The sequence below is a fragment of the Rhodococcus sp. 4CII genome (assembly GCF_014256275.1).
Lineage (GTDB): Bacteria > Actinomycetota > Actinomycetes > Mycobacteriales > Mycobacteriaceae > Rhodococcus_F > Rhodococcus_F wratislaviensis_A.
The window spans coordinates 6,928,186-6,985,856 of record NZ_JACCFE010000002.1 but is presented as its reverse complement, the minus strand read 5'-3'; the positions used below and the strand labels follow the sequence as shown (position 1 = coordinate 6,985,856).

At 65.5% G+C, this 57,671-nt stretch carries 35 protein-coding genes and 6 pseudogenes (2 of these 41 only partly in view); 27 read left to right on the top strand and 14 right to left on the bottom strand.

What is annotated here, in order from left to right; all coding sequences use genetic code 11:
- From H0B43_RS33005 to H0B43_RS32990, 4 genes are all read left to right on the top strand, one after another.
- Positions 1-731 carry the final stretch of an APC family permease gene (locus H0B43_RS33005; protein WP_185724111.1) on the top strand. It extends 736 nt beyond the left edge of the window, so only the last 731 of its 1,467 coding nucleotides appear in the window; the start codon falls outside the window, past its left edge; its stop codon occupies positions 729-731.
- Between the two features lie 135 nt (positions 732-866).
- Entirely contained in the window at positions 867-1,682 is an 816-nt protein-coding gene (locus H0B43_RS33000; RefSeq protein WP_185724112.1) for an alpha/beta fold hydrolase, read from the top strand.
- Between the two features lie 27 nt (positions 1,683-1,709).
- Complete coding sequence (locus H0B43_RS32995; RefSeq protein ID WP_185724113.1) at positions 1,710-2,111, top strand: MmcQ/YjbR family DNA-binding protein; 402 nt, start codon at positions 1,710-1,712, stop codon at positions 2,109-2,111.
- A gap of 374 nt (positions 2,112-2,485) precedes the next feature.
- Entirely contained in the window at positions 2,486-2,869 is a 384-nt protein-coding gene (locus H0B43_RS32990) for an SMR family transporter (RefSeq protein ID WP_312033631.1), read from the top strand.
- A 688-nt stretch (positions 2,870-3,557) separates the two neighbouring features.
- Here the strand turns inward: H0B43_RS32990 and H0B43_RS32985 are convergent.
- Positions 3,558-3,950, bottom strand: a complete 393-nt coding sequence (locus H0B43_RS32985) for a hypothetical protein (protein ID WP_185724114.1) — start codon at positions 3,948-3,950, stop codon at positions 3,558-3,560.
- A 282-nt stretch (positions 3,951-4,232) separates the two neighbouring features.
- Positions 4,233-5,459, bottom strand: a complete 1,227-nt coding sequence (locus tag H0B43_RS32980; protein ID WP_185724115.1) for a CdaR family transcriptional regulator — start codon at positions 5,457-5,459, stop codon at positions 4,233-4,235.
- Positions 5,460-5,829: 370 nt separating this feature from the next.
- Here H0B43_RS32980 and H0B43_RS32975 point away from each other — a divergent pair, with 370 nt between their 5' ends.
- Together H0B43_RS32975 and H0B43_RS41920 are read left to right on the top strand one after the other, a co-directional pair.
- Positions 5,830-6,585, top strand: coding sequence for an SDR family NAD(P)-dependent oxidoreductase (locus H0B43_RS32975; RefSeq protein WP_185724116.1), 756 nt, complete (start codon positions 5,830-5,832; stop codon positions 6,583-6,585).
- A gap of 13 nt (positions 6,586-6,598) precedes the next feature.
- A pseudogene (locus tag H0B43_RS41920) lies at positions 6,599-6,793 on the top strand (hypothetical protein); the annotation flags it as partial.
- A gap of 255 nt (positions 6,794-7,048) precedes the next feature.
- On the opposite strand, the pseudogene H0B43_RS32970 reads toward H0B43_RS41920, so the two are convergent.
- From H0B43_RS32970 to H0B43_RS43290, 3 genes and pseudogenes are all read right to left on the bottom strand, one after another.
- Positions 7,049-7,580, bottom strand: a pseudogene (locus tag H0B43_RS32970) (IS110 family transposase); the annotation flags it as partial.
- 49 nt (positions 7,581-7,629) lie between these two features.
- Positions 7,630-8,157, bottom strand: coding sequence for an IclR family transcriptional regulator (locus tag H0B43_RS41915; RefSeq protein ID WP_252189667.1), 528 nt, complete (start codon positions 8,155-8,157; stop codon positions 7,630-7,632).
- 87 nt (positions 8,158-8,244) lie between these two features.
- Positions 8,245-8,418, bottom strand: a pseudogene (locus H0B43_RS43290) (helix-turn-helix domain-containing protein); the annotation flags it as partial.
- 185 nt (positions 8,419-8,603) lie between these two features.
- On the opposite strand from H0B43_RS43290, the gene H0B43_RS32960 reads away from it, so the two are divergent.
- The 12 genes and pseudogenes from H0B43_RS32960 to H0B43_RS32905 form a co-directional block, all read left to right on the top strand.
- Positions 8,604-9,815 (top strand): FAD-dependent monooxygenase, encoded by a 1,212-nt coding sequence (locus H0B43_RS32960; RefSeq protein WP_185724117.1) that lies wholly within the window; start codon positions 8,604-8,606, stop codon positions 9,813-9,815.
- Complete coding sequence (locus H0B43_RS32955; protein ID WP_185724118.1) at positions 9,812-10,864, top strand: maleylacetate reductase; 1,053 nt, start codon at positions 9,812-9,814, stop codon at positions 10,862-10,864. Before H0B43_RS32960 ends, H0B43_RS32955 begins: the two co-directional genes overlap by 4 nt.
- Before the next feature lie 134 nt (positions 10,865-10,998).
- The gene (locus tag H0B43_RS32950; RefSeq protein WP_252189942.1) at positions 10,999-11,823 is read left to right on the top strand and encodes a dioxygenase; all 825 of its coding nucleotides are present in this window, start codon (positions 10,999-11,001) and stop codon (positions 11,821-11,823) included.
- A gap of 582 nt (positions 11,824-12,405) precedes the next feature.
- Positions 12,406-14,019: an FAD-binding oxidoreductase gene (locus tag H0B43_RS32945; RefSeq protein WP_185724120.1), complete on the top strand. Its 1,614-nt coding sequence runs from the start codon at positions 12,406-12,408 to the stop codon at positions 14,017-14,019.
- A 249-nt stretch (positions 14,020-14,268) separates the two neighbouring features.
- Positions 14,269-16,068: an aldehyde dehydrogenase gene (locus H0B43_RS32940; protein ID WP_252189668.1), complete on the top strand. Its 1,800-nt coding sequence runs from the start codon at positions 14,269-14,271 to the stop codon at positions 16,066-16,068.
- Positions 16,069-16,145: 77 nt separating this feature from the next.
- Entirely contained in the window at positions 16,146-17,195 is a 1,050-nt protein-coding gene (locus tag H0B43_RS32935; RefSeq protein ID WP_185724121.1) for a hypothetical protein, read from the top strand.
- A complete protein-coding gene (locus tag H0B43_RS32930; RefSeq protein ID WP_185724122.1) occupies positions 17,195-18,199 on the top strand; it encodes an alpha/beta fold hydrolase in 1,005 nt (334 codons plus the stop codon). Before H0B43_RS32935 ends, H0B43_RS32930 begins: the two co-directional genes overlap by 1 nt.
- Positions 18,200-18,301: 102 nt before the next feature.
- A complete protein-coding gene (locus tag H0B43_RS32925) occupies positions 18,302-20,056 on the top strand; it encodes a CocE/NonD family hydrolase (RefSeq protein ID WP_185724123.1) in 1,755 nt (584 codons plus the stop codon).
- 869 nt (positions 20,057-20,925) lie between these two features.
- The gene (locus H0B43_RS32920) at positions 20,926-21,336 is read left to right on the top strand and encodes a nuclear transport factor 2 family protein (protein ID WP_185724124.1); all 411 of its coding nucleotides are present in this window, start codon (positions 20,926-20,928) and stop codon (positions 21,334-21,336) included.
- A 262-nt stretch (positions 21,337-21,598) separates the two neighbouring features.
- Positions 21,599-23,227, top strand: a complete 1,629-nt coding sequence (locus tag H0B43_RS32915; RefSeq protein ID WP_185724125.1) for an AMP-binding protein — start codon at positions 21,599-21,601, stop codon at positions 23,225-23,227.
- A 704-nt stretch (positions 23,228-23,931) separates the two neighbouring features.
- A complete protein-coding gene (locus H0B43_RS32910) occupies positions 23,932-25,617 on the top strand; it encodes a zinc ribbon domain-containing protein (protein ID WP_252189669.1) in 1,686 nt (561 codons plus the stop codon).
- Positions 25,602-26,107, top strand: a pseudogene (locus H0B43_RS32905) (hypothetical protein); the annotation flags it as partial. The gene H0B43_RS32910 and the pseudogene H0B43_RS32905, both read left to right, overlap by 16 nt.
- Before the next feature lie 76 nt (positions 26,108-26,183).
- On the opposite strand, the gene H0B43_RS32900 reads toward H0B43_RS32905, so the two are convergent.
- On the bottom strand, positions 26,184-26,822 hold the full coding sequence (locus H0B43_RS32900; RefSeq protein WP_185724126.1) for a TetR/AcrR family transcriptional regulator: 639 nt from the start codon (positions 26,820-26,822) through the stop codon (positions 26,184-26,186).
- Between the two features lie 117 nt (positions 26,823-26,939).
- Here H0B43_RS32900 and H0B43_RS32895 point away from each other — a divergent pair, with 117 nt between their 5' ends.
- The 4 genes from H0B43_RS32895 to H0B43_RS32880 all read left to right on the top strand — a co-directional run bounded on the left by H0B43_RS32895 (position 26,940) and on the right by H0B43_RS32880 (position 31,957).
- Entirely contained in the window at positions 26,940-28,568 is a 1,629-nt protein-coding gene (locus H0B43_RS32895; protein WP_312033632.1) for an AMP-binding protein, read from the top strand.
- On the top strand, positions 28,565-29,377 hold the full coding sequence (locus tag H0B43_RS32890; RefSeq protein ID WP_185724127.1) for an enoyl-CoA hydratase/isomerase family protein: 813 nt from the start codon (positions 28,565-28,567) through the stop codon (positions 29,375-29,377). Before H0B43_RS32895 ends, H0B43_RS32890 begins: the two co-directional genes overlap by 4 nt.
- Positions 29,374-30,132 carry an SDR family NAD(P)-dependent oxidoreductase gene (locus H0B43_RS32885; protein ID WP_185724128.1) on the top strand — a complete coding sequence of 253 codons (759 nt, stop codon included), beginning with the start codon at positions 29,374-29,376 and terminating at the stop codon, positions 30,130-30,132. Before H0B43_RS32890 ends, H0B43_RS32885 begins: the two co-directional genes overlap by 4 nt.
- Positions 30,133-30,295: 163 nt before the next feature.
- Positions 30,296-31,957: a CocE/NonD family hydrolase gene (locus H0B43_RS32880; RefSeq protein WP_185724129.1), complete on the top strand. Its 1,662-nt coding sequence runs from the start codon at positions 30,296-30,298 to the stop codon at positions 31,955-31,957.
- Positions 31,958-32,239: 282 nt separating this feature from the next.
- On the opposite strand, the pseudogene H0B43_RS32875 reads toward H0B43_RS32880, so the two are convergent.
- Positions 32,240-32,470: pseudogene (locus H0B43_RS32875) on the bottom strand (hypothetical protein); the annotation flags it as partial.
- Between the two features lie 890 nt (positions 32,471-33,360).
- Between H0B43_RS32875 and pabB the strand changes: the two are divergent.
- Both pabB and H0B43_RS32865 read left to right on the top strand, forming a co-directional pair.
- Positions 33,361-36,243, top strand: a complete 2,883-nt coding sequence (gene pabB, locus H0B43_RS32870; protein WP_185724130.1) for an aminodeoxychorismate synthase component I — start codon at positions 33,361-33,363, stop codon at positions 36,241-36,243.
- 1 nt (position 36,244) lies between these two features.
- Positions 36,245-51,244: a non-ribosomal peptide synthetase gene (locus H0B43_RS32865; protein WP_185724131.1), complete on the top strand. Its 15,000-nt coding sequence runs from the start codon at positions 36,245-36,247 to the stop codon at positions 51,242-51,244.
- 286 nt (positions 51,245-51,530) lie between these two features.
- Here H0B43_RS32865 and H0B43_RS32860 read toward each other — a convergent pair whose 3' ends face one another.
- Positions 51,531-51,707: a hypothetical protein gene (locus tag H0B43_RS32860; protein ID WP_185724132.1), complete on the bottom strand. Its 177-nt coding sequence runs from the start codon at positions 51,705-51,707 to the stop codon at positions 51,531-51,533.
- 1,146 nt (positions 51,708-52,853) lie between these two features.
- Here H0B43_RS32860 and H0B43_RS32855 point away from each other — a divergent pair.
- Positions 52,854-53,570 carry an SDR family NAD(P)-dependent oxidoreductase gene (locus tag H0B43_RS32855; protein ID WP_312033633.1) on the top strand — a complete coding sequence of 239 codons (717 nt, stop codon included), beginning with the start codon at positions 52,854-52,856 and terminating at the stop codon, positions 53,568-53,570.
- On the opposite strand, the gene H0B43_RS32850 is transcribed toward H0B43_RS32855, so the two are convergent.
- The 4 genes from H0B43_RS32850 to phoU all read right to left on the bottom strand — a co-directional run bounded on the left by H0B43_RS32850 (position 53,509) and on the right by phoU (position 55,886).
- Positions 53,509-54,036, bottom strand: coding sequence for a hypothetical protein (locus tag H0B43_RS32850; protein ID WP_185724134.1), 528 nt, complete (start codon positions 54,034-54,036; stop codon positions 53,509-53,511). The genes H0B43_RS32855 and H0B43_RS32850 overlap by 62 nt on opposite strands.
- Before the next feature lie 56 nt (positions 54,037-54,092).
- The gene (locus H0B43_RS32845) at positions 54,093-54,263 is read right to left on the bottom strand and encodes a hypothetical protein (protein ID WP_185724135.1); all 171 of its coding nucleotides are present in this window, start codon (positions 54,261-54,263) and stop codon (positions 54,093-54,095) included.
- 414 nt (positions 54,264-54,677) lie between these two features.
- Positions 54,678-54,968 carry a muconolactone Delta-isomerase family protein gene (locus H0B43_RS32840; RefSeq protein ID WP_185724136.1) on the bottom strand — a complete coding sequence of 97 codons (291 nt, stop codon included), beginning with the start codon at positions 54,966-54,968 and terminating at the stop codon, positions 54,678-54,680.
- A gap of 270 nt (positions 54,969-55,238) precedes the next feature.
- The gene (gene phoU / locus H0B43_RS32835) at positions 55,239-55,886 is read right to left on the bottom strand and encodes a phosphate signaling complex protein PhoU (RefSeq protein ID WP_185724137.1); all 648 of its coding nucleotides are present in this window, start codon (positions 55,884-55,886) and stop codon (positions 55,239-55,241) included.
- Positions 55,887-56,074: 188 nt separating this feature from the next.
- Between phoU and H0B43_RS43285 the strand changes: the two genes are divergently transcribed.
- Positions 56,075-56,239 (top strand): hypothetical protein, encoded by a 165-nt coding sequence (locus tag H0B43_RS43285; RefSeq protein ID WP_397517431.1) that lies wholly within the window; start codon positions 56,075-56,077, stop codon positions 56,237-56,239.
- Between the two features lie 95 nt (positions 56,240-56,334).
- Here H0B43_RS43285 and H0B43_RS32825 read toward each other — a convergent pair whose 3' ends face one another.
- A complete protein-coding gene (locus H0B43_RS32825) occupies positions 56,335-56,724 on the bottom strand; it encodes a three-helix bundle dimerization domain-containing protein (RefSeq protein ID WP_185724138.1) in 390 nt (129 codons plus the stop codon).
- Positions 56,725-56,874: 150 nt separating this feature from the next.
- On the opposite strand from H0B43_RS32825, the pseudogene H0B43_RS41900 reads away from it, so the two are divergent.
- Positions 56,875-57,197, top strand: a pseudogene (locus H0B43_RS41900) (hypothetical protein); the annotation flags it as partial.
- 43 nt (positions 57,198-57,240) lie between these two features.
- Here H0B43_RS41900 and H0B43_RS32815 read toward each other — a convergent pair.
- On the bottom strand, positions 57,241-57,671 hold the 3' portion of the coding sequence (locus H0B43_RS32815) for an SDR family oxidoreductase (RefSeq protein ID WP_185724140.1). 325 nt of this gene lie beyond the right edge of the window; only the last 431 of its 756 coding nucleotides appear in the window; its start codon lies beyond the right edge, outside the window; its stop codon occupies positions 57,241-57,243.

Sequence of the window (57,671 nt, the reverse complement as noted above, 5' to 3'; positions counted from 1 at the left end):
CGATTCCTCGCGCGGCGTTCGGCCTCATCGCATTCGCCGTGGTCCTGTACGCAGGCACGACGTGGCTCTTTGTCAACGCACTCGGTGTCGACGACGCCGTCGCGATATCGACCGCGGAGGGTACCGCCGCGTTCGATGCGACGATTCTCGAGTTCGGGGGACGGCTTCTCCTCGACGTCGCCACTGTGCTGCTCGTGACGAGTTCGTTGGCCGTCATCATCTGCTCGCACAACGTGGCGGCGCGGTATCTGTTCAATCTGGGCGCGGACGGGGTTGTGTCCCGCTCTATCGCCGCGGTGCACCCTCGATTCGGTTCGCCCTATCGCGCATCCATCGTGGTGAGCGCCGCGGTGTTGATCGCCAATCTGGTCGTCGTCATCGCTGGGGTCGACGCGATGGTGTTCTACGGCGCGCTGCTGGGGATCGCGGCATTGACAGGTATCTCCGTGCAGTTCCTCACCTCGATCGCGATACCGGTGTACCTGACCCGACACGACAAGTGGAGAGGCCACATCTTCGCCTCTTTCGTGGCGCCGTTCGTGGCGCTGATCGGATTCGGGTGGTCCGTGGTGATGTCGATCAACGACTTCTCCTCGCATACCGGCGGCGTGACGTGGTTGTCCAGCTTGCTGATCGCGATCGTGTACGGAACCTTCATCAGCGGATTCCTCGTCGCGAGGCGGCTAGAGCGCACCAAGCCGGATATCTATCAGCGGATCGGCCGCCAATGAGCACAGACCGTATCTACTGAGCCCAGTCAGAGGCGGGAGCCGGCGATCACAGCGCGTGCCTCAACGCCGGCTTCCCACTTTTGGTCCCGCACGGCTCGAGAACGCGCTGTGAGCCGGAACAGAAAGGAGAGATCGATGAGCGGCGCGAACCTGCCTCTGAAGACCTCCGATGGCGTGATCATCCGGTACGACGACGAGGGTGAAGGTCGTCCCGTCGTGTTTGCGTCCGGCTTCGCAGATCAGGGCTCGAGCTGGGTTTTCCAGCGCGACGCCTTGGTGGAGGCCGGCTACCGCGTCATCCGATTCGACCACCGTATGCACGGCCGGTCCGATTCGCCCAGTCACGGGCAGAGAATGAGCCGTCTCGGCCTCGACCTCGGCGAACTGATCACCACCCTTAATGTCGAAGACGTGGTCCTTGTCGGTCACTCGATGGGCGTATCGGTCAGCCTGGCATACTTCTCGACCGCCGCCGACGCATGGGACCGGGTCACCGCCTTCGTAGCGATCGATCAGTCCCCGAAGATCGTCAACGAAGGGGACTGGCAGTGGGGCGTTCGCGGCATCACGGGCGAAAACCTGTACGACGCCGCGGACTTCCGCTTCGACTGGTCGAATGCGGACCGTGAACCCGCCGTCCCGGATCATGTGAAACCCCTCCGGCCGGCGGGTGACGAGTGGTGGGAGCAGTTCCCGGTGGCAAGGGCCCGTCCTCTGCTGATCGACCACTTCGTCGCCGACTGGCGCGACGTCCTGCCCCGCATCCCCGTCCCCACCTGGATCGTCACCGGCCGACACTCGCCCTACTACGAACTCGAAGGCATGCGCTGGTTCGCCGACACCGTTCCACACGGCAGCCTCGCGGTCTTCGAGCACAGTGGACACGAACCCCATCTGAACGAGTACCAGGCATTCAACGCCCAGCTGCTCGACTTCATCGGCCAGCACTGACAAGGTCCACCGACCGACGGGAACAGCATGAAGGGCACCACGCTCCAGGAACACGCAAGGTCGCGGGCCGACGAGCTTCCCGGCGCGAATCTCGAGCACCCGTTCGGCCCGGAATGGGAGGTATACAAGGTCGGGGGCAGGGTCTTCATGCTGCTGACCGCGGTCACCGGTGAGCCGATCGTGATCCTCAAGGCCACCCCGGCCGACGGCGAGGCGTTGCGCAGCACGCACGAGGACATTACGCCCGGCTACCACATGAACAAGCGGCACTGGATCACGTTGTCACCGGGTGGGTCGATCGCCAAGGGCCTGGTAGACGAACTGGTGACCGAGTCGTATCTGCTTGTGGTGGAGAATCTTCCCCGCACCGAGCGGCCGGTCGACCCGGAGACCTTTGGTCAAGGTCGGTCAAATGAGATCGGCTGGTGACCGGATGCAACCGGGGCCGTCTTCTGCTGCCGACGGCTCCCTCAGGGTTCGTTCTGTGCGAGCAACATTTGTTGGGCCGCCGTCCATGGCGCCCGCGTCCGAGACAAGGAAACCATGTCTGAGAACACAACTACCGACCGCGGCGTCTCGGCGTTGCACGAGACTGTGCGGTTGTTCGACGGCTTCGCCATGTCGTCGACCAGGATTCCCTCCACAGTCGTAGTACCTACTGTTGGTGTTACCGGGTCCGAGACCGGAAACGGCGAAGGAGAAGAACTATCGATGACGTCCGATGTACTCGCTCTGAGGGGCGGGTGGTGGATCGGCCGGCGGACCATGCTGGGCAGTAGTCATGACCACGTGGGGGTTGGCGCGTGATCGCCTATGTTCTGCTCGTTGGAGCCATCGTTTGCGAGATCGTCGCGACGATGGCGCTGAAGGTGTCCGATGGCTTCAGCAAGCTGCCGCCCTCGATCCTCGTGGTAATCGGGTACGTGTGCAGCTTCACTTTGCTCGGTTTGGCACTTAACCGCGGTTTGCCGATCAGCGTCGGCTACGCCATTTGGGCTGCCGCAGGCACAACGGTCGTCGCGATCCTGGGCGTCGTTTTCTTCCGAGAAACATTGTCCGGTATGGCGATAGCTGGCATCGCGCTCATCATCGTCGGGGTCGGCCTATTGAATCTCGGTAACAACCACGGCGGTTCGTCTGATCCCGCCCTGGATGATCACAGCGCGCACGACGTCGTGGAGAGCTGAGGTCGACGTGTAGTACGAAGGCCGGCTTTCACTGGCCGAAGTAGTCTTCGTCGTCTGGCACCACTAAACCGGTGCGGTCGTGTTCGGCCACGCTCTCGAACTGTCGGATCCGCGGTTGCGACCAGGCCGGCCAACCACCTCGAGGCCACCGGCGACCGCTCCGGTCTGCTGTCGGCGTGCGAGTGCAACGCCCCGGCCAACCTCACACTCATCGAACGCCGCCTGGGGCCTGCCCCGGGAAGACCGATCCGCTTCCCGTCCCGAGCACGAAGGCCCCGCACCAGATGCTCGGTGCGGGGCCTTCGTGTCGGTGGAAACTACCTGGTGAACCCGGAGACCGCGCCTTCACACTCGCGGTCGCCCTTTCCTCGATGGCGAGGTGGAACACCCACCGTTCGACGGCGGAACCCCTTGCGGGGTGGATGGTGTCAGAAGGAACGGTTGGCCGGTGCCTTCGCCCTCACCGCCAGGCAGCGGTGTTCCAGCTCGAACAAGTCTGCAGCGGGGATGACGCGAGACGAGTCCGTGCCCGCTCTGTGTTCTCGGTGTCCCTGTTCCGGCCGATCGTACATAGTTGCATCCCTCCTCGGGCTGCGAGCTGGCGTGTCGGGCTGTCGTGCGCGCGGCGCTACAGCATTCTGCTCCCAGTGTGCAGCCGAGATCTGAACTGCACCGGGTCGGTCTTACGTCATCGTGTGGCGTCTACGAGTGCGATGTAGTCGGCCACTGTCATTCCCGGCTCTGCGCCCAGGTCCGTAGCCAACTCGTTCGCAGTGGAGATGATCCCGTTCGCGTAGACATCCTGGGCGTCACCAATTCTGGCTGTGTTGTGGGAGACTGCCACAGCAGGGACCCCACCGTTACTCAAGATGCCGAATGACGCCACTCCAGCCTGGTCTTTACCGACCCCCGCGTCGTTGAAGACTGCACCACGCAAGGGAACACTGAGTGCGTACCGGGGAACGTTCTGTGAGCAGTGTGATCCAGCGACCACGATTTTGTTCGTATCCTCGGGAAGGATTTCACTGATGGAATCAAGCAGAAGTACGGGAACTCCCGAACTGTTGACCTCGTAGCGCATTTCGAATCCTCTTCCTTGTCAGATCGATGTTCGGGACTGGTTGCCGGTGGAACGCGCGGAAGTGCCCGTTTGGGCAGGAGTGCAGCGGAAATCCGCTCGGCCCTGGTGCCGCGTTTGCTTATGCAGTGAAGCCGCAGCGGAGCGAGGCTGGCCTAGCTGTGTGTCCAGGCCTGGGGACTGCACGCGATGTCACGTACCAAGCTTGCTGCCACCTATGGGAGGCGAACCACCACGAACCGGAGGAACCTGTCCTCAGAGTTTCCGACATTTTGTCGGAAGGCTTTAGTGATCCGGCCGGCCAAGCATGTCGAGTAGGTGGAGACCTACATGCAGCAGCAACCTGTCACCACCGTCCTCGAGGTCGAGTTCGGTGAGGCTTCGAATTTGGTCGAGGCGGTAGTACAGCGATGTTCGATGCAAGTGAAGAGCCGTAGCGGTGCGTGAGACGGAGCCTCCGTGATTGAGGTATGCCCTCAGTGTTTCGATCAATTTTCCACTGGTGTCATGGTCAACGAGCGCGCGAACTGGCGTGGGAAGTACCGACCATGTCAGCGCATCGTCGGGTAGTTCGAGCAGCACCGCGTCGACCCCAAGCTCGTTCCAGAATGCGATCCCGTCGTGAAACCTGCTCAACCGCGTAGCCGCCCGAAGAGCGATCGTCGCCCGATGTCGCGTGTGCCAGGCATTGCTTCTGCCGCCGGCGCCGGAGCCGATTCCGATCGTCACAGTGGCGCCGGCACCCAGCAGCCGTTGAAGGTCCGCTTTGACTCGCTCGACCCGTTCGCGAAGCTCCGCCGTCCGCAACGGTTGGTCCGTCAGATGCAAGAGGGTGGCATGGTTGCTGTCGAGGTAGTACGCGCAGGGTTGCGATCCCCGGCACACGGTCTCGACCGCAATTTGAAGGGCAACCTCGATCGGCATGATTGTCTGCGCGGATGCGCTGACCTGCATGACCACCACTGTGGAATGCTCCGCGTCGTGCCACTCACGGTGCTCGCCGAAGTGCTGAAGAGCCGATTGACGATCTGTCACCTCAGAGCCGAGCAAGTTGCGAAGGGCCCTCCGCCGCTCGAACTGTTGTGGATCCGCTGCGAGGGAATCCGAGTAGATCTGCGCCGCCACATCTCGGCTCACCCTGGCCATGTGGTCGATCTCGGAGGGGGTCAACGACTGGTCAGCATCGATCACCATCATCAGGCCCAACAGCCACCCCGGTCCGTGCAGGGGCACACACAGTCGTGACTTCAGTCCGAGCGCGTCGTCGCCTTCGATCGTCCTCGGTTCGTGCCACCTTGCCACTCCCTGCGCGAGGATGTGATCGCGAACTTCAGTGCTGGGACCACGCTGGAGCATGGAGCGGACTCGAGCCGGATCCTCGTCACCGAAGTGCCGACTGATGTAGAGGGGCCGGATCGAAGGGTCGACGATCACGACCGACCTCCCCAGCTGGTCCGCAAGAGACTCGACCATCGCCTGTACTTCCTTGCCGACAGACATCGCGGTGCTCATCGATGGGGTTCTCCTGCTCTTTTCTACATAACGTGGAATCGCCCGCTCAACCTTGCGACGGTACGCGGGTGTCGTGCAACTTTCGCGGATCGATACTCGAAGTCGTCCTCACCGACAGGCTCGAACTCAGGGAAACGATCATCGGCGAACACTGCGTCGGACGGGCGAAAGCAGGGCCTCCAGCGCCGCACAGCCACGGGTCGATCTCTGTGCTCAGAACGGTCGAGCGTGCATATCGATCCGAAGGTGGTGCCGCCCTGGGGGACCTCCACCCGACTGTTCTACAGCCCATGAAAAGACCAAAGACACCATATGGAATCGGACCGCAATGGCTTGAATCCGCGGAGTCACAACCAGATAGGACTCATCAATGGAACAGCGACTCGCAGTTGTCACCGGCGCCGGCGCCGGGATCGGCTCCGCTATTGCCGAACGGCTCAGCCAAGACGGTCACCATGTGGTCCTGACGGATCGCGATATGCGTGCGGCAGAGGAAGCTACCGCCAAGATCCAGGCGCTGGGATTCAGCGCCCAGGCCCTGCAAATGGACGTCGGTCAGCTGGCCTCGATCGACGAAACGTTTGGTGCTGTGGCGCGAGATCACGGGCGTTGTGACATCCTCGTCAACAACGCAGGAATTGCGAAGACTCACAGCTTTCTGGACTTTCCCGATGATGAGTGGCAGACAACCCTCAACATCAATCTCACCGGGGCGTTCCGCTGCAGCCAGCGCGCGGCGCAACTGATGATGCTGCACCGCTGGGGTCGGGTCGTGAATATCAGCTCGATCAGCGGGATGCGGGCGGGAGTCGGCCGGACTGCCTACGGAACGTCCAAGGCGGGCATCGATGGGCTCACGCGACAGATAGCGATCGAACTCGCGTCCTACGGTATTACGGCCAATTCCGTTGCGCCCGGTCCCATCGAAACAGCGTTGGCGCAGAAGCTCCATACGGAAGCCACACGGCGAGAGTTGTGCCGACTCGTCCCCGCCGCCCACTACGGCAGGCCGGAATCGATCGCCGACACCGTCGCCTTCCTTGCCTCAGACGACGCCGGGTTTATCAACGGCCACACACTCCCAGTGGATGGCGGACTGATGGCGGCAGGTGTGCTCAACATCTGAGATTGCTCCCGTCTTCGACGCGAAACGCTACCCGAGGGATGAAACCCGTTGCGCACCTTGGCTCGACGGCGTTTCATCCACCGGACACGGCTTATTCCGGGCCGCGAGCCTGCCCGGACCGTCCCGGCGCGGCACGGTGCCCGCGCACCTGTTCGCCTACCAACTCGAATACGGGATCATTCCGCGGCTGGGGTGGTCCGGTGCCGACCTGGCACCGCACGCCCCGCAAGAGTGCGAAATCTCATTCGATGAGATCATGATAGTGGTTGCACCACAACCTTTTACGATGCCTAGTGACATAGTAACTGTTGTCGGCGAATAACTGGGACGAGCGTAAACAGGTGCAAGAAATCCGTCTCTCCGTCCGACCACGGCTCGTCTCACCAGAATCTGTCGACCCCTCGGGCGCCGATGGTGGTGGGTACACCGCGAACGACATCAACAACTGGGCGAATCCGATCCCGGCGGCGGTCGGGAACCGGCTGGCCCGCCCCGTTCGGCCGATCAGGCGAGCGACGGTCATCGGACCGATCCCGTCGACCTCCCGCAGTCGGGTGCCGTGCTCGTCGAGAGTTCGGGTCATCTGCTTCTCGTTCTCGGCGAGCCGATCATCGAGGCGCCGAATGTCGGCGATCAGAGCCTGGCACAGGCCGATGCGGATTCGGTCCACCTCGCTGCCGGAACAGGGCGTGAACTGATTGACGATGCGAGTTCGACTGTTGCGATTTGTTCGATGCTCATCGCGCAACGCCAGCACATCAGTTGGGCCCTCGGGGTCCACCGGGCGGGCGTCCCCCGGCAGGGCGACGACACACACGGCGGCGGCCGCGGCGATGCGGTCGTTCTTGCGCCGGCGTGCGGGAGAGTTGCCGGACCCGGCCGGTGGAGGTGGCCGGAACGTCGACAACGACCTCCCCGCGAACCAGCTGACACTGCGCCAGGTGATGGCCGAGTCCCTGGGCGTTCTCGACCGTCCACTGGCGCCTGGGCCATGCAACCAGTGCCGTGTAGTCCCGCCGGAGCGGTGTCACCAACGTCATGTCCTCATACAACCAGGCCCTCCCGGATACGTACTCCCGGCTGCCATCCGAGTCTTCGTGACAAACCGAGCCCACTGGTGATGACTGAGGGCAGCACAGCTTGCGGTTGTATGGAGCCAGACCGTACGACCACGGAAAGCGCGGCCACAACGCGGCCCTCCCTGTTGAGGACGCGGGTCGCGATCGAGTCGGCGCCATCGGTGAGTTCACCACGGACGAGCGCATAGCCGGTGCGGCGACATTCCGCCAACTCGCGGCGCAGGACTTGCGGGTCGGTCACCGTTTTGGCTGTATGTCGTTCCAGCTCGCCACTGATTACATCCTCGACCAACTGGCTGCCCGCGTGGCTCAGAAGGACCTTGCCGACCGCGGAGCAGTGCAACGGTAGCCGTCCACCCACCTGGGACACCAGCTCGACGGCGTGAACCGCGGAGAGGCGCTCGAGGACTACCGCTTCCTGGCCCTCGACGACAGCAAGCTGCACGTGTTGGTTGAGCGCTGTGAAGAGATCTTCCATGAACGGCTGCGCCATGGTGCGAAGCGATTCCGTCAGGGGTGAGAGTGTTCCGAGTTGCCACAGCCGCAGCCCTACGACATACCGACCGTCTGGGCGCTGGTCGAGGGCACCGGCCTTCACTAGTTCCAATACCAACCGGCGCGCCGTCGGGTGCGGTAGACCCGTCCTACGCGCCAGGTCCGCAAGGCTTAGATCCGGGGAGTCAGGCGTGAACGAGAACAGCAACTCCAACAGCCGCGAGCTGACGGTACGGCCCGGTTCGCTAGTTCTCGGCATGTCCTGCGCGCCCTGAGCCCATAGTGCCGATTTGGCGTCCACTTATGTTCGTTGAATGACACATGATGCCCATAAAGGTACGTCACCGGGGCAGTATGCGGATGTCGAAGGCCGCTCGCGCCGACTCTGTCCAGTTGACGGCGCGATGGGCGGCGCACTGTTCCAGGCATACAAGGAGCTTCGCAATGACAACACGCACCGGCAACACGCCGAGGATTGCCATCTTGGGTGGCGGGATCGGCGGCCTGGCAACCGCAGCGTTCCTGCGGCGAGAGGGGTTCGACGCCACGGTCTTTGAGCAGGCTCCCCGCATCGCCGAGGTCGGTGCGGGCTTGGTGGTCGCCCCCAACGCGGCACGCCAGCTGCGCTGCCTCGGCGTGCTCGAGGAGCTGGCCAAGAGTGTCGTCCGACTCGAGACCGGCTGGGAGTTCCGGCGCTGGCAGGACGGCACTGTCCTGTCTGTCGAGGACCTGGCATCGTCCTGCGAGCGGCTGTACGGCGAACACACCTACACGGCGCATCGGGCAGACCTGTTGGCCGCTATCCAGTCGCGGGTTTCTGCCGAGGCTGTGGTCCTCGGCCGCAAGTGTGTGCGCCTCGGAACAGGTGGCGGGAGCCTCCGTCTCGATTTCGCCGATGGCGAATCCGCGGAGGCTGACATCGTGATCGGCGCCGATGGGGTGCACTCGATCGTGCGGAACACGCTCTTCGGGGCGTCGCCGGCGGCCTATTCCGGCCTGTGTGCCTTCCGGGCCTTGGTGCCGGCGGACCAGGCACCAGAGTTCGCTCGACGTCCTGCTCAAACATTGTGGATCGGTCCGGGTCACCACTTGGTGCACTATCCGGTCTCCGGCGGTGAGTACATCAACCTGGTCGCTTTCGCTCCGGCCGGTGACTACACCACGGAATCATGGACTGCGACCGCGACGGTCGACGAGTTCCTTGCCGAGTTCGAGGGCTGGGACCCGCGCCTGACCGACCTGATCCGCGCCGCCGGCGTTCCGGGTCGCTGGGCACTGCTGGATCGGGAGCCCTTGACCCAGTGGTCCGAAGGCGGGGTGACTCTGCTCGGGGACGCCGCGCATCCCATGTTTCCGTTCTTCGCGCAGGGGGCTGCGCAGGCGATCGAGGATGCCGCGGTCCTGGCCCGGTGCCTCGCCGAAGGCGCCGATGACCCGGCGACCGCGCTGCGTCGTTACGAGAGCATCCGGATTCCCCGTACGACCAAGCTGCAAGCCGTCAGTCACATGAGGGCACAGATCAACCATCTGCCGGACGGGCCCGAGCAGCAGCGGCGCGACCAGTCCTTCGCACACGAGGATCCGCTGCTCGTGAATGGGTGGATCTACGGCTACGACCCGGAAGCGTCGTTCGTGGGGTCGGCGGTGGTGCGGTGAGGTTCCTTCACGCGTCCTTTTCCCAGCGTGTCGTGTTCGCGCTTGGTTCCGCACCGGAGGCCGTCGCGGCGGAAGTCGCGGCTCTGGGCGCCTGCCGCGTCATGCTCATCGCCTCGGATCGTGCGGCGGTGTTCGCGGATCCGATTGCTGCGCACGTGGCGGTGGTGCGGCGCCATGACGAAGTCGTCATGCATGTCCCTGTCGAGGTGGCCGAGCAGGCCCGAGCAGCGGCGGTGGAGAGTCGAGCCGATGTCGTGGTGACGGTCGGCGGCGGGTCGACGACCGGATTGGCTAAGGCTGTGGCTTTGACAACGCGGCTGCCGATTATCGCGGTGCCCACGACCTATGCCGGTTCGGAGGCGACCAACGTGTGGGGTCTGACCGAGGGTGGGACCAAGACGACCGGTGTTGATGAGAAGGTCCTGCCGCGCTCGATCGTTTATGACGCCGCCTTGCTGACATCGCTGCCAGCCGACATGGCCGTCGCCAGTGGGCTCAATGCGTTGGCGCACTGCATCGACTCGATGTGGGGCCCGCGGGTTGACCCGATCGATCAGGTGCTAGCGGGTGAGGGGATCCGGGCGCTGAGCGCAGGTCTTCCCAAGGTGGCCCTCGACGGCGGCGACATCGAGGGAATCGAGCAAACGCTCTACGGCGCCTACCTGGCTGCGATCGCGTTCACCTCTGCAGGATCGGGGATGCACCACAAGATCTGCCACGTGCTCGGTGGGATGTTCAACCTGCCCCATGCCCAGACCCACGCTGTCGTCTTACCCTATGTGCTCGCCTTCAACGCCCCCAACGCTCCTGAGGCAGAGCGGCGCATCGCAGCCGGGTTCGGATCGGCGGGGGCGATCGAGGGATTGGCGCAGCTGCGGGCGACGGTGAAGGCGCCGACCGCGTTGCGTGAGCACGGCATGCCGGAGGACGGCATCGCCAGGGCGATCGAGCCGATCCTGGCCGCGGTCCCCGACAACAACCCCACCCCCGTGACACCTGAGAACCTCGCTGCGCTGCTGCACGCCCTATGGAAAGGAGACCCGCCATGAGCAACACCCACGCCGACACCGAAAACCACCTCGTCGAACAAGGTTCGGCCCAGAACGGTACGCACGGGCTCGACCTACGGCAGGTCAGCCCCGAGCAGCGGGCTGTCGAGCAAAACCTGGTCGACACCGTCGTCATGAGCTTCCAGGCGTGCGAGGACCCGCGCGTGAAGGAGTTGATGGTCTGCCTCGTCAAGCATCTGCACTCCTTCATCCGAGAAACCCGGCTGACCGAGGAGGAGTGGGGGGCCGCGATCGACTTCCTTACCAGGGCCGGTCACATCACCGACGACGTGCGGCAGGAGTTCATCCTGCTCTCCGACACGTTGGGTGCGTCGATGCAGACAATCAATGTCAACAACCAGGCCTGCGCCAACGCCACCGAGGCCACCGTGTTCGGGCCGTTCTTCGTGAAGGACTCACCGAGCATCGAACTCGGTGGCGACATGTCCTTCGGCGCCCCGGGCGAACCGTGCTGGGTGGAAGGCACGGTCAGCGACACCGACGGTAACCCGCTCGCGGGTGCGCGGATCGAAATGTGGGAGGCCGACGAGGACGGGCTCTACGACGTGCAGTACGACGCCCACAAACGAGCTGCCCGGGCCCACCTGTTCACCGAGATCGACGGCAGTTACCGCTTCTGGGGGCTCACGCCCACCCCGTACCCGATTCCCGATGACGGACCAGTGGGCCAGATGCTCGCCGCCGTCGGACGTTCCCCCCTCCGGGCTGCCCACCTGCACTTCATGGTGAGCCATTCTGACGCCCGGACCTTGGTCACTCACATCTTCCCCGAAGGTGATCCCATCGGCTGGAAGGATTCCGTGTTCGGCGTCAAACAGTCCCTCATCAAGAATTTCGACCAGCAACCCGCCGGCACTGCGACGCCCGACGGCCGCAGCATCGACGGCACCTGGAGCAGAGTGCACTTCGACATCGTCCTTGCCCCAGGCTCCAGGTGACCTCCCATTGGTCGAGCCCCTGCTGCGCTATCGGCGCACAGGACCCACCAGGCGGGACAGCCGCCCGGTTCCGCCTTCAGGCGGGACGAGGCTGGATCTCGGCCAGGCCTCAGGGTGTGGCGTTGGCGGCGCGATCGCCGACGTCGAGATGCCGCGCGGCAAGACAGGGGTCCTGAGTCCGGTTGTGTCGCCACCGAACGGTGCACCGCACACCGAGGGCGGAGGTCAAACCCGGCGAATGGCGAAGGTCACCACCGCACGGCATCGCGGCCCCGCGTGTGGGAGACCTCGCTGACTGTAACCCGCACAACTTGGGGATGGCCACGCCGAGGGTGCCGACGCGGGTATCCGTCCTGACCAGCAACACCGCCAGCACCGGCGTTGACAAGCCTCCTTCACGCTGCGTCGACATTCTGAAAGCAGACAGCAAGAAGAGTGACCTCTGTTGGTCATTGAATGAAGTCTCGCTTTCCGATGTTGGAACTACCCCCCAGGATCAATCGGAGTGATCTCGGACACAGGAGAGTCGCCGAGCTGCCCGAACGTCACCAACCGTCATTCGCCCGGAGAAGGAACGAAACTATGACTGTCGTGTCAACCGAAACCGACCGGCCCGTCCCGCCGGGCCTCACCCAGCGAGATCTCGACCGAGCTCTCGCAGCAATTGCCCACGCGATCGGGGAGGCTAAGGTCGCCACGGACCTCGAGACATTGGCAGATTTCCGCGATCCCTATCAATTCCCTGGGTCGGAAACGAATCTCCCCTCGGGCGTCGTCAGCCCGAGCAGCGTCGAGGACGTGCAGGCCATCGTCCGACTCGCCAACGAGCACCGGATCCCTGTCTGGCCAATAGGTCGGGGGAAGAACAACGGATACGGCGGCGCCGCACCGCAGGTCCGTGGGTCGCTGATGCTGTCCTTCCGCAACATGAACAAGGTCTTGGAAATCAACGAGGAACTCGGCTACGCCGTCGTCGAGCCTGGCGTGAGCTGGTTCGACTTGCACGACGCCATCAAGGCCGGCGGACACAGTCTCGCCGCCTCCATCGTCGACATCGGCTGGGGTGGAGTTGTATCCAACACCCTCGACCACGGCATGACCTACATGCCGTACAGCCTTGACCAGGCTTCCCACTGTGGCTTCGAAGTCGTCCTCCCGAACGGTGAGCTGCTCCGCACAGGTTCGGGCGCCATGGAGAACAACCCGGCGTGGCCGCTCTACAAGCGCGGTCTCGGCCCAACTTCCACCGAGCTGTTCATGCAGTCCAATTTCGGCATCGTGACCAAGATGGGCTACTGGCTGATGCCGAAGCCTCAGATCTACATGCCCCTGTGGCTGCAGCTGTGGGACGACTCGCAGATGCCGGCCGTGGTCGACGTGTTACGCGGATTGATGCTCGACGGCACCATCAACATGCGTCCGCAGATCGTCAACACTCTCTGCGTGGCGTCCATGGTGACTGCGCGCGCGGACTGGTACGACGGACCCGGCGCGATGCCCGACTCGATCATCGACAAAATCGCCGAGGACCTGGGTATCGGGCGATGGATGATGCGCTTCGCCTTGTACGGCGACGAGTCCGTCGTCGACCACAATTTTGCGAAGATCAAGACGCGGTTCGAGTCCATCCCCACCGCCACGGTCACTGGTGAGAAGCACGGCCCCGAGGATTGGGAGACGTTGCCGAACCCGGGCGAGCGGGTCCAGATCGGAGTTCCAAGCATGGACCTCTACAAGATGGCCGGATGGTCGGGAGGGGACCAAGGCGGTCACGTCGATTTCTCGCCGGTCGTGCCGATGACCGCAAAGCATGTCAAAGCCGCTCAGGAGTTGTTCTCGTCGATGTGTATCGACGCAGGATTCGACTACGTCATGGGAATGCTGCCGATCAATGCTCGATCCGCCGCGATGGTGAACATGATCCCCTTCAACATCCAGGACGAGACGCAGGTCGAGGGGGCGTACGCGCACGCGAAGCACATGGTCGCCACGGCTGGGAAGTTGGGATACGGCGAGTACCGCGCCCATCTGGCGTTCATGGACCTCGCAGCGGACCAGTTCGGATTCAACGACCATGCCCAGCGACGATTCAACGAAGCCATCAAAGACACCTTGGATCCCAACGGGATCATCGCACCCGGCAAGTCTGGTATCTGGGGCACGCGGTTTCGTGAGGCCGGCTTCCCGCACCAGTAGCGGACAGCCTCCCCGCTCGAGCAGTACACCGGAACGGGTTGACAGCCGGGCCCGAGACCGTTTCGGACCGTCCTGGACGCTCTAGATCGGCCCAGGTGCGTCGCGCGGGTCGTGGCGACCAGTTCCCAACCCACGCACACGACCTCCGTGAGGGAGACGACATGTTCGCCGTCTATGCGCGCGAACCCAACTACGAAGCGCCACTGGCTTTTTTGGAGATGAGTATCCGAACCCGGCACCGTGCCTGGCATGACCGCGAACATCGATGATCGTGTCGTCGACATCGGCCAACGCGTACCCACCTTGCCGCTCTCGATGGAAGCACCCATCGCCCTGCGATCAGATGAGCCTGAGCCACTGCGATCGGAAATCTCGGTGCGATTGCGTCGAGGTGCCGGACATGGCAAAGGCCCAGATCATCCTCCCGTGCCGCAGCCATCGACGGGTCCTGACCTCCCGAATCCTCGCATTTGTTCATTCAATGAATTGCGTATTGCTCCCAGAAGTGACGTGCGACACGCTCACATCTACCACCGCGACAGAGCACAAGGGGAAGTTATGTCATCGAGCACGTCGGAGTCTGTGAGGACACCGGATATCACCACCTCAGAGCTTCTGATTGGTGGCGCCGCGACCCCCGCGGAAGGGGGCCGGTATTTCACGACGACCGAGGCCGTCACCGGGGCGCCGATCGCCGACGTGGCAGCAGCGTCCGTCGCCGATGCCGAGCGTGCCGTCGAAGCCGCGGCTGCGGCACTGCCGGAATGGGCCGCGGTGTCTCCGGGCAAGCGGCGAGCGATCCTGCAGCGTGCTGCTGCCTTGCTGGAGGAGCGGGCCAGTGAGCTCGTTCCGTTGATGGGACGGGAGATGGGCGCGACGGCTCCGTGGGCCGGGTTCAATGTTCACGTCGCGACCGGGATGGTGCAGGAGGCAGCAGCACAGACCTACGCGATGGTCGGGGACACGATCCCTTCCGATGTCCCCGGACTGTTCGCCATGGGTGTCCGCCAGCCAGCCGGCGTCGTGATCGGAATCGCTCCGTGGAATGCGCCCCTGATCCTCGGGGTGCGGGCCGTCGTGATGCCGCTGGCGTTTGGCAACACTGTGGTGCTCAAAGCCTCGGAGCAGGCGCCACTGACGCAAGCCATGATCGTGCGAACCTTCATCGATGCTGGTGTGCCGGCTGGGGTGATCAACTTGATTTCGAATGCCCCGGAAGATGCCCCGGATGTGGTCGAGGCATTGATCGCGCACCCGTCCACGGCGAGGGTGAACTTCACGGGTTCCACCAAGATCGGACGAGTCATCGGCGAGATCGCGGGCCGCCACCTCAAGCGCGTGGTGCTCGAACTCGGCGGGAAGGCGCCGATGCTGGTTCTCGCCGACGCGGACCTCGAGAAGGCAGCCGCGGCGGCCAACTTCGGCGCCTTCATGAACCAGGGTGAGATCTGCATGTCCACCGAGCGCCTGATCGTGGACACCGCGGTCGCCGACGCGTTCACCGACAAGCTGGTTGCCCGCGCCTCGCGGTTGACCGTCGGCGCCCCGGACGATCCTGGATCGCAGCTCGGACCATTGGTCCATGCCGGCGCACGAGACCACGTCATCGGCCTGATCGAGGATGCCAAGGCCAAGGGCGCCCAGGTTGTCTGCGGCGGGACCTACGACGGCCTCTACGTCCAGCCCACGGTGCTGCGGGGCGTCACGAGCGAGATGCGCATCTACGCCGAGGAGTCCTTCGGGCCCGTCGTGTCGATCATCGAGGTCGACGGCACCGAGGCAGCGATCGACAGTGCAAACGACAGCGAGTACGGGCTCTCCGCCGCGGTCTTCACCGAGAGCACCAGCACCGGGTTGCAGGTAGCCCAGCGGATCCGCTCCGGTATCTGCCACATCAATGGACCAACGGTCCACGACGAGGCTCACATGCCCTTTGGCGGCGTCGGTGCCAGCGGTTGGGGCCGGTTCGGGTCGAAAGCCGCACTCGAGGAATTTACCGAGTTGCGATGGATCACCGTCCAGACCGCAGATCGCCACTATCCGATCTAGTCAAGAACACGGGTCAGCCCCGACGACGTACGTCACCACCCTCGTCATTCATCAATGCCAGTCGAAGGATAGAAATCATGACCGTAACCGCCTCGAACACCCTCAACCCGCCGGTCGAGGTCCGCAGGGGCCCGCGGTGGATCAAGCGTCGTGTCCAGACGCTGGACCCGCAGCGGGACTACACCGAGATCGTCAAGTTGGGATCGCTGTTCCACGTCAACGACTTCGTCCTCGACTGGGCGTTCACCACGATCATGTGTCGTGCCACCAACGGGCACAGTGCCGTCGCGATCAACCGTGAAGGCACCGGCAAATTGGTCACCACGGCCGGCAACCGCTTCGATGACACCACGGACCACTTCTTGGTGTGGAACGAGTTCGGTCCCGACGCGCCGGAGACGAAGCGCTCGGTCGACATCATCAACGCGCTGCACGCCAAGTATCAGAAGCTCTACCCCTCTGCCTTCGACGACCTGCCGCTGTGGGTCTACGTCATCGCCTGGGAGGTGGCGGGTCTGTCGATCCTCGCCGAGGACTACCTGGGTCTGCCGAAGCTGGATCCCAAGCAACGAGAGGCCCGGGCGGTCTGGGGGCGCAAGCTCGCGGAGTCGTTCACGTACATCGATGGGGGACCACTGAGCGATGTCATGCCTCACCTCGAGACGTTCGAGGATTTCGTCGCCTTCGTCCATGAGTACGAGTCCCAGCCATGGGTGCCGGACGCGAACACGAAGGCATGTCACCAGGCGGTGCTGGACAAGTACGCCCAGCGCAACAAGCGTCTCCCGCGCCCGCTCACCGACGCTCTCGTCACGACGTTCTGGCACGACGGACAGTTCGAATGCAACGGCATCGAGCGTCCGAGTCCCTTCTGGCGAGCAGCCGCGAAGAACTACATGCGTGCCGTGCTCATCGGCACGCAGTTGAAGCCCTCGCCGAAGGAGTCCGCGGTCGAGAAGATGCTGCGCGAGGCGCGCGAGCAGAACAAGCGACTGGGCCCGATCATGCGTTCGTCCATCAGGGCCAGTGCTGCGGCGGATGAAACCCCTGCCACCTCGTCGGCCGGGTGCCCGATGGGTTTCGGCATGGTCGACGACGAGACGACCGAGAAGGAGTCCGGCGCCTGATGTCTCGGACGACGACCGCACCTCATCTCGCAGACAGCCCGGTCATCACATCGCGACGCGGTCAATTCTGGATCCCGGGTGACATCATCTCCACGGACCACGGCACAGTCCAGCGCGGCCCCATGTACGTGACCTGGGAGGCTCCCGAGCTAGTCACTCAACCGCATCCGGTGGTCCTCGTGCACGGCGGTGGTGGGCAGGGCTCAGAGTGGCTGTTCACATTGGATGGCAAACCGGGGTGGGCAGCCCACTTCGTCGCGGCGGGCTTTGCCACCTACGTAGTGGACCGACCTGGAATGGGGCGGTCGCCGTACAACCCCGAGGCAATCGGTCCGATGGGTGCTGCTTTCCCGTACGAAGCGGCTATCGGGCTCTTCGCGCCGCCCGCCCGGGCAGCAGAGCATACCCAGTGGCCCTACAGCCGAGAGATCGGAGGGCGGGAGCTGGACCAGTTGCTCGCCGGGCTCGGTCCCCTGCCCGCCGATCTGGCGGCGTCGCAGGAGCTCGATGCCGCTCGCATCGTGTCGCTGCTCGACGTCATCGGGCCGGCGGTACTGGTGACGCATTCTGCCGGTGGGCCAGCCGGATGGCTCGTCGCTGACAAGGCACCCGACCACGTCGTTGCGGTTGCCGCGATCGAGCCGATGGGACCTCCCTTCGCGCAGTTCCCTTTCGGCGCACTCGACTGGGGATTGACCACTGCCCCAATCACCTTCGCCCACGAGTTCCAGCGGGCCGAGGAAGTCCGAGATGCCGCACCGGCCGACCTTCAGATTCCGTCCTTCACCGACAAGCCCGTCGCGGTCTTCACAGCCAGTGCCTCACCATTTCGGGACTGGGCCCCTGCGACGGTGGCCTTCCTCAGCGCGGCAGGAGCGGGGGCGGCCTGGGTCGACCTGCAGGAGTCCGGCATCGTCGGAAACGGTCACGGCCTCATATTCGAGGCCAACGCGCACGAGACCGTGCGGCCCGTCATCGACTGGATCTCCCAGGTGCCCAGCTGAACCGCAACACCCGCACCGCCACGCATGAGCTCGCTGCGGCGCCGGTGAAAACCATCACCATCAGTCCAATAAAGCCACCAACTAGTTCAGGAAGCAGGAGAAATGACCGCAACCCGCAATGACGCGAGACCGTCGGCTTACCCAGCCGAGTGGGACGTCGAGTTCGGACCTGCCACACCTTTGCCCGAGGGGTACAAGATCGGTCGAGAGACCAGGCACCTGGAGGCCGGCTCGGTCCTCATCGAGGGCGGGAAGCCACTGCCCTGTGATGTGGTGTGGGAGCAAGACATCCCGATCACCCTGCGCGACGGTGTGGTGATCTACACCGACGTCCTCAGGCCAGCCGATCAGGACACCGACCTACCGGCCATCATCAGCTGGAGCGCGTACGGCAAGTCGATGCCGACCGAACCGCCCTGGGGTGTGCCGAGGGAAAACTTCTCGGGCCTGGCGAAATTCGAGGGGGCCGACGGCGCATTCTGGCTGGACAAGGGGTACGCGCTGGTCAACCCCGACGTCCGCGGAGCAGGCAAGTCCGGTGGTGACATCCAGTACTGGGGCTCGGTGGATGCGCACGATGGCTACGACGTCATCGAATGGGTGGCCGCGCAACCATGGAGCAACACCAAGGTCGCTCTGTACGGCGCCTCGTGGCTCGCGTTCACGCAGTGGGGCATCGCCGCCACGAAGCCGCCGCACCTCGCGGCCATCGCCCCATGGAACGGAATCTACGACCCCTTCCGCACCCACATGCGTTGGGGTGGCATCCCCGACCCGGGTTTCTTCGACTTCGTTCCCTTCATGATCCCCGGAGACACCAGCGGGATCGAGAAGATCGGAGACATGGCGCTGCGCGAGGGCCTGCTCAACGACTACTGGGAAGACAAGACCCCCGACCTGTCCGACGTCACGGTTCCAGCCTATGTCGTCGTCGACGGGGTCACCGGGCTGCACTCGATGGGCGGGCCGGAGGCGTTCCGGCGACTGGGGTCGAACGAGAAGTGGCTGCGGATCAACAACACCCAGGAGTGGCACGACCAGTACAGCGACTACTACCAGCAAGACGTCCTCCGCTTCTACGACCACTACCTGAAGGGCGCCGACAACGGCTGGCAGGACACCCCTCGGGTCCGGGCATGCATCATCAACGCCGGCGGTGAAGACCTCATCGACGTGCCGTTCGCCGAGTGGCCCGTCCCGGAGACCCGCTATGAGAAGCTCTATCTCGACGCCGGCAGCGGGCTCCTTGCAACGGCTCCACCGGAGCAGCCGTCGACATCCACCTATGCCGGTGCTGACGGATCAACCACGTTCACTTTCACCCTCACCGACGCCATGACGCTCGTCGGCTACATGTCAGTACGGCTCTGGGTCGAGGCCCAGGATGCCGACGACATGGACCTGTTCCTCCTCGTGGAGAAGCTTGACGCCGAAGGCAACCTACTGGCGCCGCATCGCGAGCACGCTGACACCTACCCCATCTCGCCGCCCGGCGCACCCGGGCGCCTGCGGGTGTCGATGCGCGAACTCGATCCGACGCTCTCGACGGACTTCCTACCCGTGCACGCATTCAGGGAGGCCAAGAAGTTGAGTCCGGGAGAGGTCGTCCCGATCGACATCGGCCTCACACCTCGGGCCTACCACTTCGAACCCGGTCAGCAGCTGCGCTTGACCGTGGCCGGCTGGAACGTCCGGGGTACCGGCGTGGACCTCGAGTCGACCGAGGACGGCCCCTTGCGTGCCGGTCGACAGTCCGCCATGAACCCGGCCGCGGACAACCACGGCTCCCACATCATCCATTCCGGCCCCGACCGACTCTCCTACATCACGGTCCCACTGATCGACATCCCGCACTAGAGGCACGTTCCCGGTCGAGGCAATGCATCTCGCCCCTCGACCGGGAACTGCCCGTCGAATAGTGCGGATGGGCGCCCGCCCGCCAGTACAGCGTGCAATACGCGACGTGACAGTCATGGTGAGGATCCAGGCGTTCCCCACCCCATACCGCCGAGGGCTTCCTCGGTACGGCCAGAGGTGAAAATCCCGTGAACACTCCCCCATGGCGCCAACGGCGCCGCGCCGGTTGGATCGAAGCCAACCGCAAACGCACCCATCCTGACAGCGAGGCGGAGCGCCTTATCGGGTTCGCCAGCATGTGGGCGCCGTTCGGGGGCGCTTCCGAGGAGGAAATCCTTATGCAGTTCGGTATGACGCGGCACCGGTTCCTCGAGCGACTGTGGCGGGTCATCCCAGAGTCCACCTGTTCCGAAGCCGAGATACACAGTTTGGTGAACGCATATACCCCCCAAGTAGGACGACATGTGGAACAGCCTTAACGACAATGACATCCGCGATTGTGCGGTTTCTCCGGGATCCGTTTGGAGGGCCCGCTCCGGAAAGCGGTGCGACCGCTTTCTCAATCGATATGAGCGAGTACAACTACAGGCTTAGGGGGGCCGCAAGATTCAGTTGGTCGACTCGAGCAAGGCACCACGTCTCCCGAGCACATTTAGGGGCTGGCGGCACTTACAGCGCTCACAGGTGAACCCCGCAAGAGGGTGTCACAGGACCTCACCCCGGTCTTGTGGTGGGTCACCGATGACAAGTCGACCGTCAAACTACTTCCCCCACCTTGCACCAGGCGAGGCGCGAATCACGTGCCTGTCGCCCCACTACACACCACCGCAATCTGCTGGTGTGTCCATCAAACTGAGAAAGGCTGCGCTGTGGGTACTATCGAGGACAACAAGAGGCTGGTGCAGGCGTTCATGGACACGGTCGTCAGCCAAGGACCCGAAGTCGCGTTCGACACGTACTGCGACGCCGAGAATTACACGCAACACAACCCGCGGCTCGTAAACGGACGTGAGGGCTTTCTGGAGTTCGGCCGCAACGTCAGCATGTGCAAGGGATTCACCCTGACCGTCCGCAAGATGTCGGCCGAGGACGACCTCGTCTGGGTACAGGCCGAGACCACCGGGTTCCATTGGTCCGACGAGCCCGATCCCGTCGATCCCGCCTCACTGAGACACGTGTTCATGGACATCTTCCGCATCGCCGAGGGCAAGCTGGTCGAGCACTGGGACGTCTACCAGCGCATACCTCCCTACACCGCCAGCGGTAACGACATGATCTGACGTACTGCGCATCTTTGGGGTCTCGTATGTCGTCTCGTCGAATTTCCACCGGCCCTGACCCATGACGTCGGTTTTTCGAGCTCATAACGCAGGGCTCGAGTCTGGCCGCCGCGTGCCGCGAAATTGGGCTCGGGAGGTCGACCGGACACATCGGGGATCATCACCACCGCGTACGCCGTTCGCGGTCCGCACCATCTCGCCGTGGCTTCGCTCCGAGCAGGAGCGGATCGGCGGCGGCGATCCCATCTTTTGAGGAGGAGCCATGTCTGCTCACCCGGATGTCCGTGTCGCTGAGATCCTCGGCGCGTTCACCTCTCCCGACGCCTCGGCGCCGGACCTCATGTGCGACCGCCACCCGGCTGATTCGGTGGTGTTCCGCTTCGTGGATGCAGACCTCGCCGAGACAGTCGTCACCTTCGGCGACCTGGCAGCAAGGTCGCGCAAGGTCGCATCCGTGCTGAGTAGTCACGGCGTAGGACCCGGCGACCGAGTGGCGACGCTCATGGGCAAACATGTCGACCTGCCGGCGGTCATCTTGGGTATTTGGCGCCTCGGAGCGGTGTACACACCGCTCTTCACGGCGTTCGCGGCGTCGGCCGTCGCCGACAGACTCGACCGGGGCGAGGTCTCGGTCGTTGTCACCGATACCGATCAGTTCGGCAAGGTCCCGACTGACCGCACCCGCCTCGTCGCCGGGGTCGGGCCGGACGCCGCTGCGCCCACCGGAGGCAGAAACCTCGCCCGGGAGCTGGCCGCGGCCGAGCCCTGGGACGGCGCGGCGCCGACCGGACCCGACGTCGAACTCACCCACATGTTCACCTCGGGGACGACCGGCAAACCGAAGACTGTTGTCCATCCGCTCTCGTACGCCGCCAGCTGGCAGGCCTACCTCGAGATCGGACTCGGGGTGGACAGTTCAGCCGTCTACTTCAACGCCGCCGACCCCGGCTGGGCCTACGGCCTGTATGCAGGAGTGGTCGCGCCGATGTGTGCAGGACTGACCAACATCATCTGTACCGCCAAGTTCGACGCCGACACGACCTGGCGGGTGCTCGAAGACCTCGAGGTCACCGACCTCGCCGCAGCACCAACCCTCTTCCGAGGCCTGCGGGTCAGCAGTACGCGAGCGAAACTTCCCCGCTTGCAGCGTCTCTCGAGCGCGGGAGAGCCCCTGACGCCCGACGTCTTTGCATGGGCCGAGCAGGAATGGGGTTTGCAGATCCACGACCACTTCGGGCAGACCGAGGTCGGCATGCCCGCCGGATTCCCTCACCATCCGGAAGCGGCGATCCCCGTGGAAGCTGCAACGATGGGCCGCAACTTCCCAGGGTGGTCACTGACTGCGCTGAGCCTGCATGAGGACGCCCCCGCCCCTACGGGCGAGGTCGGACGGCTGGCCGTCAGCATTCCCGGCAGCCCGTTCTTCACCTTCACTGGATATGGCGCCGACCGCTCGAACCGGGGTGACCGGTTCAGCAGTGATGGAGAGTACTACCTCAGCGGCGACCTGGTCACCATCGATGAGACCGGCCTCATCCACTTTTCCTCGCGCGACGACGACGTGATCCTGATGGCCGGCTACCGGATCGGCCCCTTCGACGTCGAAAGCGCCCTCGGCACGCACCCGGCCGTCCAGGAGTGCGCCGTAGTCGCTGCGCCGGACGAGATGCGAGGCGAGGTGATCCAGGCGTTCGTCGTGGTCACCCCCGAAACAGTCGCAGGCGAGGAACTGCTCAAGGAGCTACAGGACTGGGTCAAGAAGGAGTACGCCACCCACGCCTACCCACGACGCATCGAGTTCGTCACAGCGCTCCCGAAGACCCCGAGTGGCAAGGTGCAGCGGACGGTCCTTCGCAAAGGCCTCTCACCGATGGAGGCGACCGTTGACTGACACTCTCATCGTCTCCACGCTGCTGTTGATGGGCGATTCCACGCTGCTGATCGGGCTCTCATCTGTTGCCAATGTATCTAATACTCGCTACTAGTTTCTGGCATTGTCCGTCACCGCGGGTCTGCGGAAATCGTGGGCTGCCGGTCGTTGGGGTGAGCAGGGGCGCCGACGGAGGGCCGGTTGCCTTCTCGGCGCTCGGGTTCGAGTCCCCGACTCTGTAGCCGCGCGGACCCGGGACGCCTCTCCAGGAAGGGCTGTATCAGGTTGTGCGGGAGCAACTCCCGAAAGGTCGAAGGTATTGTTGGGTGCCGGGTGCTGCGCGGTCGGCAGGATGCGAGTCGTCGCCAGCCGATCAGCAAGATGTTGCGGAAGAGCACTATTGGTGCGATGTATCGGATCTGCGAGAATCCCGGTTCGTGTCTCGAGGGGAGCAGCGGTCGGGGCGTCGGCGGGCGCTCGACCCTGCGGCTCGGGCCGACACCCGGTGGTGGGGGGTGGCGGGATCGATTGCCCCGATTCGCCGGTGGCGCGGATCGAGCGGTTCTTGTCGGAGGTCGGCGTTACAGTCGAGGCCCTGCGAGAGGTGGGGTAGCAGACCGTCGGGAAGGGGGTGATCGATGAGCTTGCCGGGTGGCGGCGGCTCTTCTCGGAAGACCGATCGGCCTGGGCTTGTTCGGGTTGTGCCCGGCGCCGGGTCGGCCGGCATGACCGGGCCGGGATCGACTGCGCCGCGGCAGTTCGCGTTCACCACCCGCGCCCACGTGGCGGTCGACGACGCGACCGGCGAACCGATCGGACTCGACGACGTCGACACCCGGGTGGGGTGGCTGCTCGACCTGATCGCCACGGCCGGCACCGAGTTGACGGCACGGCTGTGGCAGCCGGTCACGTTCGAGATCCTCGCGGCCGGACGGGACCACCAGGACCGCAGGCTGCCCGCACAGGGTCACGTCGCCGCGGCCCGCCTCGGCTGGAACCCGCACTACCCGGACGGGGTGTACGTCCCCTCACGCGTGACCCGGGTGGTGACGGCGCAGGTGATGACGTCCCTGCGGACGCTGGCCTACCGGGACACCGCGATCGCGGCACTGTCGGCCCGGTTCGACCCGGCCACCGGCACTCTGGCGCCGCCGACCGAACCGGGCGACTGGGTGCCATTGGGTTTCGCCCGGGGCGTGCGGCGCCAGCTCCTCGCCCGCGCCCGCCGCGAGGGCGGGGCACTGGCCGGCCGGATGCGGATCACCGACGTCCAGGGACCGCCTGAGGTCGCGGCGATGGCCCGGCTCTCGGCCGCCGATCGGCAGCTCGCGCAGATCACCGTCACCGGTGACGGACTGGTGTTGACGGTGAAGCTGCCGAGCTGCCCGGCCCCGGCGGGGCGGGCGCAGTGGCGGCCCGTCCGGCTGACCGCCACGATCCCCGGGCACCTGCACGGTCGGGCGATCACCGGCTGGCATCTGCCGACCCTGGTCCTCGACCGGAAGGGGCTGTTGTTGCGGTGCGCCGCGACCGAACTTGTCCCCGCCGCCGATCTGATGGGCGGCACGGTCGCGGTGGGGGTGGATTGGTCCCCGTCCACGCTCGGTGCCGCCGCCATCACCACCGAGGACTCGGACGGGTTGTCCTCGGATTACCGGGGCGTCACCTATGACGACCGCGGCCTCGGGACCAAACTGGCCCGCCTGCAGGCCGAGGGACAGCTGCTGCACCGCAAGGCGGCCCGGTTGACGCGACTGGCCGCGACCGCCCCACCCGAGGTCCGCACGCGGCTGGAGGAGAAGATCGCCGTCCTTGATGACCACCGGACTGCGGTGGGCGTCAAGAGGGGGAAGATCAACCGGGAACTGGGATTCCACTTCGCCCGCCAGGTCACCGACTACGCCGAGGCGGCGGGCGCGCAGGTGATCGCGGTGGAAGATCTGACCACCCTCGAGACCCGCGGGCACGGAAAGGTCAACAACAACCGGGCCGCGCAGTCCGCCCGCCATAAAGCGGTCACCGCGCTCGCGCATACCGCCGCGAGTGTCGGTATCGCGGTGGTCGCGGTGCCCGCCCGCGGCTCCTCGGCATTGTGTCCGGGCTGCGACGCACCACTCGCACGCCCCGGCGGCTATCACACCGCGTGGTGTTCAGGTTGTCGGGTCGGCGGCAACCGCGACCGGATTGCCGGGGTGAACCTGGCCAAACGCGCGCTGCTCGGCAAAGGCAAGGTGACCCGGCGGCGGGGTCAGCTGCCCGCGATCCGGGTCGCCGAGCACGCGCCGGTCCGAAAGTCCCGGGACAAGACCAGTCCGACACCGCGTCGGCGGCGGCATCGCCGGGTTCGCCGCAGCCTGCCCACGGTGACACCGCGGGCGGGGGTGACTAAGAAGCCATCGCGACGCCACTGATTCTGGTGCTGTTGCGGTTCGGTCAGGGGTTCGCGGTCTGTGGTGAATGGGCCGGCGCGAACCTGCTGACCGCCGAGTACGCCCCGCCCGGAAAGCGTGGCCTGTACGCGATGTTCCCGCAACTCGGCCCGGCCATCGCGTTCGTATTGTCGAGCAGCACTTTCCTCATCACCGGCGCAGTGCTCGGTGATACGAATGAGGCGTTCCTGGACTTGGGCGGATCCCCTTCCTGTTCTCCATCGTCCTGGTCGGTATCGGGCCGTGCGGTGCACTACTGCCGGAGATGTTCCATGTTCGGTACCGCTACACCGGCGCCGGTGTCGGATACAACCTGGCCGGTGTCCTCGGCGGCGCGGTCCCGCCGCTGATCGCCGCCCCGCTCGCCTCCGCATATGGCAGCTTCGCGATCGGGCTCATGCTCGCCGTCCTGGCCCTGCTGAGCCTTCCGCACACCCGGGCCCTGGCCGAAACCAAGGTCTGCGCTCTCTGACGGTCGCGGCAGGACGAACGAACTGGGCGCGGGCACTGGCCGAACTCGGCCGGTGCCCGCGCCTGTGGCTGATCGGCTACGCCTGGCGACCGTCAGTGCGCAGGAGTCCGTGCAGCAAAAGATCACCGAGTTCTCCGAAGGCATCGGCCGCGGACAGTCCGGTGCGCTCGAGCAGCACACCGGACTGGACGGCGTCGATCGCCAGCGCCACCAGCTGGGCGGCGAACGCGGCGTCGGTGGCCCGGAAGTGACCGCCGTCGACACCCTCGTCGATCAACTCGTGCACCCGCTGCGCGGCCTGCGCGGTATTGCGGCCGTAGATCTCTGCGGTTGGCTGGTACGAGACCATGTCGTCGTAGAACGCGCGGGAGTTGCGGCGCATCGCCGATGCGACACCGCCGAGATACGTCGTGATCCGCTGACGGGGGTCGGATTCGGCGGCGACGGCCGCTTCGATCTGGTCCGCGGCGGCGCCGAAGAAGTGTTTGGTGGCGGCGATGACGAGTTGTTCCTTCGTCGACGCCACACTGTAGAGGGTGGCCTTCGAGCACCGTAGGCGCTGGGTGAGGTCGTCGACGGTGACCGACGTGAACCCCTCCGTCAGGAAGATCTCCTCGATCCGTGCCAGCAACTCGTCCCGGCGGGCGGCGTCGACGCGTCGACGGCGCGGAGTATTCATCGTCGCGCGGTTCGGCGCCGATCCTGCACGTGCCATGCGGTCGAGTGTTTCACAAACGGTCCCCCTCGAATCCATGGGTCTTCCCTTCTCTCGACACGATGGGTACATTATTGGGTACTTTCTAGTTAGATAACGTACCCGCAAGGAGTTTTTGTGTCCGCTGAACTCGACGCGCGATTGCGCGAGATCCTGTCCTCGTATTCCGGTGAGGATGCGAATGTGGCGTGGCTGCTGTGCGATCAGCATCCGCCGCTGTCCGTGGCCCTGACCGTCGTCGACGAAGACCTGTCCACCACCCGGTACACCTACGGCGACCTCGCCGACTCGTCGCGGCGATTCGCCCAGGTGCTCACCGATCGCGGGATCGGGCCGGGCGACCGAGTCGCGACGCTGATGGGCAAGAGCGCTGACCTGGTCACTGTCCTGCTCGGCATCTGGCGGGTCGGGGCGGTGTACGTTCCTCTGTTCACCGCGTTCGCCGAGGATGCGGTGACCTCCCGGTTGTCGAACTCGGAGACCAGACTGGTCGTGGTCGATGCCGTGCACCGGCCCAAGGTCGCCACTGCCGCATGGGATGTCCTGGTGGTCGGCGGCCCCGACGAGGACACCCTGACCGCGGCTCTGGAATCGGTGTGCACCAATACGCTCCCGCCCATCGCGGTCGGGGGCAGCGGCCCGTTGGTGCACATGTTCACCTCGGGGACCACCGGAACACCGAAGGGCGTGATCCATCCGGTCGGCTACATCGCGGGCTGGCACAGCTACCTCGAGTTCGCACTGGGCGTCGCCGACGACAGCGTGTTCTGGTGTGCCGCGGATCCGGGCTGGGCCTACGGGCTGTACACCGCGATCGTCGCGCCTCTGGCCGCCGGTGTTCCGACCATCCTGGCACGCGGTGGATTCTCCGCCGCCTCCACGTGGTCGATACTCTCCCGCCTGGGCGTAACGGACTACACGGCGGCACCGACCGTGTACCGGGGCATGCGTGCCGAAACGCACACTCAGCCAACCAATCTGGCGTTGCGTCACCTCTCGAGCGCCGGGGAGCCGCTGACCCCCGAGGTCAACGGATGGGCCGAGGCGGAACTCGGCCTGCTCGTCCACGATCACTACGGGCAGACCGAACTGGGGATGGCCGCCGGGTTCCCGCACCACCCCGACCTCGCAGTACCGGTGATCTCCGGATCCATGGGCGTAGCGCTGCCCGGGTGGGAGCTCACCGTCCTCGCCGACGACCACGACGAGCCCGCACCCATCGGCACGGTCGGGCGCCTGGCGGTGGTCGCCGCCGGCAGCCCGTTGATGACGTTCGCCGAGTACGCAGGCGGACGCGGCGATGCGGGCCGATTCAGCGCCGACAAGGCCTACTTCCTCACCGGTGACACCGCCGGCATCGACAGCACGGGTCTGCTGCGCTTCTCCTCTCGCGACGACGACGTGATCATCATGGCCGGGTATCGCATCGGCCCCTTCGACGTCGAATCGGTGCTCGTGCAGCACCCGCAGGTGCGCGAGTGCGCCGTGGTCGCCGCACCCGACCAGGTGCGCGGCGAAGTGATCGAGGCCTTCGTCGTCATCCGAGAAGGCGATTCCGCTGCAGCCAACGAGGAGCTGGCCGGCGAGTTGCAGCAGTGGGTGAAGAACAAGTACGCCGCCCATGCCTATCCCCGCCGGATACATTTCGTCGACACGCTCCCCAAGACCGCCAGCGGAAAGATCCAGCGGGCCCAGCTCCGCCAGCAGCGCCGGGCCGAACTGTCCCGCCAGGAAGCCCACTCATGACCGACATATCCGCACCACTGACCGTGACCCAGATCGGCGCCACCCGGATCCTCACCCTCAACCGACCGGACCGGCGCAACGCCCTCGACAACACCCTGGTCGCCGCGCTCGACACCGCCCTGTCCGACGCCGAGCACGATCAGAGCACCCATGCCCTCGTTCTCACCGGCGCCGGCAGAAGCTTCTGTGCCGGAGCCGATCTGCAATATTTCCTGCACCTGCACACCGCCGGCCAGACTCCCCTCGGATTCCTCCGGGACGTCTCCGCCCTCGCCGCCCGCCTGGAAACGAGCCCGTTGCCCGTCGTCGCGGCGATCCACGGGCACGCCGTCGCCGGCGGACTGGAACTCGCACTCGCCTGCGACGCCGTCATCGCCACCCCCACCGCGCTCATCGGCGACGGACACATCCGCAACAACCTGCTTCCCGCCGGCGGCGCCAGCGTGCGGCTGCCCCGCAAGGTCGGTGACTCGATGGCCCGGTGGCTCGCCCTGACCGGCGCCCTGGTCCCGGCGACCGACCTGCATCGCACCGGATGGTTGCACGCGATTGTCGAACCCGACAACCTCCGCACAACGGCCCTGGCCGCCGCCGCGCAGCTCACCGAGCACGCCGGCCCCGCCCAATCCGCCTACAAGCAGCTCCTCGCCGAATTGACGACCATGGACGAACCACACGGCCTGGCACACGAACTCGACGCTTTCGACGCCCATTGGCTAACGCAGGACGTCCCCGCCTCGCTCAACACTTTCCTGCACGGCAGGACAACCACCCCGAACTCCCACCCTCTCGAAACAGGAACACGATGAACCGCTACACCGACCAGATCGTCCTCGTCACCGGCGCCGGCCAAGGCCTCGGCGCCGCCATGGCCCACCGCTTCGCCGCCGAAGGCGCCACCGTCGCCATCGCCGAAATCAACGAAGCCGCAGGACAAGCACTTGCCGCCGAGCTGACCGACCGCTACGGACACCCGGCCACCAGCCACCCCGTCGACGTCGCCTCCGCCCCCCAGGTCCAGGACTGGATCGACACGATCGCCGACACCCACGGCCGCATCGATGTCCTGGTCAACAACGCCGGCATCATCCGCGACAACCGCATCGAAAAGATGAGCATCGACGACTGGCACGCTGTGCTCGAGGTGTCCCTGACCGGATCGTTCCTGTGCACCCAAGCCGTCCTACCGCACATGCGCGCCCGCGCCTACGGCCGAATCGTGTCGTTCAGCTCCATGAGCTGGCGCGGGAACTTCGGTCAAGCCAATTACGTCGCAGCCAAGGCCGGCATCGTTGGGCTCACCCGCACAATCGCCCTGGAAACCGCCCGCGACGGCATCACCGCCAATGCCATCGCTCCCGGACTCATCGAAACCCCGATGCTCGCCTCGATGAACGGACCCGCCCGCGACAAACTCGTCTCCAAGGTCCCCCAGCGCCGCACCGGTACACCCCACGACATCGCCGAGGCCGCCGCCTACCTCTGCTCCCCCGCTGCCGGCTACGTCAGCGGCATCGTCCTCGACGTCGACGGCGGGCTCGGCATCGGCTCCTCCATCCGCTGAACACGGTGCCCGAGCGCTGCACAGGACCTCCGGGTCGGTAATGCGCCCGGCGCACTCGCGAAGACCCGATCACTCTTCGATCCGACCCATGCCCGCACGAAAGCGGCATTCCCTGGTCGCCCGCGCGAAAACTGAAAGAGAAAGCGAGACAACGTTGTCCAGTATGGAAATCGAATTCGATGTCGAGGCCACGATGCGCGACGGCGCCGTCCTTCGCGCCGATGTCTATCGGCCGGTCGGGGACGGCCCGTGGCCCGTTCTCGTCCAACGCACGCCCTACGATCGGCGCGCCATGCTGCAGATGTTCCTCGACCCGTTCACCGCGGTGTCCCGCGGTTACATCCTGATCCACCAGGACACCCGCGGGCGGTTCCGTTCCGAGGGCGACTGGCTCCCGTTCACCTACGAGGTCGAAGACGGCTACGACACCGTGCGCTGGGCGGCGAGTTTGCCGGGAAGCAGCGGCGTGGTCGGCATGTTCGGCGGCAGCTACACCGGCAATACCCAGTGGGCAGCGGCGCTTGCCAAGCCTCCGGAGCTGCGGGCGATCAGTCCCGGAGTCACCTGGAGCGATCCGAGCAACGGCCTGCACTTCCGCGGTGGCGCGATCGAGCTGGGTCTCAACGGGTGGTGGTCACTGACCACCGGTGCCGGCGAAATCGTGGCGCGGGCACAGGACCCGGCACAAGCTTTCACCGCCCTTGGCGCTGCCATCGCAGACTTCGACGGGCTCGTCCCCGACGGTTACTGGGGACTGCCGGCTGCGGAACTGCCCGCCGTCGCTCGCCACGGTGTCCCCGACATCGGCGTGCGCCGCGCGCTGGCCGATCCCGCCGCCGCCGACGGGGCCACGATCGCAGGCAAACACAGCAGCGTGGAGGCCGCCGCACTCAGCACCGGTGGCTGGTTCGACATCTTCCTGCAGGGCACCCTCGACAACCACATCGCCATGACTGCTCTGGGGAAACCCAGCCGCCTGATCGTCGGCCCGTGGACCCACACAGCCCGTGCCGGAATGGCCGGCGGCGTCGTCGGTGAGGTGAACTTCGGGATGGCGTCGACATATCCGGGCATCGCCTACGACGAGCTGCAACTGGACTGGTTCGACCATTGGCTCAAGGGCGTGGACAACGGTATCGATGCCGAGCCGCCGGTGAAGATCTTCGTCATGGGAATCAACCAGTGGCGTTCCGAGGCCGAATGGCCCCCCGCACGCGCTGTCGACACGCCCTGGTACCTCGGCGCCGACGCCACCCTGACCCCGGCCCCGCCCATCACCGAGCAGACTCCGGACCGCTACCTCTACGATCCCGCGGACCCGGTACGCACCCGCGGCGGCAACCTGGTCATGGCTTCCGAATACCCGGCCGGCCAGTTCGACCAGGCCGCCACCGAACAGCGCCCCGATGTACTCGTCTACACCAGCGAACCCCTCGCCGATAACCTCGAAGTCACCGGCCAGGTCCGCATGCGCCTGCACGCCGCCACCGACGCACCCTCCACCGACTGGGTCGTGCGGTTGTGCGACGTCGACACCGACGGCGTCTCACGCAACCTCTGCGACGGTATCCAGCGCATCCAGGCCGTCCCCGGCGAACCCGGCCAATACGAAATCGACCTGTGGTCGACCAGCAACGTCTTCCTCGCCGGACACCGCATCCGGGTCCAGGTCACCTCCAGCAACTTCCCCCGCTGGGACCGCAACCTCAACACCGCAGAACCCGCCACCACCGCGGTCACCATCCGCACCGCCCAGCAAACCATCTTCCACGACGCGGCACGACCCTCCCACATCATCCTGCCGGTCGTACCGCCCACGCCGTAACCCGCCGACCCGCATCGGTGCCCGAGCCCGGCACCGATGAGCAGCCCGAGGACGCCGAGCAGGTCGGCCTCCTCGGGCTGTTCCACGTCGATACACGGTGGGTGGCGCCGGTCATGGAACTATTTCCGAGCGGATTCACACCGCCAACCTTCGTGTTGTCCGTCCCGCTGAATCAGCTCGTACCGGAGCCCAGCGAAGAACATGGCGATCAGCCCGCCCGTAACTGACTCGGTCCTTGCGAGCTACGGCCACTTACTCCGCACGCCACCGATGTGGGACCTCGTGCAACCGCTCGACATCCTCCTCGCCGGAGAAGAATGCGCCGTGCGAGCAGCAGCCGTCGTCGGGTCGGCCCGCGATGATGCCCTGGCAGGCCGAGGTGCCGAACACGCAGGTCCAGTGCGAAAGCGGCCACGTCATGTCCGCGGCGATGAGGTGCTCGGAGTCGTCGGGATCGAGGAACTCCACCGATTCCCGAGCGAAGTCTCGACCACAGACCGAGGCATCGAACAGCTCCTGTGGCGCGGTAGTCGTCCGTGCCTGGTCGGTGTTGTTCAGTAGCCGATTCGCTTGCGGAACCACTCTTTCCGCTTGCTCGCCGTCGTCCGGACGTCCCGCTGGTGGTTCGGCTTACGGGATTGGGACGACAACACGGAGCATGAGAGGTTGATGCTGGGGATCGCAGTCGATGTCGGAAGATCGTAAACACTCTTCGTGAGATCCCTGACCGGCCCATCGACCCAATCGGCATCGCATACATCGAGCGGGACCGAGGGACGGTCCGAATGGGGACCGCGTGACTTGATGACCCGGCCAGCCATCGCCGATCGAACGACTTATAGACCGACCATTCGCTCGGAGCACTACCGGACGGGCGACCTTGTATCCACAGACTTTTGTGACTTAAGGTGGGGTGCGCGCATCGCGCGGCGTGTCGGGGTCTGGGCGAGTTGCGTTGATAGACGTGTTAATTAGCCCTCCAAAGGATCAGATCATGTCGACCAGACCCACGGGACCGACGCTACGAGTACCCCGATTCTCCCTTTTCGGCTCGTCACTGAAAATGCATGAGCGGGCATCACCGGCACTCAGGCGCATCTAGTCAGTTTCTTCAGGGTCGAAGGCGCCTCCCGTCCGCGGCAACGCGTCGCGAGATCTCGGTGGCACTCATCCGCACCATCGCCGGTGCGGCCGGACTTCACGGCTTGGCGCCTCATCCCCACAACGTCGGCCGTTTCGCCTCCAGTCGGTTGAATCACACGAGCTTTCCCGTGCTGGAGGAGGGCGCTCGGCGGTGCGCACTCAGCCGAAAGCTCCTGCACTAATCGAGGGACCTCACTAAGTCGTTGCACCGGCAAGAGACAATGCAGTGATCCCTCACGGGCCGAGAACCGGGCAAAACGATGTTCACAAAGACGTTGTTGATCGACAACTACGACTCCTTCACATACAACCTCTACAGCTTTCTCAGCGACGTCAACGGGTGCCCACCGACGGTGGTACGCAACGACGTGGACTGGTGTGCGCTGGAACTGGCCGAGTTCGACAATATCGTCATCTCTCCGGGGCCCGGTCGTCCAGCGAGCGAACGTGACTTCGGCATCAGCTCGCGGGCAATTCTGCAGGGTGGGCTTCCGACACTAGGGGTATGTCTCGGCCATCAGGGTTTGTGCCAACTGTTCGGTGCGCATGTCGTCTTGGCACCAGAGCCGAGGCACGGTCGCAACTCAGAGGTATTTCACGACGGCAGAGAATTGTTCACGGGCCTCCCCTCGCCCCTGTCGGTCGTCCGCTATCACTCTCTCGCCGTCGAGGATCTCCCGGATGAGCTGCAGGCGACGGCGTGGACATCCGACGGGGTCCTCATGGGGGTAAGGCACCGTCTGCGCCCGCTGTGGGGGTTGCAATTTCATCCGGAATCGGTCTGCACCGATCACGGGCATGAACTCCTGGCCAATTTCCGTGACCTCACCCCGACCCGCCGGAAGGGTTCCGCCCCGAAGCCCCGACGTCGGCCGCGGACCTTATCGCCGTACGTGGTGGAGACCCGGCGGATCGATCGGCGAGTCGACTCACAGGCGTTGTATGAGCGCCTTTTCGCGCACGGACCCAACAGTTTTTGGCTCGATGGCAGCTCCACGGCGGAGTCGGAGGCGCGCTTCACCATCATGGGCGACGCATCTGGTCCACGCGCCGAGTACGTTACGTATGACGTTGCGGACCGTACGGTGCTGGTGCACCGTTCGGGCATTCCGGTCGAGAAACGTCGCGTGCGCTTCTTCGACTACCTCGACGAACAGTTGCGGGTCCGCGCTGTGCCGCGATCCCCGGACCTGCCGTTCCCGTTCAATCTGGGCTATGTGGGCTACCTGGGTTACGAGTTGAAGGCCGAAGCCGACGGCAATGCGCAACACTGTGCGGACACACCGGACGCGGCCCTGGTGTTCGCCGACCGCGCAGTCGTGATCGACCACGTCGAGGGCAGTTGCTACCTATTGGCGCTCAGCGAGCAGGCACACGACCCCGACAATCGTGACTGGATGCGCAATACGGCGAGGGTGATCAACCGGATGCCCGTCACGACCGACGATGCGCTTCCCGTGCGGCCGCTCATCAGGTCGGCGGCGGACCCGCGCATGACGCTGCGCCACAACCGGGAAACCTACCTCAGCAAGATCCGTACCTGTTTGGACAACATTCGGGTTGGTGAAACGTATGAAGTGTGCTTGACGAACCACGCCCAGATCGATGTCGAGATTGACCCCGTCGAAACCTTCGCCTATCTCCGATCCATCACTCCGGTGCCCTATGCAGCACTCCTGAGGTTCGAGGCGGCGGACATTCTCAGCGCCTCCCCCGAGAGGTTTCTGCGCGTGGGCGCCGACCGGGTCGTGGAGTCCAAACCGATCAAGGGTACCCGGCCGCGGGGTGAAACCGCTGCGGCGGACGATGCGCTTCGGCAGGACCTGCTGACGAGCGAAAAGGACCGGGCCGAGAATCTCATGATCGTCGACCTCGTGCGCAACGATCTCTCACGGGTCTGCAGGCCCGGTTCGGTGCACGTACCGCGATTGTTCGACGTCGAAACCTACGCACCGGTCCATCAGCTCGTATCGACCGTGCGGGGGACGCTGCGCAGTGACGCGACTGCGGTCGGGTGTGTGCGTGCCTGCTTCCCGGGCGGCTCGATGACCGGAGCACCGAAGATACGCACCATGGAAATCATCGATCGGTTGGAGGAGGGGCCGCGAGGCGTGTACTCGGGCGCCCTCGGCTGGCTGTCGATCAACGGCACCGCCGACCTCAGCATCGTCATCCGAACCATGGTGTCCAGGCACGGGACAGTGAGCTTCGGGATCGGGGGCGCCATCGTCGCATTGTCCGACCCCGACGAGGAGTTCACTGAGACCCTGGTCAAGGCGGCCGCCATGCGCAGGGCCCTCACGATCAGCGCCGGCAGATCGCCTGCCCTCGCCCACGGCGTTGGTCCGCAGACCTCGAGTGCCACCATCGATCGAGCTGGGCGTCGACTCTCATGGGGCGAATTGGGCGGTGTAGAGGTATGGGTCTGTCCTGGTGTGCCAGCGCCCAGTGCCAACGCCGAACTCGTACTTGCCGAGGCCCTCGCCGATATTTCACATGTCACGACTCCAGTGGTCGTGGACCTGTGCACCGGTTCGGGAGCGATCGCCTTGGCAATCGCGCATGCCCGAGCCGATGCCGGTGTCCACGCCGTGGACGTGGATCCGACAGCCTTGAACGTGGCGCGACGCAACATCGAACGTCAGATCCGCCTCGGCGGGAGCCCGATCGTGCTTCATGAAACCGCCGTCACCGCGCCCAATCTGCTGTCCGGCCTCGACGGTACAGCCGATCTGGTCCTCGCCCGTCCACCGTGCATTCCCGAGGACGAAGACCTTCCCTCACCGTGCGGCGAGTACCACCGACGGGCCTTGGTCGGTGGTACCGATGGGCTGAAAGTCGCCCGGCAAACCATTGTGGCGGCGGCACGGCTCCTGCACGCGGGCGGCCGCCTCGTCGTCGAGCACCGTCCCGACCGCTACACGTCAGTGCTCGCCCTACTCGACGAGAACAAGTTCTTCGCCAACGTGGCAACACATTTCGACCACGCGGGAGAAGCGATCTACACCACATGTGCGCGGACATCCATGCAGCCCCAGCACACCGAGGTCGTGACCGAGCCCAACCCTTGCATGCCTCCTGGCGCGAAGAGCAGATCGGGGAAGAGTCGTGGACGCCGTCCCGCCACTGATTCCAGGAGTTGAAATGCGCTCGGGGACCCGCCTTCCATCGGAGGCATGCCGTCTATCTGCCGCACAAAAGGGAATCTGGTTCGCCCAGCAACTGGCCGGCGAACTCCCGATCACGATCGCGCAGTACGTCGAGGTCTACGGCGAGTTGGATATCGATTTGCTCGAGGCGACCAGTCGCGTGGCGGCCAGGGAGTTCGGTTCCGGATTCTTACGCCTGGTCGATCACGACGGGGAGCTGTATCAACTGGTCGACGATTCTTCCGACAGCGGGATCCGGCGAATCGACTTTCGCGCGGAGGACGACCCGAGCGTCGCCGCGCAGCAGTGGATGCGCCGCGAGTTCAGCACCCCGATAGACCTCCTCCACGATGCGCTCGCAGTCTCGGCGATACTCCGAGTCGGCGACCGGCACTACTACTGGTACTCACGCATTCACCACATCGCCCTCGACGGCTACGGTGCCATGACGCTGCTGCAGCGTGTTGCCGAGTTGTATACGGCCGCGGTTGTCGGTGTCGAGGCCCCGCCGCTCCACGTGCTGGATCTCGCGCAGATCGTTGAAATCGATGATGCCTACCGGAAGTCGGATCGCTTCGAAGCGGATCGGCGCTACTGGGCGGAACGGACCTCGGGACTTCCGGAGCCTGCAAGCCTGGCCGGGCGGTCGGCGCCCGTCGTGGCACATCCGCGAAGGGCCAGCGCGGCCTTGTCACACGACGTAGCCTCAATGCTCGATTCGGTCGTCGCGAAGCACAACTCGAGTGCGGCACCGGTCCTGGTCGCTGCTCTTGCTGGCTTCCTGTGCCGGATGACCGGCAGATCGGACATCGTTCTCAGTCTGCCGGTTTCGGCCCGAACGACAGCACCGCTGCGACGCTCAGGGGGGATGGTGGCCAATGTCGTGCCGCTGCGACTCGAGGTGGGCGCGGACGTGACGATCGGGGCACTGATCAAGTCCACCCAACTCGAGTTGACCGGGGCGCTGCGGCGGCAGCGGTACCGGCGTGAGGACATCTGCCGCGACCTCGGCAGGGACATCAGCCGCAATCGCTCGTTTGGTCCGACTGTCAACATCATGCCGGCCGACCGAGAGATCCGGCTGGGCCCGCACCTCGGCCGACTGCACGTGTTGACCTCCGGGCTGATCGACGATCTTTTCGTCAACATCTACCCGAGCGTGGGCGGCGCCACGACGCACATCGACTTCCAAGCGAACCCGAGCCTGTACGACGACGACGTTCTCGCTCGTCATCACCACCGCTTTTTGTCCTTTCTCGACCGCTTCCTTTCTGCCGATGTGGGGAGTCGGGTCGGTGACCTCGACATCCTCGACGCCGACGAACGACGGAACCTGCTCGACCGCACCGGCGGCCCCGAAACCCCCGCAACGACACTGCCACAACTACTGGCCACCGCCGCAGCACACGACCGCACCGCACCGGCGGTGATCTACCGAGACCACCACCTGTCCTACGAACAACTCGACACCGCATCCTCCCAACTCGCACGAATCCTCATCGCCGAAGGCATCGGCCCCGAAGACACCGTCGCCCTCGCACTCCCCCGCTCCCCCGACGCGGTCCTCGCGATCTGGGCGACCACCAAAACCGGCGCCGCATTCCTCCCGATCGACCCGAACTACCCGAAAAACCGCATCACCCACATGCTCTCGGACTCCCGAGCCGCACTCGGATTGACCACCACCCAGCACGCCACCACCCTGCCCGCACCACTACCCTGGCTCGTCATCGACACCCCCGACTTCCAAACCCGCTGCAACACCATGAAGTCAGGTCCGATCACCGACGCCGACCGACTCCGACCCCTGCACACCACCAACACCGCCTACCTGCTCTACACCTCCGGCTCCACCGGCACCCCCAAAGGCGTCGTCGTCGCCCACCAGGGGCTGGCCAACCTCGCCGCCGAACAACACGAACGATTCACCACCACCCCCAACTCCCGCACCCTGGCCGTGGCATCACCGAGCTTCGACGCCTCGGTGTTCGAACTGCTCCTCGCCGCCGGATCCAGCGCCACCATGGTCATCGCCCCACCCACCGTCTTCGGCGGCGACGAACTCACCCAACTCCTCCACCGCGACCACGTCACCCACGCCGTGATCACACCGTCCGCGCTGGCCACCATCGACCCCACCCACCTCCACACCCTGCACACCATCCTGTCGGCCGGCGAGGCCTGCACCCCCGACCTGCTCACCCGCTGGGCCACAAACACCGACACCTCCCGCATCCACTCCCCCCGCCGCTTCTTCAACGGCTACGGCCCCACCGAGACAACCGTGATGAGCAACTGCAGCGGACCACTGCCCCCCGGCGGCCCCATCACCATCGGCACCCCGATCCGCGGCACCCACACCTACGTCCTCGACGACCGACTCCGGCCCGTCCCCACCGGCGTGACCGGCGAACTATACGTCGCCGGGATCCAGCTGGCACGGGGCTACCACGGCCGACCCGGACTGACGGCCGAACACTTCGTCGCCAACCCCAACGGCCCACCCGGCGAACGCATGTACCGCACCGGCGACCTCACCCGCTGGCACCCCGACGGCAACCTCGAATTCCTCGGCCGCCGCGACCACCAAGTCAAACTCCGCGGCCACCGCATCGAACTCGCCGAAATCGAAACCACCCTCACCACCCACCCCGACATCACCCAAGCCGTCGCCGCGATACGCAAGAACACAGTCACCGAGCAACTGGTGGCCTACGTGGTGCCGACCCCAGGCACCCACGTCGCCCCCGAGACCCTCGCCGCGACGGTCGGTGCGCGCCTGCCCGACTTCATGGTGCCGTCGGTGTTCGTAACCCTCGACCGAATGCCACTGAGCCCGAACGGCAAGATCGACCGGCGAGCACTACCCACCCCAGCGCCACCGAAGCGACAATTCCGGGAACCGGCCACCCCCATCGAACAAACCATCGCCCACATCTTCGCCGACGTCCTCAACATCGACCGCGTAGGACTCGACGAGTCGTTCTTCGCTCTAGGTGGTGACAGCATCGTCGCTATTCAGTTGGTGTCTCGCGCGAAAGCCCGGGGCGTGGTGTTCTCCGCACGCGATGTATTCGAGCGCAGGACTGTTGGTGGTTTGGCTGAAGTCGCGCAGCTTCCCGAGGACTCCGGACTGCCGGTGGTGCTCGAGGAGTTGCCGGGTGGCGGTGTCGGGTGGATGCCGCTGACCCCGGTCGCACGGGCGCTGATCGAGCGCGGTGGTGGCTTCGGTCGATTCTCACAACACATGTTGGTGGAGTTGCCACCCGGAATAGAGCGCGGTGAGTTGGTGGCGACGGCCGAGGCCGTGCTCGATCACCACGACATTCTCCGCTCGCGACTTGTCAACGACGAACGCGGGTGGGGTCTCGAAGTCGGTGGGTCGGATGCCATTGATGTGGACGGCCTTGTTCGTCGGGCGGAAGTCGCCGCCGATCTCGACGAGGAAACCGCGGTGGCGTGGGCGTCGGCGCAATTGGATGCGGCGTTGGGGCGGTTGGCGCCGACGACGGGCGTGATGGTGCAGTTCGTGTGGCTCGATTTTCGGTCGGGATGCAGCGCCGCGCAGCGGCCGGGCTGGTTGCTGATCGTCGCGCACCACCTGGTCATCGACGGGGTGTCGTGGCGGATAATCCTGCCGGACTTGGCCTCCGCGTGGGCGCAGGTGTCCACTGGGCATACTCCGCTGTTGACGCCCGTCGGAACGTCCATGCGCCGGTGGGCGCATGCGTTGGTCGAGGAGGCGTCGGCCCCGGCGCGGCTGGCGGAGTTGCCGATGTGGCAGGCGCTGTTGCAGGCGTCCGACCCGGTTTTGGGTCTCCGCCCGTTCACCGCGGCTATCGATGTGGGATCCACCCTCGACCGGGTCGAGGTGAGCGTACCGGCGCGGGTGACGGCGTCAGTACTGACGACCTTGCCGACACTGTTCCACGGCGGCAGCGAGGATGGAATGCTGGCGGCATTGGCGTTGGCCGTCTGCCGGTGGCGGCGCGCGCGAAAGGTCTTCGAATCCTCGACGCTGATCCAATTCGAGGGACACGGCCGTCAGGAGCAGATCGTCGCGGGAGCGGAGCTGTCTCGGACGGTGGGATGGTTCACCAATGTGTTTCCGGTGCGTCTGGATATCGGGGCCGCTGATCTCGACGAGGCCTTCTCTGGTGGCGCCGCGGCCGGCGTGGTGGTCAAGTCGATCAAGGAGCAGCTGAGGTCGCTACCAGACCGGGGAATCGGCTACGGGCTGCTGCGCTACCTGAATCGGGAAACTGCGGGGCTATTACGGTCGCTGCCCGTCGGCCAAATCAGCTTCAACTACCTCGGCCGGGTCTCTGGCGGTGGTGTTCCGAACGAGGCGCGGGCGGCCGAGTGGTCACCGCGACATCTCGGCGACATCGCCGCTCCCGGAGATGCCGACATGCCGGCGAACGGGGTTGTCGACATCAATGCGATAGTGACCGACGGCAGCGAGGGTCCGGTGCTGGGCGCCGCGTTCACGTTCCCGACGGGTGCAATCGGGCGGTCCGATGTGCAGGACTTGGCGGAGGAATGGTGTGCCGCACTCGCAGCGCTCGCCGCGCATGCGCAGACACCCGGCGCGGGCGGGTTGACACCGTCGGATCTGCCATTGATCACCACACGGCAATCGGACATCGACCGCTGGGAGGTCGCGTATCCGGCGATCACGGACGTGTGGCCCTTGACGCCGCTGCAGTCGGGTCTGCTGTTCCACGCGCTGTTGGCCGCGTCGTCGGTCGACGTGTACTCGATGCAGGTCGTGTTCACCCTCGCAGGACGGGTGGACGCCACACGGTTGCATGCGGCGGCGCAGGCGGTACTGGATCGGCACCCGAACTTGCGTGTGGCGTTCGTCGAGGGAGCCGATGGCGTGCCCGTCCAGCTGGTGCTCGACAACGTGTCGGTGCCATGGTGCGAGGTCGATCTACGCGGGGTCGACGACACCGCTCGCCCGGACGCGTTGACGCGACTGCTGGCCGCGGACCAGGCCACGCACTTCGACATGACCGCTCCGCCGTTGATCCGGTTCACACTGGTCACGGTGGCCGCGGACCGGTACGAGCTGGTCGTCGCCAACCACCACATCCTGCTCGACGGGTGGTCCATGCCGCTGCTGATGGCGGACATGCTCGCGCACTATGCCGCCGGCGACAAGGCGTCGGCGGTGCCTCCCGTCCGTCCGTATCGCAGTTATCTGGAATGGCGCGCTGAACAAGACGAGGCGGCGTCGCGGCGGGCCTGGGCAACGGCGCTCGAGGGTGTCGAGGGCCCTACTCTGCTCGCACCGGCCGACCCGGGCCGCGAGATCTCCTCGCGGGCGGGTGAAGTCACCGCCGATCTCGGCGAGCACAGGACACGGGCCCTGTCCGAGTTGGCCGCCCGGCTCGATGTCACCGTCAACACGGTGTTCCAGGCCGCCTGGGGAATTCTGCTGATGCGGATGACCGGCCGGGACGACGTGGTCTTCGGCGGCACCGTGTCAGGACGGCCACCTCAACTCGCAGGCATCGAATCGATGATCGGGCTGTTCATCAACACGGTACCGGTGCGGGTGCGGGCGGATCCGGACGAGTCGATCACGCGACTACTGACGCGGATGCACGGTGAACAAGCCGACCTGCTCGATCACCACTATCTGGGGCTCATCGAGATTCAGCAGGCGGCCGGCACAGCCGACGCCCTCTTCGACACGCTGACGGTGTTCGAGTCGTACCCGGTCGAGCAGGCCGCACTGGCCGCACAGGCCGACGCGATCGACGGCATGACCCTGGTCGGTGTCAGAGCCAACGACAACACCCACTACCCCCTCGCCCTGGGAATCACCGTTGACACCCAGATCCGGCTACAGCTGAAATACCTCCACGATCTGTTCGACGAACCGTACGTCCAGGTCCTGATGAACCGATACCTGCGCGTCCTCGGAGCCATGATGGCCGATGTGGGGAGTCGGGTCGGTGACCTCGACATCCTCGACGCCGACGAACGACGGAACCTGCTCGACCGCACCGGCGGCCCCGAAACCCCCGCAACGACACTGCCACAACTACTGGCCACCGCCGCAGCACACGACCGCACCGCACCGGCGGTGATCTACCGAGACCACCACCTGTCCTACGAACAACTCGACACCGCATCCTCCCAACTCGCACGAATCCTCATCGCCGAAGGCATCGGCCCCGAAGACACCGTCGCCCTCGCACTCCCCCGCTCCCCCGACGCGGTCCTCGCGATCTGGGCGACCACCAAAACCGGCGCCGCATTCCTCCCGATCGACCCGAACTACCCGAAAAACCGCATCACCCACATGCTCTCGGACTCCCGAGCCGCACTCGGATTGACCACCACCCAGCACGCCACCACCCTGCCCGCACCACTACCCTGGCTCGTCATCGACACCCCCGACTTCCAAACCCGCTGCAACACCATGAAGTCAGGTCCGATCACCGACGCCGACCGACTCCGACCCCTGCACACCACCAACACCGCCTACCTGCTCTACACCTCCGGCTCCACCGGCACCCCCAAAGGCGTCGTCGTCGCCCACCAGGGGCTGGCCAACCTCGCCGCCGAACAACACGAACGATTCACCACCACCCCCAACTCCCGCACCCTGGCCGTGGCATCACCGAGCTTCGACGCCTCGGTGTTCGAACTGCTCCTCGCCGCCGGATCCAGCGCCACCATGGTCATCGCCCCACCCACCGTCTTCGGCGGCGACGAACTCACCCAACTCCTCCACCGCGACCACGTCACCCACGCCGTGATCACACCGTCCGCGCTGGCCACCATCGACCCCACCCACCTCCACACCCTGCACACCATCCTGTCGGCCGGCGAGGCCTGCACCCCCGACCTGCTCACCCGCTGGGCCACAAACACCGACACCTCCCGCATCCACTCCCCCCGCCGCTTCTTCAACGGCTACGGCCCCACCGAGACAACCGTGATGAGCAACTGCAGCGGACCACTGCCCCCCGGCGGCCCCATCACCATCGGCACCCCGATCCGCGGCACCCACACCTACGTCCTCGACGACCGACTCCGGCCCGTCCCCACCGGCGTGACCGGCGAACTATACGTCGCCGGGATCCAGCTGGCACGGGGCTACCACGGCCGACCCGGACTGACGGCCGAACACTTCGTCGCCAACCCCAACGGCCCACCCGGCGAACGCATGTACCGCACCGGCGACCTCACCCGCTGGCACCCCGACGGCAACCTCGAATTCCTCGGCCGCCGCGACCACCAAGTCAAACTCCGCGGCCACCGCATCGAACTCGCCGAAATCGAAACCACCCTCACCACCCACCCCGACATCACCCAAGCCGTCGCCGCGATACGCAAGAACACAGTCACCGAGCAACTGGTGGCCTACGTGGTGCCGACCCCAGGCACCCACGTCGCCCCCGAGACCCTCGCCGCGACGGTCGGTGCGCGCCTGCCCGACTTCATGGTGCCGTCGGTGTTCGTAACCCTCGACCGAATGCCACTGAGCCCGAACGGCAAGATCGACCGGCGAGCACTACCCACCCCAGCGCCACCGAAGCGACAATTCCGGGAACCGGCCACCCCCATCGAACAAACCATCGCCCACATCTTCGCCGACGTCCTCAACATCGACCGCGTAGGACTCGACGACGACTTCTTCGCCTTGGGTGGCAACTCGTTGCTTGCGACGCAGGCGGTGTCGCGGATGGGTGTGGCGATGGATTCGCAAGTGCCGATCCGGGTGTTGTTCGAGGCGTCGTCGGTGCAGGCGCTGTCGGGGTGGCTCGAGTCCCGGGCGGCTGTGGGGGCGCGCCCGCCCCTGCTTCCGCGGCCGCGGCCCGAACGCATCCCACTATCCTATGCGCAGCAACGGATCTGGTTCCTCAACCGGTTCGATCCACACTCACCGGCCTACAACATCCCGTTCGCCGTGCGCCTGTCCGGGACCATGGACACGGCGGCGTTACGGACGGCGGTCGGTGACGTCGTGGACCGGCACGAGGCCTTGCGGACGATCTACCCCGAATCGGAGTCCGGCCCGCACCAAGTGGTTGTCCCGACGGCCGAGGTCAGCGCCTCGGTCGAATCGGCTGGGGTGCCCGAGAACGAGGTCGCCGCGCGGCTGATGTCGATGGCCTCGGCCGGATTCGACGTCACCACATCGGTGCCGGTGCGGGCGGCCTTGATCGAGACGGCCGACGACGAGCACGTGCTCGCCGTGGTGTTGCACCACATCTGCGCCGACGGATTCTCGATCGCCCCGCTGGTCCGGGATCTGATGGCCGCCTATGCGGCCCGCATCCACGGGCACCCACCCGCCTGGACCGCACCGACGGTGCAGTACGCGGACTACACCCTGTGGCAACGGGATTTACTCGGCTCCGACGACGACCCCGATTCATTGCTCGCGCAGCAGCTGGCGTACTGGCGTTCCACACTCGCCGGGCTGCCGCAACAGCTCGAGCTGCCAGGGAACCGACGACGGCCGGCGGTCACCCACCGTGGACGAACACACACGTTCACGATCGGCGCGGAGATCCACCTCTCGGTCATAGATATCGCACGACAACACGCCGCGACGGTGTTCATGGTGGTGCACACCGCGTTCGCGGTGCTCCTGGCCCGGATGTCGGGTACCGGCGACGTCGCGATCGGCACCCCCGTTGCCGGTCGCGGCGACCCGGCACTCGACGATCTGGTCGGCATGTTCGTCAACACCCTGGTGCTGCGAACCCCGGTCGATTCCGCCAGCAGCTTCACCACGCTGCTCTCGACGGTGCGCGAAGCCGACCTGGCCGCATTCGAGCACGCCGACGTGCCGTTCGAAAGGGTGGTACAGGACCTCAACCCGGTCCGGTCGACCGCACGCCACCCACTGTTCCAGGTGATGCTCGTCTTCCAGAATCAGGAGCACCCGGAGCTGGAACTGGAGGGGCTGACCGTCCGTATCGAGGACATCGACCACGCCGCCGCGCAATTCGACCTCACACTGTCGGTAAGTGAACGCATCGATCGCGATGGTGCCGCTCGCGGGCTAACCGCCGCGCTGACCTATGCGCAGGACCTGTTCGACGAGGACACGGTGCGCGGCTTCGCCGACAAATTCACCCGACTCCTCGAGAATGCGGTCGCCGATCCCGACAGCCCGGTCGGCGACATCGACCTCCTCGACCCCACCGAAAAACAACTGATCCTCGAGGACTGGAACCACACCGAACACGCGCCAACCACCGACACCCTGGTGTCAATGTTCAGCGCCCAGGCAGCCCGCACACCCGACTCGGCGGCGGCGGTGTATGGGGACCGGTGCCTGTCTTACGCCGAGTTCAACGCACGCGTCAACCGTCTCGCCCGATACTTGATCACCCAAGGTGTGGGCCCGGAAACCATCGTGGCACTGAGGATGGCCCGCTCGATCGACTTCGTCGTCGGCGTCTACGCAACCCTCACCGCCGGCGGAGCATACCTACCCATCGACCCCGACCACCCAGCCGAGCGCACACACTTCATTCTCGCAGTGGCACAACCAACCTGCATTCTGACCACCACCCACGACGAGCAAGACGACCTGCCCGACCCGGCACCGGTCCTCCACATCGACACGATCGATCTGACAGGGATGTCCGCGGCAACGGTCACCGACGCGGACCGTCGTGCACCACTGCGCCCGCAGAACACGGCGTACGTGATGTTCACCTCGGGATCCACCGGCCGCCCGAAGGGCGTCGCCGTAGCGCACACCGCAATCGTCAATCAGGTGCGGTGGGCGGTCGAGGCGTTCGATCACCGTGCCGGCGACCATCTCCTCCAAAGCAACGCGGTGACCTTCGACGCGTCGACCCCCGACCTCTTCGCGCCGCTGCAGGTCGGCGGATGCGTGGTGTTGGCGAGCCCGGACGGCCAACGCGACCCCGACTACCTCGCCGAGCTCATCCGCACCCATGCGATTACCCACCTGGCGTCGGTGCCGACCGTACTGACCGCCCTGATGGCCAGCCGATCACCCGACGTTCTCCGCGGCGTGCGGGTGATCTACCTCGGCGGTGAGACACTGTCCGGGCAGACGGTCACGCGGTTGGCCGAATTCAGTCATGCGACGGTGTGGAACCAGTACGGGCCCACCGAAACCACCGTCAGCGTCATCTGTCACCGCTGCACCCAGCACGAAGACACGGTGGAACCCATCGGCACACCGCAGGCCAACTGCCGCGCCTACGTGCTGGACCACCGCTTGCATCCGGTACCGGTGGGGGTGGTGGGCGAGTTGTATGTGGCCGGGGTGCAGCTGGCGCGAGGGTATCTGAGAAGGCCGGCGTTGACTGCGGAGCGGTTTGTAGCGAATCGGTTCGGCCCACCCGGCGAACGCATGTACCGCACCGGCGACCTGGTGCGCTGGCACCCCGACGGCAACCTCGAATTCCTCGGCCGCCGCGACCTCCAAGTCAAACTCCGCGGCCACCGCATCGAACTCGGCGAAATCGAAGCAACTTTGACGGCGGATCCCGACGTGACCCAGGCGGTCGCCGCGATACACCACGACCCCCACACCGGCGACCGGTTGGTCGGCTACGTCGTCCGCCGTGATGGCGCCCCCCTCGACCCGACTCGGGTCCGCGCATTGGTCGCGGACCGCCTGCCCGACTACATGGTGCCCTCACCAATTACGGTGGTGGATCGATTGCCGTTGACGGCGAATGGCAAGGTGGATCGGCGGGCGTTGCCGGCACCGGTGTTTCCGCTGCCGCAGTACCGGGCGCCGGTGACGGTGGTGGAGGGGATCGTTGCCGGGGTGTTCGCAGATGTCCTCGGTCGCGAGAGGGTCGGACTCGACGACGACTTCTTCGCCTTGGGTGGCAACTCGTTGCTTGCGACGCAGGCGGTGTCGCGGATGGGTGTGGCAATGGATTCGCAAGTGCCGATCCGGGTGTTGTTCGAGGCGTCGTCGGTGCAGGCGCTGTCGGGGTGGCTCGAGTCCCGGGCGGCTGTGGAGGCGCGCCCGCCCCTGCTTCCGCGGCCGCGGCCCGAACGCATCCCACTATCCTATGCGCAGCAACGGATCTGGTTCCTCAACCGGTTCGATCCACACTCACCGGCCTACAACATCCCGTTCGCCGTGCGCCTGTCCGGGGCCATGGACACGGCCGCGCTGAGCGCGGCCCTTGGCGACGTCGTGGACCGGCACGAGGCCTTGCGGACGATCTACCCCGAATCGGAGTCCGGCCCGCACCAAGTGGTTGTCCCGACGGCCGAGGTCAGCGGCGGATTCGCCACCGCCGCGACAACCGAGAGCGAGGTCGCCGCGCGGCTGATGTCGATGGCCTCGGCCGGATTCGACGTCACCACATCGGTGCCGGTGCGGGCGGCCTTGATCGAGACGGCCGACGACGAGCACGTGCTCGCCGTGGTGTTGCACCACATCTGCGCCGACGGATTCTCGATCGCCCCGCTGGTCCGGGATCTGATGGCCGCCTATGCGGCCCGCACCCACGGGCACCCACCCGCCTGGACCGCACCGACGGTGCAGTACGCGGACTACACCCTGTGGCAACGGGATTTACTCGGCTCCGACGACGACCCCGATTCATTGCTCGCGCAGCAGCTGGCGTACTGGCGTTCCACACTCGTCGGGCTGCCGGATCAGTTGGAATTGCCGGGTTACCGAACCCGGCGTGTGGTGTCGCACCGTGGACGAACACACGCGTTCACGATCGGCGCGGAGATCCACCTCTCGGTCATAGATATCGCACGGCGGCACGCCGCGACGGTGTTCATGGTGGTGCACACCGCGTTCGCGGTGCTCCTGGCCCGGATGTCGGGTACCGGCGACGTCGCGATCGGCACCCCCGTTGCCGGTCGCGGCGACCCGGCACTCGACGATCTGGTCGGCATGTTCGTCAACACCCTGGTGCTGCGAACCCCGGTCGATTCCGCCAGCAGCTTCACCACGCTGCTCTCGACGGTGCGCGAAGCCGACCTGGCCGCATTCGAGCACGCCGACGTGCCGTTCGAAAGGGTGGTACAGGACCTCAACCCGGTCCGGTCGACCGCACGCCACCCACTGTTCCAGGTGATGCTCGTCTTCCAGAATCAGGAGCACCCGGAGCTGGAACTGGAGGGGCTGACCGTCCGTATCGAGGACATCGACCACGCCGCCGCGCAATTCGACCTCACACTGTCGGTAAGTGAACGCATCGATCGCGATGGTGCCGCTCGCGGGCTAACCGCCGCGCTGACCTATGCGCAGGACCTGTTCGACGAGGACACGGTGCGCGGCTTCGCCGACAAATTCACCCGACTCCTCGAGAATGCGGTCGCCGATCCCGACAGCCCGGTCGGCGACATCGACCTCCTCGACCCCACCGAAAAACAACTGATCCTCGAGGACTGGAACCACACCGAACACGCGCCAACCACCGACACCCTGGTGTCAATGTTCAGCGCCCAGGCAGCCCGCACACCCGATGCCATCGCGGTCATCGACGGAAACGGAACACTGTCCTACGCCGAGTTCAACGCACGCGTCAACCGTCTCGCCCGATACTTGATCACCCAAGGTGTGGGCCCGGAAACCATCGTGGCACTGAGGATGGCCCGCTCGATCGACTTCGTCGTCGGCGTCTACGCAACCCTCACCGCCGGCGGAGCATACCTACCCATCGACCCCGACCACCCAGCCGAGCGCACACACTTCATTCTCGCAGTGGCACAACCAACCTGCATTCTGACCACCACCCACGACGAGCAAGACGACCTGCCCGACCCGGCACCGGTCCTCCACATCGACACGATCGATCTGACAGGGATGTCCGCGGCAACGGTCACCGACGCGGACCGTCGTGCACCACTGCGCCCGCAGAACACGGCGTACGTGATGTTCACCTCGGGATCCACCGGCCGCCCGAAGGGCGTCGCCGTAGCGCACACCGCAATCGTCAACGAGGTGCGGTGGGTTGCGTTCGACTACGGCTTCGGTGACCGTCTTTTGCAGAGCAACGCGGTGACCTTCGACGCGTCGACCCCCGACCTCTTCGCGCCGCTGCAGGTCGGCGGATGCGTGGTGTTGGCGAGCCCGGACGGCCAACGCGACCCCGACTACTTCGCCGAGCTCATCCGCACCCATGCGATTACCCACCTGGCGTCGGTGCCGACCGTACTGACCGCCCTGATGGCCAGCCGATCACCCGACGTTCTCCGCGGCGTGCGGGTGATCTACCTCGGCGGTGAGACACTGTCCGGGCAGACGGTCACGCGGTTGGCCGAATTCAGTCATGCGACGGTGTGGAACCAGTACGGGCCCACCGAAACCACCGTCAGCGTCATCTGTCACCGCTGCACCCAGCACGAAGACACGGTGGAACCCATCGGCACACCGCAGGCCAACTGCCGCGCCTACGTGCTGGACCACCGCTTGCATCCGGTACCGGTGGGGGTGGTGGGCGAGTTGTATGTGGCCGGGGTGCAGCTGGCGCGAGGGTATCTGAGAAGGCCGGCGTTGACTGCGGAGCGGTTTGTAGCGAATCGGTTCGGCCCACCCGGCGAACGCATGTACCGCACCGGCGACCTGGTGCGCTGGCACCCCGACGGCAACCTCGAATTCCTCGGCCGCCGCGACCTCCAAGTCAAACTCCGCGGCCACCGCATCGAACTCGGCGAAATCGAAGCAACCTTGACGGCGGATCCCGACGTGACCCAGGCGGTCGCCGCGATACACCACGACCCCCACACCGGCGACCAACTCGTTGCCTACGTCGTCGCCCGCGACCACACCCCCCTCGACCCCACCGCGATCCGCGCCTTCGCCGCCGACCATCTCCCCGACTACATGCTGCCCACCCCCATCACCGTCCTCGACGCACTACCGCTGACCACCAACGGCAAGATCGACCGGCACGCACTACCCGCCCCGGCGCCGTTGAAACGGCAGTTCCGGGAGCCGGTCACCCCCATCGAACGGACCATCGCCGATGTCTTCGCCGACGTCCTCGGCCACGCCCACATCGGACTCGACGACGACTTCTTCACCCTGGGAGGCAACTCCCTCCTCGCCACACGAGTCAGTGCACGGCTCCGAGAGGCTCTCGGCGTCAACATCCATGTACCGTGGATATTCACTGACGCCACCGTGGCAGCGATCGCCGGTAGAGTCGAGGCGGTCTCCGCCGGGCCGAAACGGATCGAGCCGGTGGACGATTCGGCATTCAACGTCCTGTTGCCAATCAGATCGGAGGGGGATTCCGACCCGATCTTCTGCATACATCCAGCTGGCGGATTGGCCTGGTGTTATGCAGGTTTGGCGCAGAACACCGAACCGGGACGGAGAATCTACGGGCTGCAATCCCCCGAGCTCGTCGAAGACGACCCGCACGCCCGATCTATCGAGCAGTTGGCGGAGCGATACCTCCGGGAGATACAGGCCGTGCAACCAGACGGGCCATATCACCTGCTCGGCTGGTCCTTGGGCGGAGTTATCGCCCACGCGGTAGCCACACGATTTCGCCTTCTCGGGAAGCAGGTCGCGATGTTGGCGATGTTGGACAGCCGGCTGCTCGAAGTGGAATCGACTGCAAACCAGGAACTCTCTGTTGAAGACATCCTGGTCGAGCTGGCCGATCTGTTTGGATTCGGTGCCGAAGACTTCGATGCCGCGGGGGAAACCATGTCGGCTGAACGAGCGACCGAACTGATTCATCTGCGAACTGGAGCATTCGAGTTTCTCCAGCCATCACACGTGAATCGAATCGTCGCATCCTTCAATGACGCGCCACGGTTGGTCGCCGATTACCACCCCCCAGTGTTCGACGGAGATGTGGTCTTCTTCGCCGCCGCAGCTGACGAGATGGACCAGGAAATTGCCGAAAGTTGCTGGCGACCATATATAACCGGTTCCATCGACTACTATCCCATCGATGCCACGCATATTCGTATGACCACGCCGCGTGCGTTGACAGACATTGCACGAATTCTCAACACCTACCTCGTCGACGCTGTCAGGTAGTTGTCTCGTGTCGCCGAGGAACGACCGCAGCGAATCGCCCCCTGCCAGACATAACGCTTTGAGGGCGCGTCGCGTCTCGAGATCCGCCGAAAGTCCTCTTCACACGATTCACCAGCTACCAAGTCGCTCAGCTACACCCAAACATATTGTAAAACAACAACTGTCACAAACATCCTAAAAGGGTGGAACAGACCCGAACACCGCCCGCCAGCACCCACCCACCACAGTCGCCAGGCCCACCCCAGCCCGCCCACATCACAACCCCGCAAAATGACAGAACACCACGTCACAGCCCCGTCACACACCAAGGGCCCGCACCCAGCGTGCGGGAGCGGCCCTGGTCCTCCGGGAGCGTGTACCAGGCATCGAGGAACGCGAACCACAGCCGATCCGTCACCGTCACCGAGGTCAGGCGCCGCAGCGTCTCGGTGAACTCGTCGGCGGTCTCCTCTGCCAGGCTCACCGGCTGCCGCCCGTCAGACCGTACGACGACGCGACGTGGGACTTCACGTCAGTTGGGTCGGCTAGCCGAGTGGCGGCGCCCGTGACCGCGACACCCCATTCGCGTGGTGCAACGCCCGCATACCTCGCCGCGGCCGCCGACGTATGCGGTATCGGAGGGGGGCGGGGCGGCGCAGGAAGCAAACCGTCGGGGACCAACCCGTCAGGGACGCCGGGAATCGGCAACGCCTCTGAGACCACGGGGCGGGCAACGTCGAGGTACTGTGCATCGCAACAGCCACACCACCGCCGAGCAGCCCCAGCAACACCGCCGAACGATTCGCTCGCGCATACATGCGCCGAGACTGAACCCGCCGCCGGACGGACCCCACACCACGTACTGAACGATGCCATGAACACAATCCGAACAGCGGGCCCCGCACCACGACCCGCGACACCGCCACCGACTGGCGCTTGTCGTTCCCGCCGGGGTGTGACGCATTCGTGCCTCCGACCCCGACGAAACCCTTGTGGTGCCACCGCGTGCGTGGTCATCTATTTCGCGTCTCCCCGGGTGAGCGGTTTCGCACTCGATAACCGGGGGACGTTCCCTGGCACCGGGGAGCACGGGCTCCGTCAGTCTGATCACGATTCGCGTCGCCGGTCTGGCGGGGCTTGTCAGCCGCACGACACCCAGGGTTTCGCTCCTCACCGAGTGAGCATCGAAGGACGGATGAAGGATGGCGTTCAGGTACCGGGCTGTGAGTCTCGCATGCGGCCTGCTGGTTGTCTCCGCCGCCGGAGTCTTCTCCTGCATGGCTGAGGATTCTCTCGGCGGTGCCGTGTTCTACTCCGTTACGCTCATTCCGTCAGGCGACCTACTGCTGCGGCGACTGCGCGACGCACACCACACACGACAGCGGGTGACAGGTGCCGAACCATAAGCCGAGGCGGCGACAGCGATCCTGTGCCGGGAGCGAAGCACTGACGCATTTCGCCCCACCATCGGGGGGGCGCTCTTCAGATGCCGATTGGGGCGAAAGGGGTGGTCGATCCTGCTGAACTCGGACGGCAATCGCCTCGTCTGGCCGGGCGCGGCGGAGCGTTCATCAACCAATCGGCTGATGCGAGTTCACGGACCGGGTTGCACCGCAGGCGGGCCCATAAAGTGGCGTGTCCTGCGTCACAGTGTCCGAATTCTCCTGCCCGACCCCACCCCACCACCCATCGAAAGCGACGGCATGCACGATCTAGCCCCCCAGGACACCGCCACCCCCGCGCCGACGACCGGCAAGCTGACCGGGGGGTCGCCTTCGTCAGCGGCGGAACCCGCGGCATCGGCGGCGCGATCGCCCGCAGCCTCGCACACCAGGGCGCCACCGTCGCCGTCGGCTACAGCCGAAACCCTGCCGCCGCCGACCAGTTCGCCGCCGACCTCAGCCGGACCTGCCGACAGTTCGGCGCCTCGGCCTCAGCGCACCAGGGCAACGTCGGCTCGGCCGCCGACTGCCGGCGCACCATCGCCGAAGTCGTCGACACCCACGGGCGACTGGACATCCTGATCAACAACGCCGGCATCACCATCGACAAAACAGTCACCGAACTCACCGACGACGACTGGTCCACCGTCCTCGCGGTCAATCTCTCCGGCGCCTTCTTCCTCTCCCAGGCCGCACTCGCCCACATGCTCGACCGCGGAACCGGACGCATTGTCAACGTCTCCTCGGTCGTCGGCGAAACCGGCAACATCGGCCAAGCCAACTACGCCGCTTCCAAATCCGGACTCTTCGGGCTCACCAAGACTCTCGCGAAAGAAGCCGCATTCACACTCGCCAAGTCCTGTTGTCCGTCGGCCGACCGTAGCCCTTGCTCTCGAGGTGATTGACCGGCACCGTCAACGACTCTCCCGCCAGGGCGCTGTCGCCGGGGAAGGCGAAGGTGTACTTGGGGCAGTCGCGGCTGAAGATCGGGCGTCCCGTCGGTGCGAGGTCGTCGACATGTGAGCTGATCCCCCGCAGTGGATACGCCGCCTTCGACAAAACTCCGACGTCGATGCCCCTGTCGTCGTTTCCGTCGATCACCATCACGTGCGGGAATATCGGGTTCCGGCCCGGGTCGACGATTGCGGCCTCGGTGAAGCGTTCGAGGGCGATCCGGTCCTCGGCCTCGATCACGGCGGTGACGTCGGCGTTCACCTCACGCAATACCTGCGCCGTGTGCGTCATCGCGAGTGCGTCGATGCGTTCTGTGGTCAGGTCAACCCAGCCGACCCAGTCGCCGCGACCATCCGCGACGATCGTGGTGACCCCCTTCGAGCGTCTGACCAGACGGCCGCGGACCTGCCGCAGCACCGCGTAGGCGGCGGTGTCGGATCGGTCGAGATCCAGCGCGACCAGCAGATCGAGGATCAGCTTCTTGTCACCGTCGGTGTAGTGTCCTGGGCGATCAGCGCCCCGAGGTGGGCATGGGCGTCGAGGATCTCCCGGCCCACATCCTCCGGGGCGCTGCCCATCGCGCGGGGGCGGGAGAAGAGATTCTCGACGTTGAACGAGGCAATGCGCAAGGTGGTGGACGACACGCTGACCCCCAGGTGGTGCTGGCGGTCGGAGAGGGCCGGTCGAACAGATCTATCACCCCAGAGCCTATCGGCTAACACGCCCCACGGTAACGTGGCAGTCCCATCGGAAACATGTTGGCTCACTGTGTTATTCGTGTGACATCACCGGCACGGCTCGATGAAGATCTCACCGGATGACACGTGTCCGACGACGCTAGTGTGCGCATGCTTTCCCTCACTGCGGAGTGCCGCCCCTGCAGGGCGGCACGTGCGTCCACCCCAGCCCGAGTTGGATCTGGTCGCTGGTCTCACGCCGGGGCGGGACCCGGGCGAGCGCCGCCATCTCCGCGCTCACCGACTATCCGGGCCGCTCGGTCTGAATGACGACCCTTGTGTCTGTCCGCCGCCGGCCTGTGCCGCCGAGCCGGGGCACTCCTAGACGCCCGGGTCACTCGGATGCGGTGACAAGGGTGTCACCGTGTCGTGCCGCCACACCCGCAGCGGCATCGATGCAAGCACCTGTTCCAACTGCTCCGCGTCGTCGGCGCGGAATAGGCCCCACGTGCGCCATTCACCGGCGGCAAGCGGCGGCCGCCAGAGCCGCAGCAGGCTTCCCTGCGCCACCAATTCCTGCGCCCGTACCGCCTCCCGGGCCCGGATCTCGGCGACGGCCGCGTCGGGGGTGCCCTTGGGAACAGTGGTCACCATGTCGACCAGGAACTCCATCGGTTCTTCTCCACCACAGTCATCTCATGCCATGCCGGACATCGGCAACACTAGCGCCACTCCCGCCCTGCCGTCGGGCACTTCACTGACATCTCGGCACCCGCACCCCATCCGCTGCACCGCATCGATCCGGCGACGATCCGGGTACCCGAGCACCCGGTCAGCGATGTTCGACGGCGATCGCGCGGAGAAAGGTCCGAAAAGTTTGGGGCGATGCAGTTTCGTATTCCCGGCCTACCTGATAGGTGTAGTTCTCGACCGTCACCGACCTCATTGGTCGGGAAATTCTCCGGTGACCACGAAGATGACGCGGCGACCGATCTCGACGGTGTGATCACAGAAGCGTTCGTAGAACCGACCCAGCAACGTGATGTTCACCGCCGATGCGGCCCCATGAAGCCAGTCGTCGCTCTTTGTGGCGGCGAACAGCTTGCGGAGCAGCTCGTCGGTCCGTTCGTCCGCCCAGATCAGGTCCAACGCGGCCACCTCGTTGCGGGTGCTCAGGATTTCTCGGGCGGCCGCGGCCTGCGCCGTGGCCGCGGCGCCCATGTCCGCGATGATGCCCCGCAGCTCGTGGGGAACGACCGGCTCGGGATGGTGCAACCGCGCCACCTCGGCGATGTGCGCAGCCAGAGAACCCATCCGTTGCAGATCCGCAATGTTGTGCATACCACCGATCAAGGCCCGTAGATCCAGTGCCACCGGTTGCTGGCGCGCGATCAGAGTGAGCGCACGATGATCGAGCTCTCGGGCACGGATATCGATGTTCGCACTCAGCTCGGCGGCCCGGTCGGCGGCAGGCAGATCGGTGTCCAGCACGGCCCGGGATGCGCTATCGATCGCGGCCTCGGTCAGGGCACACAGCTCGACCAGGTTCGCCCTGATCTCTTCGAGCTGCTCGTCGAACTGTTCTCGCATCGTCCCCAGATTCCCTCTCGCGCTCGATAACTCAATCGACAACTCAGCTGCCCGAGACCCACGGCCCGGGTGGCAAGCCGTGACGTCGGACACCGGCACCCGGTGTCCCATGCAGATGCCTGGGTGCGCCGCAAGTGAACACCGTTGGCAGCCGGGCGGCGGGCCTCATCCATGGGAGAATGACAGCCGTGCCCGACCAGCCGAACATCAGCGCATCAGGCCGATTCACGGTCGGTTCTCAGGTCTGGTTCCGGGACGGTACCGGCGGCAACCACATCGCCCGGCTACCCGGCACCGTCGTCTCGGACCACGGCGACGAGGTCGCCGCCAACGCTCACCTGGGCCGCGACTAGGCGCCTGTTCGGCGGTGGGCCGTCGCGCTGGACGACGGTCGGCTCGTCTTCAGCGACGCAGCCGAACTCGAGAGTCGGTGATCCGGATCGGACGATCATGTCCGGCCCGAGGCGGGAAACACCGGCTCCGGCGCTGCCACGACGATCGCCATCCGGGTGTCCGGGTACCAGCCTCGCAACCAGCCCGACCACCACCGGCGGCGCGCGATCATCTCGGCCCCGATCATCTCGACGCCGGCCATCTCGGCGCCGGCCGTCGGCGCCGCCAACGGCACGACGGGATCGACGGGCACCAGGCCCTGAAGTTTCTCTCGGGCGAGGCGTTCGACGAGAAGGGGAACGAAGTCACGCACCTTGCCGTTCGCGAAGTGCGCGTGCGCGGAGCGCACCACCTGTTCGATGCTCTCCCGGGGAAGGTCCGGGAATCGCGCATCGAGGCGGTCGATGACTTGGTCGATGTGCAGAAGCTCTTCATCGGGTGTCATGCATAAATTCTTCGCCGAAGTCAGACGCGGGGTCAATGAGTGCAAAGACCCCGAAAGGTACTCAATGTCGTGCTCCTCGCATCCGTGCGAGGAGCGATCGTGTTGATCACCGGCCGCCGAACCGGCGGCATACATTCGGGCGGTGTCTGAGAACGACTGCCCTACGACTGGTCCGATCCCCGCCGCGTCGTCATGACTACCATCGACTCCGACGTGGTCGGAGGTCGCTCGGGCCACCTGGACACCCTCACCCCGATGCCCGATGCCCGATGCCCGATGGGACGACCGACATCGACGCCGTCGTCGTCCGCTGGGGCAAGAACCTCGAGGGACGAGTGCTCGGCGCGGCGCTCCGCACCGTCGGCACACGCGTGCTGGCCAAGGAGTTCGCCAAGCGGTGGCTGGGGACCATCACCCCACTGTTCGTGCCGTGCATTTCACCAGGCCGCGGACGTATCGACGCGAGTCTCTGATGTCGTCATGCTCCAGCTCGACGGCCACCGACGTCGTGTGTGGTCATACGAATTGCTGCCCGCCGTCGATGTCGTACGTCGCGCCGGTGAGTGCGGTGTTACTCATGATGTGGATCGCGAGCGCAGCAACGTCGGCGGGGCCGACGACGCGGCCGATCGGGAGCGTGGCCCGCAGCTCGGCTCGTCGATCCTCGAGTCGATCTCCGAGCAGCGACGCCGACAATGGGGTGTCGACGAAGCCAGCGGCGATGAGGTTCACGCGAACCGGCGCGAGCTCGAGCGCGAGGGCCGCGGTGAACGGAGGAAGCGCGGCAGTAGCGGCGGAGGCGATCCCCAGACCGTGACCGACGCGCCGACCGCCGGTGCCGCCCATGAACAGCAGCGTGCCCCCAGGCCTCATCTTGTTCGCCGCATTGCGCGCGACCTCGAGACCCAGGACCACGTGCCCGCTGAGCTCCCGGCGCACCTGGTCCG

Excerpts from the sequence above, each read along its gene's own strand:
- phoU (WP_185724137.1), bottom strand. The coding sequence starts at position 55,886 with ATGCGAGAACAGTTCGACGAGCAGCTCGAAGAGATCAGGGCGAACCTG.
- H0B43_RS32900 (WP_185724126.1), bottom strand. The coding sequence starts at position 26,822 with ATGGCACGTGCAGGATCGGCGCCGAACCGCGCGACGATGAATACTCCG.
- H0B43_RS32890 (WP_185724127.1), top strand. The coding sequence starts at position 28,565 with ATGACCGACATATCCGCACCACTGACCGTGACCCAGATCGGCGCCACC.
- H0B43_RS41915 (WP_252189667.1), bottom strand. The coding sequence starts at position 8,157 with ATGGCGCAGCCGTTCATGGAAGATCTCTTCACAGCGCTCAACCAACAC.
- H0B43_RS32935 (WP_185724121.1), top strand. The coding sequence starts at position 16,146 with ATGACCGTAACCGCCTCGAACACCCTCAACCCGCCGGTCGAGGTCCGC.
- H0B43_RS32950 (WP_252189942.1), top strand. The coding sequence starts at position 10,999 with ATGAGCTTCCAGGCGTGCGAGGACCCGCGCGTGAAGGAGTTGATGGTC.
- H0B43_RS32885 (WP_185724128.1), top strand. The coding sequence starts at position 29,374 with ATGAACCGCTACACCGACCAGATCGTCCTCGTCACCGGCGCCGGCCAA.
- H0B43_RS33000 (WP_185724112.1), top strand. The coding sequence starts at position 867 with ATGAGCGGCGCGAACCTGCCTCTGAAGACCTCCGATGGCGTGATCATC.
- H0B43_RS32825 (WP_185724138.1), bottom strand. The coding sequence starts at position 56,724 with ATGACACCCGATGAAGAGCTTCTGCACATCGACCAAGTCATCGACCGC.
- H0B43_RS32910 (WP_252189669.1), top strand. The coding sequence starts at position 23,932 with ATGACCGGGCCGGGATCGACTGCGCCGCGGCAGTTCGCGTTCACCACC.
- H0B43_RS32865 (WP_185724131.1), top strand. The coding sequence starts at position 36,245 with ATGCGCTCGGGGACCCGCCTTCCATCGGAGGCATGCCGTCTATCTGCC.
- H0B43_RS32840 (WP_185724136.1), bottom strand. The coding sequence starts at position 54,968 with ATGGAGTTCCTGGTCGACATGGTGACCACTGTTCCCAAGGGCACCCCC.
- H0B43_RS32915 (WP_185724125.1), top strand. The coding sequence starts at position 21,599 with ATGTCTGCTCACCCGGATGTCCGTGTCGCTGAGATCCTCGGCGCGTTC.
- H0B43_RS32980 (WP_185724115.1), bottom strand. The coding sequence starts at position 5,459 with ATGAGCACCGCGATGTCTGTCGGCAAGGAAGTACAGGCGATGGTCGAG.
- H0B43_RS32985 (WP_185724114.1), bottom strand. The coding sequence starts at position 3,950 with ATGCGCTACGAGGTCAACAGTTCGGGAGTTCCCGTACTTCTGCTTGAT.
- H0B43_RS32930 (WP_185724122.1), top strand. The coding sequence starts at position 17,195 with ATGTCTCGGACGACGACCGCACCTCATCTCGCAGACAGCCCGGTCATC.
- H0B43_RS32925 (WP_185724123.1), top strand. The coding sequence starts at position 18,302 with ATGACCGCAACCCGCAATGACGCGAGACCGTCGGCTTACCCAGCCGAG.
- H0B43_RS32940 (WP_252189668.1), top strand. The coding sequence starts at position 14,269 with ATGACCGCGAACATCGATGATCGTGTCGTCGACATCGGCCAACGCGTA.
- H0B43_RS32960 (WP_185724117.1), top strand. The coding sequence starts at position 8,604 with ATGACAACACGCACCGGCAACACGCCGAGGATTGCCATCTTGGGTGGC.
- H0B43_RS32945 (WP_185724120.1), top strand. The coding sequence starts at position 12,406 with ATGACTGTCGTGTCAACCGAAACCGACCGGCCCGTCCCGCCGGGCCTC.
- H0B43_RS32975 (WP_185724116.1), top strand. The coding sequence starts at position 5,830 with ATGGAACAGCGACTCGCAGTTGTCACCGGCGCCGGCGCCGGGATCGGC.
- pabB (WP_185724130.1), top strand. The coding sequence starts at position 33,361 with ATGTTCACAAAGACGTTGTTGATCGACAACTACGACTCCTTCACATAC.
- H0B43_RS32995 (WP_185724113.1), top strand. The coding sequence starts at position 1,710 with ATGAAGGGCACCACGCTCCAGGAACACGCAAGGTCGCGGGCCGACGAG.
- H0B43_RS32880 (WP_185724129.1), top strand. The coding sequence starts at position 30,296 with ATGGAAATCGAATTCGATGTCGAGGCCACGATGCGCGACGGCGCCGTC.